General features: G+C 31.8%; 60 protein-coding genes and 1 other RNA gene (1 of these 61 running past the window's edge). 50 read left to right on the forward strand and 11 right to left on the reverse strand.

Features of this window, described 5'->3' with window-relative positions; genetic code table 11:
- Positions 1-105: 105 nt before the first annotated feature.
- Positions 106-549 (reverse strand): hypothetical protein, encoded by a 444-nt coding sequence (locus H8707_RS10885; protein ID WP_262430162.1) that lies wholly within the window; start codon positions 547-549, stop codon positions 106-108.
- A gap of 37 nt (positions 550-586) precedes the next feature.
- Between H8707_RS10885 and H8707_RS10890 the strand changes: the two genes are divergently transcribed.
- The 4 genes from H8707_RS10890 to H8707_RS10905 all read left to right on the forward strand — a co-directional run bounded on the left by H8707_RS10890 (position 587) and on the right by H8707_RS10905 (position 4318).
- Entirely contained in the window at positions 587-709 is a 123-nt protein-coding gene (locus H8707_RS10890) for a DUF1667 domain-containing protein (protein ID WP_262430163.1), read from the forward strand.
- 173 nt (positions 710-882) lie between these two features.
- Positions 883-1959, forward strand: a complete 1077-nt coding sequence (gene uxuA, locus H8707_RS10895) for a mannonate dehydratase (RefSeq protein ID WP_262430220.1) — start codon at positions 883-885, stop codon at positions 1957-1959.
- A 1-nt stretch (position 1960) separates the two neighbouring features.
- The gene (locus tag H8707_RS10900; protein ID WP_262430164.1) at positions 1961-2803 is read left to right on the forward strand and encodes an SDR family oxidoreductase; all 843 of its coding nucleotides are present in this window, start codon (positions 1961-1963) and stop codon (positions 2801-2803) included.
- Between the two features lie 162 nt (positions 2804-2965).
- The gene (locus H8707_RS10905) at positions 2966-4318 is read left to right on the forward strand and encodes an MATE family efflux transporter (protein WP_262430165.1); all 1353 of its coding nucleotides are present in this window, start codon (positions 2966-2968) and stop codon (positions 4316-4318) included.
- Positions 4319-4351: 33 nt separating this feature from the next.
- Here H8707_RS10905 and H8707_RS10910 read toward each other — a convergent pair whose 3' ends face one another.
- Complete coding sequence (locus H8707_RS10910) at positions 4352-4843, reverse strand: hypothetical protein (RefSeq protein ID WP_262430166.1); 492 nt, start codon at positions 4841-4843, stop codon at positions 4352-4354.
- A 245-nt stretch (positions 4844-5088) separates the two neighbouring features.
- On the opposite strand from H8707_RS10910, the gene H8707_RS10915 reads away from it, so the two are divergent.
- The 16 genes from H8707_RS10915 to H8707_RS10990 all read left to right on the forward strand — a co-directional run bounded on the left by H8707_RS10915 (position 5089) and on the right by H8707_RS10990 (position 19367).
- Entirely contained in the window at positions 5089-5544 is a 456-nt protein-coding gene (locus H8707_RS10915) for a methylglyoxal synthase (protein ID WP_262430167.1), read from the forward strand.
- A gap of 203 nt (positions 5545-5747) precedes the next feature.
- Positions 5748-5945 (forward strand): cold-shock protein, encoded by a 198-nt coding sequence (locus H8707_RS10920; RefSeq protein WP_169301001.1) that lies wholly within the window; start codon positions 5748-5750, stop codon positions 5943-5945.
- Between the two features lie 115 nt (positions 5946-6060).
- Positions 6061-6813 (forward strand): peptidylprolyl isomerase, encoded by a 753-nt coding sequence (locus H8707_RS10925; RefSeq protein ID WP_262430168.1) that lies wholly within the window; start codon positions 6061-6063, stop codon positions 6811-6813.
- Between the two features lie 198 nt (positions 6814-7011).
- Positions 7012-8355: a GTP pyrophosphokinase gene (locus H8707_RS10930; RefSeq protein ID WP_262430169.1), complete on the forward strand. Its 1344-nt coding sequence runs from the start codon at positions 7012-7014 to the stop codon at positions 8353-8355.
- The gene (locus H8707_RS10935; RefSeq protein ID WP_262430170.1) at positions 8349-8798 is read left to right on the forward strand and encodes a hypothetical protein; all 450 of its coding nucleotides are present in this window, start codon (positions 8349-8351) and stop codon (positions 8796-8798) included. The genes H8707_RS10930 and H8707_RS10935 overlap by 7 nt, the downstream gene beginning before the upstream one ends.
- 5 nt (positions 8799-8803) lie before the next feature.
- On the forward strand, positions 8804-10120 hold the full coding sequence (locus tag H8707_RS10940; protein ID WP_394354666.1) for a DUF4153 domain-containing protein: 1317 nt from the start codon (positions 8804-8806) through the stop codon (positions 10118-10120).
- A gap of 59 nt (positions 10121-10179) precedes the next feature.
- Positions 10180-11436: a M20 family metallo-hydrolase gene (locus H8707_RS10945; RefSeq protein ID WP_262430172.1), complete on the forward strand. Its 1257-nt coding sequence runs from the start codon at positions 10180-10182 to the stop codon at positions 11434-11436.
- Between the two features lie 16 nt (positions 11437-11452).
- A complete protein-coding gene (locus H8707_RS10950; RefSeq protein ID WP_262430173.1) occupies positions 11453-11839 on the forward strand; it encodes a RidA family protein in 387 nt (128 codons plus the stop codon).
- A 146-nt stretch (positions 11840-11985) separates the two neighbouring features.
- Positions 11986-12462, forward strand: a complete 477-nt coding sequence (gene msrA, locus H8707_RS10955) for a peptide-methionine (S)-S-oxide reductase MsrA (RefSeq protein WP_262430174.1) — start codon at positions 11986-11988, stop codon at positions 12460-12462.
- A 237-nt stretch (positions 12463-12699) separates the two neighbouring features.
- Positions 12700-15027 (forward strand): anaerobic ribonucleoside triphosphate reductase, encoded by a 2328-nt coding sequence (locus H8707_RS10960; RefSeq protein ID WP_262430175.1) that lies wholly within the window; start codon positions 12700-12702, stop codon positions 15025-15027.
- Positions 14990-15583, forward strand: coding sequence for an anaerobic ribonucleoside-triphosphate reductase activating protein (nrdG, locus tag H8707_RS10965; RefSeq protein ID WP_262430176.1), 594 nt, complete (start codon positions 14990-14992; stop codon positions 15581-15583). Before H8707_RS10960 ends, nrdG begins: the two co-directional genes overlap by 38 nt.
- Complete coding sequence (locus tag H8707_RS10970; RefSeq protein ID WP_262430177.1) at positions 15567-16073, forward strand: GAF domain-containing protein; 507 nt, start codon at positions 15567-15569, stop codon at positions 16071-16073. Before nrdG ends, H8707_RS10970 begins: the two co-directional genes overlap by 17 nt.
- A 1-nt stretch (position 16074) precedes the next feature.
- Positions 16075-17406, forward strand: a complete 1332-nt coding sequence (locus H8707_RS10975) for a DNA methyltransferase (RefSeq protein WP_262430178.1) — start codon at positions 16075-16077, stop codon at positions 17404-17406.
- 85 nt (positions 17407-17491) lie between these two features.
- Complete coding sequence (locus H8707_RS10980) at positions 17492-17845, forward strand: DUF1292 domain-containing protein (RefSeq protein ID WP_262430179.1); 354 nt, start codon at positions 17492-17494, stop codon at positions 17843-17845.
- Between the two features lie 76 nt (positions 17846-17921).
- Positions 17922-18881, forward strand: a complete 960-nt coding sequence (locus H8707_RS10985; RefSeq protein ID WP_262430180.1) for a TIGR01212 family radical SAM protein — start codon at positions 17922-17924, stop codon at positions 18879-18881.
- A gap of 69 nt (positions 18882-18950) precedes the next feature.
- Positions 18951-19367 carry a hypothetical protein gene (locus tag H8707_RS10990; protein ID WP_262430181.1) on the forward strand — a complete coding sequence of 139 codons (417 nt, stop codon included), beginning with the start codon at positions 18951-18953 and terminating at the stop codon, positions 19365-19367.
- A 30-nt stretch (positions 19368-19397) separates the two neighbouring features.
- Here the strand turns inward: H8707_RS10990 and H8707_RS10995 are convergent, their stop codons facing one another.
- Complete coding sequence (locus H8707_RS10995) at positions 19398-19559, reverse strand: DUF1540 domain-containing protein (RefSeq protein WP_262430182.1); 162 nt, start codon at positions 19557-19559, stop codon at positions 19398-19400.
- Between the two features lie 292 nt (positions 19560-19851).
- Between H8707_RS10995 and H8707_RS11000 the strand changes: the two genes are divergently transcribed.
- A complete protein-coding gene (locus H8707_RS11000) occupies positions 19852-20403 on the forward strand; it encodes a DUF6648 family protein (RefSeq protein ID WP_262430183.1) in 552 nt (183 codons plus the stop codon).
- A gap of 27 nt (positions 20404-20430) precedes the next feature.
- Here the strand turns inward: H8707_RS11000 and H8707_RS11005 are convergent, their stop codons facing one another.
- Positions 20431-20991 (reverse strand): hypothetical protein, encoded by a 561-nt coding sequence (locus tag H8707_RS11005; protein WP_262430184.1) that lies wholly within the window; start codon positions 20989-20991, stop codon positions 20431-20433.
- Between the two features lie 93 nt (positions 20992-21084).
- Here H8707_RS11005 and H8707_RS11010 point away from each other — a divergent pair, with 93 nt between their 5' ends.
- The 15 genes from H8707_RS11010 (at position 21085) to H8707_RS11080 (ending at position 38947) form a co-directional block, all read left to right on the forward strand.
- Entirely contained in the window at positions 21085-22065 is a 981-nt protein-coding gene (locus H8707_RS11010) for an RluA family pseudouridine synthase (RefSeq protein ID WP_262430185.1), read from the forward strand.
- Between the two features lie 83 nt (positions 22066-22148).
- Positions 22149-23807 (forward strand): nucleoside kinase, encoded by a 1659-nt coding sequence (locus tag H8707_RS11015; RefSeq protein WP_262430186.1) that lies wholly within the window; start codon positions 22149-22151, stop codon positions 23805-23807.
- A 122-nt stretch (positions 23808-23929) separates the two neighbouring features.
- Positions 23930-25813 (forward strand): peptide ABC transporter substrate-binding protein, encoded by a 1884-nt coding sequence (locus tag H8707_RS11020; protein WP_262430187.1) that lies wholly within the window; start codon positions 23930-23932, stop codon positions 25811-25813.
- A 97-nt stretch (positions 25814-25910) separates the two neighbouring features.
- Positions 25911-26888, forward strand: coding sequence for an ABC transporter permease (locus H8707_RS11025; RefSeq protein WP_262430188.1), 978 nt, complete (start codon positions 25911-25913; stop codon positions 26886-26888).
- Complete coding sequence (locus tag H8707_RS11030) at positions 26888-27853, forward strand: ABC transporter permease (RefSeq protein ID WP_262430189.1); 966 nt, start codon at positions 26888-26890, stop codon at positions 27851-27853. The genes H8707_RS11025 and H8707_RS11030 overlap by 1 nt, the downstream gene beginning before the upstream one ends.
- Positions 27854-27870: 17 nt before the next feature.
- A complete protein-coding gene (locus tag H8707_RS11035; RefSeq protein ID WP_316699660.1) occupies positions 27871-28902 on the forward strand; it encodes an ABC transporter ATP-binding protein in 1032 nt (343 codons plus the stop codon).
- Positions 28902-29831, forward strand: coding sequence for an ABC transporter ATP-binding protein (locus tag H8707_RS11040; RefSeq protein ID WP_262430190.1), 930 nt, complete (start codon positions 28902-28904; stop codon positions 29829-29831). The genes H8707_RS11035 and H8707_RS11040 overlap by 1 nt, the downstream gene beginning before the upstream one ends.
- Positions 29832-29925: 94 nt before the next feature.
- Positions 29926-31170: a beta-N-acetylhexosaminidase gene (nagZ, locus tag H8707_RS11045; RefSeq protein WP_262430191.1), complete on the forward strand. Its 1245-nt coding sequence runs from the start codon at positions 29926-29928 to the stop codon at positions 31168-31170.
- A gap of 12 nt (positions 31171-31182) precedes the next feature.
- Positions 31183-32082 carry an ROK family protein gene (locus H8707_RS11050; protein WP_262430192.1) on the forward strand — a complete coding sequence of 300 codons (900 nt, stop codon included), beginning with the start codon at positions 31183-31185 and terminating at the stop codon, positions 32080-32082.
- Positions 32083-32116: 34 nt separating this feature from the next.
- Positions 32117-33841 (forward strand): ABC transporter ATP-binding protein, encoded by a 1725-nt coding sequence (locus tag H8707_RS11055; protein WP_262430193.1) that lies wholly within the window; start codon positions 32117-32119, stop codon positions 33839-33841.
- A gap of 68 nt (positions 33842-33909) precedes the next feature.
- The gene (locus tag H8707_RS11060; protein WP_262430194.1) at positions 33910-34251 is read left to right on the forward strand and encodes a hypothetical protein; all 342 of its coding nucleotides are present in this window, start codon (positions 33910-33912) and stop codon (positions 34249-34251) included.
- Positions 34252-34384: 133 nt separating this feature from the next.
- Entirely contained in the window at positions 34385-35317 is a 933-nt protein-coding gene (locus tag H8707_RS11065; protein WP_262430195.1) for a polysaccharide deacetylase family protein, read from the forward strand.
- A gap of 10 nt (positions 35318-35327) precedes the next feature.
- On the forward strand, positions 35328-36014 hold the full coding sequence (locus tag H8707_RS11070) for a response regulator transcription factor (protein WP_262430222.1): 687 nt from the start codon (positions 35328-35330) through the stop codon (positions 36012-36014).
- A 15-nt stretch (positions 36015-36029) separates the two neighbouring features.
- Complete coding sequence (locus H8707_RS11075) at positions 36030-37430, forward strand: sensor histidine kinase (protein ID WP_262430196.1); 1401 nt, start codon at positions 36030-36032, stop codon at positions 37428-37430.
- A complete protein-coding gene (locus tag H8707_RS11080) occupies positions 37427-38947 on the forward strand; it encodes a hypothetical protein (protein WP_262430197.1) in 1521 nt (506 codons plus the stop codon). Before H8707_RS11075 ends, H8707_RS11080 begins: the two co-directional genes overlap by 4 nt.
- A gap of 25 nt (positions 38948-38972) precedes the next feature.
- Here the strand turns inward: H8707_RS11080 and H8707_RS11085 are convergent, their stop codons facing one another.
- Genes H8707_RS11085 through H8707_RS11100 form a run of 4 tightly spaced genes read right to left on the reverse strand, consistent with a single transcriptional unit; the run spans position 38973 to position 40821 of the window.
- The gene (locus H8707_RS11085; RefSeq protein WP_262430198.1) at positions 38973-39542 is read right to left on the reverse strand and encodes a glycerol-3-phosphate responsive antiterminator; all 570 of its coding nucleotides are present in this window, start codon (positions 39540-39542) and stop codon (positions 38973-38975) included.
- A 4-nt stretch (positions 39543-39546) separates the two neighbouring features.
- The gene (locus H8707_RS11090) at positions 39547-39789 is read right to left on the reverse strand and encodes a GIY-YIG nuclease family protein (protein ID WP_262430199.1); all 243 of its coding nucleotides are present in this window, start codon (positions 39787-39789) and stop codon (positions 39547-39549) included.
- Between the two features lie 4 nt (positions 39790-39793).
- Positions 39794-40414 (reverse strand): regulatory protein RecX, encoded by a 621-nt coding sequence (locus tag H8707_RS11095; RefSeq protein WP_262430200.1) that lies wholly within the window; start codon positions 40412-40414, stop codon positions 39794-39796.
- 14 nt (positions 40415-40428) lie between these two features.
- Entirely contained in the window at positions 40429-40821 is a 393-nt protein-coding gene (locus tag H8707_RS11100) for a PspC domain-containing protein (RefSeq protein WP_262430201.1), read from the reverse strand.
- 129 nt (positions 40822-40950) lie between these two features.
- Between H8707_RS11100 and H8707_RS11105 the strand changes: the two genes are divergently transcribed.
- The 4 genes from H8707_RS11105 to pepF are packed head-to-tail and all read left to right on the forward strand — an operon-like array spanning position 40951 to position 45842.
- Positions 40951-41379 carry an FHA domain-containing protein gene (locus tag H8707_RS11105; RefSeq protein ID WP_262430202.1) on the forward strand — a complete coding sequence of 143 codons (429 nt, stop codon included), beginning with the start codon at positions 40951-40953 and terminating at the stop codon, positions 41377-41379.
- A 13-nt stretch (positions 41380-41392) separates the two neighbouring features.
- On the forward strand, positions 41393-42640 hold the full coding sequence (locus H8707_RS11110) for an FtsW/RodA/SpoVE family cell cycle protein (protein WP_262430203.1): 1248 nt from the start codon (positions 41393-41395) through the stop codon (positions 42638-42640).
- Positions 42624-44030 (forward strand): peptidoglycan D,D-transpeptidase FtsI family protein, encoded by a 1407-nt coding sequence (locus tag H8707_RS11115; RefSeq protein WP_262430204.1) that lies wholly within the window; start codon positions 42624-42626, stop codon positions 44028-44030. Before H8707_RS11110 ends, H8707_RS11115 begins: the two co-directional genes overlap by 17 nt.
- Positions 44031-44042: 12 nt before the next feature.
- Positions 44043-45842, forward strand: coding sequence for an oligoendopeptidase F (gene pepF, locus H8707_RS11120; protein WP_262430205.1), 1800 nt, complete (start codon positions 44043-44045; stop codon positions 45840-45842).
- A gap of 35 nt (positions 45843-45877) precedes the next feature.
- On the opposite strand, the gene H8707_RS11125 is transcribed toward pepF, so the two are convergent.
- Positions 45878-46678, reverse strand: coding sequence for an NAD(+)/NADH kinase (locus H8707_RS11125; protein ID WP_316699662.1), 801 nt, complete (start codon positions 46676-46678; stop codon positions 45878-45880).
- Positions 46679-46771: 93 nt separating this feature from the next.
- Between H8707_RS11125 and H8707_RS11130 the strand changes: the two genes are divergently transcribed.
- Positions 46772-47668: an RluA family pseudouridine synthase gene (locus H8707_RS11130; RefSeq protein WP_262430206.1), complete on the forward strand. Its 897-nt coding sequence runs from the start codon at positions 46772-46774 to the stop codon at positions 47666-47668.
- Here the strand turns inward: H8707_RS11130 and H8707_RS11135 are convergent, their stop codons facing one another.
- Positions 47669-48283, reverse strand: coding sequence for a hypothetical protein (locus H8707_RS11135; RefSeq protein WP_262430207.1), 615 nt, complete (start codon positions 48281-48283; stop codon positions 47669-47671).
- Positions 48284-48445: 162 nt separating this feature from the next.
- On the opposite strand from H8707_RS11135, the gene H8707_RS11140 reads away from it, so the two are divergent.
- From H8707_RS11140 to ssrS, 3 genes are all read left to right on the forward strand, one after another.
- Positions 48446-48736: a hypothetical protein gene (locus tag H8707_RS11140; protein WP_262430208.1), complete on the forward strand. Its 291-nt coding sequence runs from the start codon at positions 48446-48448 to the stop codon at positions 48734-48736.
- Between the two features lie 442 nt (positions 48737-49178).
- Positions 49179-50885 (forward strand): ATP-dependent metallopeptidase FtsH/Yme1/Tma family protein, encoded by a 1707-nt coding sequence (locus H8707_RS11145; RefSeq protein WP_262430209.1) that lies wholly within the window; start codon positions 49179-49181, stop codon positions 50883-50885.
- Positions 50886-50945: 60 nt separating this feature from the next.
- Positions 50946-51123: non-coding RNA, 6S RNA (gene ssrS / locus H8707_RS11150), on the forward strand.
- 4 nt (positions 51124-51127) lie between these two features.
- Here the strand turns inward: ssrS and H8707_RS11155 are convergent.
- On the reverse strand, positions 51128-51925 hold the full coding sequence (locus tag H8707_RS11155; RefSeq protein WP_262430210.1) for a histidinol-phosphatase HisJ family protein: 798 nt from the start codon (positions 51923-51925) through the stop codon (positions 51128-51130).
- Positions 51926-52096: 171 nt separating this feature from the next.
- Here H8707_RS11155 and H8707_RS11160 point away from each other — a divergent pair, with 171 nt between their 5' ends.
- The 6 genes from H8707_RS11160 to H8707_RS11185 form a co-directional block, all read left to right on the forward strand.
- On the forward strand, positions 52097-52291 hold the full coding sequence (locus tag H8707_RS11160) for a hypothetical protein (RefSeq protein ID WP_262430211.1): 195 nt from the start codon (positions 52097-52099) through the stop codon (positions 52289-52291).
- An 88-nt stretch (positions 52292-52379) separates the two neighbouring features.
- Complete coding sequence (locus H8707_RS11165; RefSeq protein WP_262430212.1) at positions 52380-52796, forward strand: YtxH domain-containing protein; 417 nt, start codon at positions 52380-52382, stop codon at positions 52794-52796.
- Positions 52797-52823: 27 nt separating this feature from the next.
- Positions 52824-53297 (forward strand): methyl-accepting chemotaxis domain-containing protein, encoded by a 474-nt coding sequence (locus tag H8707_RS11170; protein ID WP_262430213.1) that lies wholly within the window; start codon positions 52824-52826, stop codon positions 53295-53297.
- 120 nt (positions 53298-53417) lie between these two features.
- Positions 53418-54305, forward strand: a complete 888-nt coding sequence (locus H8707_RS11175; RefSeq protein ID WP_262430214.1) for a diacylglycerol/lipid kinase family protein — start codon at positions 53418-53420, stop codon at positions 54303-54305.
- Positions 54306-54314: 9 nt separating this feature from the next.
- On the forward strand, positions 54315-54740 hold the full coding sequence (locus H8707_RS11180) for a MarR family winged helix-turn-helix transcriptional regulator (protein ID WP_262430215.1): 426 nt from the start codon (positions 54315-54317) through the stop codon (positions 54738-54740).
- Positions 54741-54765: 25 nt separating this feature from the next.
- On the forward strand, positions 54766-57671 hold the 5' portion of the coding sequence (locus H8707_RS11185; protein WP_262430216.1) for a diguanylate cyclase. The gene runs 2422 nt beyond the window's last position; only the first 2906 of its 5328 coding nucleotides appear in the window; the start codon lies at positions 54766-54768; its stop codon lies off the right edge, out of view.

The raw sequence follows: 57671 nt of genomic DNA on the forward strand, positions 1-57671 counted from the left end.
GGTACAATATACTTAATCAAACGACCTTTGAAAGAGTCGGTTTTAATATTATATTACTTTGTATTCTTTTACCAATTATTAATTAAAGAATGAGAATACACAAAATTATTTACACTGCCTTAGCTTCATTAATGAATCTTTAAATAATTCAACAGCAGTACTTCTATCTTCTGCTGTGCCTCCTTTAATGTATCCAAATACAATTCCTGCATTAAAATTTGATGCAAATTCTATGAGCTTTTTACACTTTTCAATTGTCATATTTCTAATATCTTTGTTTGTATCTGATAGAGACAAATTATACTTACTAGCAATACTGCCGGTTGCAATCTTGGTTAAATTTACATCAAATTCATTTAGATAATTTTTAAATTCTATGGGGTTAATTTGTTCAAATTCAGTAAGGTTTAATTCCATTCCAGTTATATTATTTTCTTTAAGAATATTTAGCTTATTCTTTAATTCTTCGCTGTAAACATCATCTATTTTTCCCAGATGTATTGCTATTTTTGGTTGAAATTGATAATTATTCTCTAAGTATTTTTCCATAATATAATATCCTTTCTAAATTGGTGTTTAAATAAGTATGGAGGAGATTAAAAAGACTCGATTAAAAGCACCTGTATATGTGGGGCAGGTAGCAATTCAAAACATACTCAATCTTGACAGTGATGTTATTGTAACAAAAAATATAGCTTCAAAAAAATAATATATCGTATAGCCAGTTCATTAAGAAACAGGGATATCAATATTGTCAATACGTTGTATACAACATATTGACAATTGGATACAACAACGATATTATTGTTATATACTATATTAATCTGATTTTTTATAATAAATACAAAATAAATACAATACAACGAGGTGATATATTTGAAAATGACATTTAGATGGTTTGGTACTGATGGTGATACAGTAACATTAGATCAAATCAGACAAATTCCTGGCATGTCAGGAATAGTCGGAGCATTATTTGATGTTCCGGTAGGAGAAGTATGGCCCATTGAAAAGATAAAAAAATTGAAAGAAGAAGTGGAATCAAAAGGCTTGGAACTTGAAATTATAGAAAGCGTAAATATCCATGAGGACATTAAATTAGGATTACCTAGTAGAGATAAATACATTGAAAATTATAAACAAACATTGATAAATTTATCTAAATTTGGAATCAAGGTAGTTTGCTACAATTTTATGCCTGTATTTGACTGGACGCGCTCTGACTTGGCAAAAGTTTTGCCTGACGGTTCAAACGCATTATCCTATAATGAGGAGATTGTACAAAAAATCAAGCCGGATAAATTAGCAGAGGAAATGGAAGAGAATTCTAAAGGATTGTCTTTGCCTGGCTGGGAACCTGAGAGACTGAAACATCTTAAAGAGTTATTTGATTTGTATAAGGGTGTGGATGAAGAAAGACTATTTGAAAACTTAGGATATTTTCTAGAACGCATTATCCCAACTGCAGAGAGTTGTGATATAAAAATGGCAATACATCCGGATGATCCACCCTGGTCTATATTTGGGCTTCCTAGAATTGTCACAAACAAAGAAAACCTAGAAAGAATTATCAATCTAGTTGACAGCCCTTACAATGGGTTAACTCTTTGCAGCGGATGTTTGGGTGCAAACCCCAGCAACAATATACCTGAAATTATAAGATATTTTGGATCAAAAGGCAGAATTCATTTTGCACATGTTAGAAATATTAAAATCCATGAAGTAAGAAACTTTGATGAATCATCCCATTTATCTTCAGAAGGATCCTTAGACTTATTTGAGATTATGAAAGCTTATCATGATATAGATTTTAAAGGATATATAAGGCCTGACCACGGCAGGATGATATGGGGTGAAGAAGCTCGACCAGGCTATGGATTATACGATAGAGCTCTGGGAGTGGCATATATAAATGGACTTTGGGAAGCAATAGATAAGATGGAAAGGATGTGTAAATAACATGAAACCATTAGAAGGAAAGGTAGCGGTAGTAACCGGTGGCGGTGGTGTTTTAGGGACTGGGTTTTGTGAAGAGTTGGCACGACAAGGAGCAAAAGTTGCCGTATTAAGTCTTCATGCCGAAAATGCAGAAAAAGTAGCTTCCAAAATCAGAGAAAATGGTGGAGAAGCCATAGGTTTAGCATGTGATGTATTGGATATCAATAGCGTTAAGAAATCTGATGAAATTATCTTCGAAAAATTCGGGGCATATGATATTTTATTAAACGCAGCAGGTGGAAATCATCCAAAAGCGATAACAACTAAAGAAACTTTAGAATTAAGTGATTTAGAAAACAAGGACGAGAGTATAATAACCTTTTTTAATTTAGACGTTAATGGGTTCAATCATGTATTCAATCTAAACTTCATCGGTACATTGATACCAACCCAAATATTTTCTAAGAGAATGATTGGAAGAGAAGGGACAACGATAATCAATATTTCATCAATGAGCGCTCCATGTCCTATGACTAAGGTACCGGCATATAGTGCTGCGAAAGCTGCAATTGAAAACTTTACTCAATGGTTAGCTGTTCATCTGGCTGATGTCGGCATAAGAGTAAATGCTATAGCACCGGGATTTTTCTCAACAAAACAAAACCAAGAATTATTATATAACAAAGACGGATCTTTAACTGAAAGGTCTAATAAAATAATAGCTCATACTCCAATGAGAAGGTTCGGAGTCCCGGAGGATTTATTAGGGACACTTGTATATCTTTGTGATGACAATCTATCAGGATTTGTTACAGGGGTTGTAATACCTGTAGATGGTGGATTTATGGCATATTCCGGAGTTTAAAAATATTTGACAATTATGGCTTGTAATAGGGGAGGCTTCCATACCTCCCCTTATTTGACTTATTTAGGCATCGTTATTATAATAATAAGATATGAGATTAAAAAATAAAAAAATAAATTTTCTAAGAAGGGGTTGAAATGACTTTTTAGTTAAAGAAGGGACTTGAGCAGTTTGAATGGATTAAAAAAAGCCGGCTTGTTTTCTAATAGGGATCTTATAAATCTGATAATACCCCTAATTATTGAACAGTTATTAGCAGTAACAGTAGGGATGGCAGATACTATAATGGTAGCAAGCGTTGGGGAGAGTGCGGTTTCTGCTGTTTCTCTGGTTGATTCAATAAGTATTTTACTTATAAATATATTTGCAGCTTTAGCAACAGGAGGAGCAGTAGTTGCGGGCCATTATATAGGGGAAAGGAAAGAAGAAAAAGCAAAAGAAGCAGGGGAACAGTTGATTGCATTTGTAACAGTTATTTCTATTATTATAATGATTATTATGTATATAGGACGTGAATTCATATTGCACAAGGTATTTGGAGCCATAGATCCGGATGTAGCATCATATGCCAATACCTATATGTCAATAGTCTTTGCCAGCATCCCCTTTATAGCAATCTACAACAGTGGTGCTGCATTGTTTAGGACTATGGGAGATTCAAAAACGACAATGGTAACATCTTTAATCATGAATGCAATAAACGTAATAGGTAACGCTACATTAGTATTTGGATTTAAAATGGGTGTCGCAGGAGTAGCTATTCCTACTTTAGTTTCAAGAGGTGTTGCAGCCTTAATTATAATGATATTATTAAGAGATGATCATCTTTCAATTAATATTAATGATTATTCTAAATATAAGTATAATGGGAAGATGGTAAAAAATATTCTTGATATAGGTATACCGAATGGAATAGAAAATAGCATGTTTCAATTGGGTAAAATTATGTTGTTAAGTGTTGTTTCAGAATTTGGAACGGCTTCGATTGCTGCAAATGCAGTAGCAAATACAGTTACAGCTTTTCAGAACTTACCTTCTAAAGCAATTGGATTAGGCTTGATAACGGTAGTCAGTCAATGTGTAGGGGCAGTAGACTATGAACAAGCCAGGTATTATACAAAAAAACTTCTTAAATATGCTTATATTTCATTATTACTTATTAATTCAGTTGTAATATTAGCATTGCCATTTATATTAAAGATATATAATCTGTCAACTATAACGGCTAAAATGGCTAGAAATGTTATTATCTTTTATGGAATAAATGCATGTATATCATGGTCTTCGTCATTTACATTGCCTAATACCTTACGTGCATCTAATGATGTACGTTATGCTATGATAGTAAGCGTTGCTTCCATGTGGATTACAAGAATAGGTTTAGGAGTTATTTTGGCTAAAAACTTTAATTTAGGTATGTATGGTGTTTGGATTGCCATGATTGCTGATTGGTATGTCAGAAGCTTATTTTTCATAATCAGGTATAAAGGAAATAAATGGGAAGAGGCAAGATAAAATTTCAGGGAGGCATTTTATACCTCCCCAATTTTACATATCTTTTCTATTTATTTTTCCACTTTCGTCAAGTACCATTTCTGTTATTTTCGTAACTTTTGGAATGCTATTTACTTTATCACATTCAATTGTATGGATTTTCTTACCAATTCCCGTTTCACTTTTAAAATTGGTTTTAAGTATTTTCATCAAAGAAACAGGATGTTCAGGCTCCTTTAGAGAAATAAATGCCGTATTAGGCTTTGATATTGCTTCTTCTATAAGTTTTTCAAAATCTAAATTATCTAATCCTGGTATTAAAAAGAATTCTACATCTTTTTCTAAATCTTCGAAGCCTTTGACTTGAACATTCGAAAAGCTATTTTTAGCCACAGCCATAAGTGATGCCATCAAAGGACGAATTCCGGCTGATCTGTGTCCTGAAACGACTATAGACTCCTTTCTCATTATGGCAGTTTCAATATATTGACCCTGTTCTTCTGTCATCATTTCTTGGTCTACAAACTTTTTTATCATTGTATCCATACCATAATTACCCCCCGAAAATTATATTTTTAGTTATAAAAAGGATTTCTAACTAATTGCGTATTGTGAACTGCCAATTATCAATTGTGAACTGTGAATTGTAAATTGTAACTGTCTTATATTATTGTACCATTGATTTTAATAAAATGTATACTTTTTCTCCAGTTGATGGTAATATATTAGATAATTGACATATGTTATAATAAATTTAATTAGGTGATGATATGGAATATAACTATTTAAAAATGGAAGTAAAAAAATCTATTGCATTAATAGCACACGATAATATGAAAAAGGAACTCATAGACTGGGTTTATGAACATAGAGAAATCTTAGGCAAACACTATCTTCGCGGAACAGGAACTACTGCAAAATTGGTAGCAGAGAAAACCGGATTGCCTGTGAAATTATATAAATCAGGTCCTTTGGGAGGAGATCAGCAGATAGGTGCAAGGATTGCTGAGGAAAAGATTAACTTAATGATTTTCTTTTGGGATCCTTTAGAAGCTCAACCACATGATCCGGATGTCAAGGCTTTATTAAGGATTGCTGTATTATATAATATACCTGTTGCTAATAATAGGGCAACTGCTGACTTTATACTTTCCTCCCCGTTAATGAGTATGGAATATAATAGAAAACTTATAAACTATTCAAAGTTAATGATTACTAGAACAGCAAAATTTCTAAACGAAAATTAAGTTTATCATAGAATAACCACATAATTTCTGAAATAAACTTGCAAAATATGTACTTTAGTGTTAGAATTAATTGTAGCTTTAATTCAGTAGTAATATTTTGAAACAATAATTTCTGTTTTTTTACCGTGTCACGGCATATCTGAAGAAATTTTATTGTTGGTGATTACAATGAATTAAAGAAATAAAATTTCGGAGGTATTGCAATGAAGGGTACAGTAAAATGGTTTAACGCAGAAAAAGGTTTTGGTTTCATTACTACAGAAGAAGGAAATGATGTATTTGCTCATTTCTCACAAATTCAAAAAGATGGATTCAAGACTCTAGAAGAAGGTCAAGAAGTTGAATTCAACGTTGTTGAAGGACAAAAAGGCTTACAAGCTGAAAATATAACTATTATATAGTTAATGAAAATGCTTACCCCTTAGAGTTATCTCTAAGGGGTTTTGTATTTTATTGACATATATATACATATATGATACGGTTAATAAAATTTAATTTAAAAAGCGAGGTAAATTGATGAGTGAAGAAAAACTAGTTGCGATTGTAAACGGTAAGGAAATAAGTAGAGATGATGTGTTGAAGTTTTTAAATGATATGGACCCTCAAATGGCAATGCAATTTAAATCACCGGAAGGTATTCGAAGGGTTATAGACGAGATGGTAAATCAAGAATTACTTTATTTTGATGCTAAAGATTCAAATTTTGAAGAGGAAGCTGAATTTATTAGCGGCTTGGAATTAGCAAAAACAGTGCTTCTAAAAAGCTATGCTTTTAATAAGATTATGCAAGGTATCGAAGTTAATGAAGAAGAAGTAATAGGCTATTACAATTCACATAAAGCTGATTTTCACAATGATGAATCAGCAAAAGCCAGTCATATATTAGTTGATACAGAAGCGAAAGCCAATGATATTCTTGATGAAATCAACGATGGACTATCTTTTGAAGATGCAGCAAGAAGATATTCATCATGTCCGTCCAAGGAAGTAGGTGGAGATTTGGGTAAATTTTCTCGAGGACAAATGGTTCCGGAATTTGAAAATGAGGCATTTTCAATGGAAGTTGGGATGATATCCAAACCTGTAAAAACTAAATTTGGATATCACTTGATAAAATTGGTTGAGAAATATCCTGAATTGGAAAGCACATTTGAAGAAGCTAAGGATGATATTTATCATGAAGTTTTAAGATTAAAACAACAGAGAGAATATTTGAATAAGATAGATGAACTTAAAGAGAAGTATGAAGTTCAAATTATTAATGACTAAAGGAGCGAATTTTCGCTTCTTATTTTTTATGTGATTTTCAAATTATTATGTATATGACACCATTTCAACTGAAGAAGGTGCTACTCGTCCGTTTTCAGGGCACCTCCAACTTGTGCGTGAAAGTGAAGTTTTTTATTTGTACTATAATTTCTTAATTGTGATATAATTATTGTGAACTAAATAAAGGGGGTTCACTTTATGAAATTAGAACTTTTTGAATTCGTAGATAAGACTTTAGAATTAATTGAGGATAATTCTGATGTGTTAAATAGGGTAGCATCAGAATTGGAAAAATTTTTCAATGATAGCTTTTTTATCAAAGACCATTTTCTCAACGTAAACTATAGAATAAAATCACCTGAAAGTTTAAAGGAAAAAATACTAAGGCACAACTTTTATTTAAAATATAAAACACCGGAACATTTAATTGAAAACCTATCAGATTTAATAGGTTTTAGAATAGAATGTAGATTTATTGAAGATGAAAAAAAGATATATAAAGATATTGTGAACTTATTTAATATAAAAGAAGATGGAGGGTATTTTTCCAATCCATTGAATTCAAGCATATTACTTAAGTTGGATGAAAAACAACCGCAGAAACAAAAAAATGGATTTGAAATTTATAAAATTGATGGAAAATATAATAAGGATGGCTTAACTGTGAATTTCGAATTACAGATTAAATCATTAGTCAATGTTTTTTGGGGAGATATTGATCATAGGGTACTATACAAAAATTTCAACTATATGTTAACTGAAGATTTTTTTAGAGACATAATGTCATCCATTAAAGATAATCTAACAATGATAGATAGACAATTAATGGTTGTTTATAATCACTTGAATAGCATGGACAGCAGTAACTCTAAAGCTAAAAAGGCCCAATTACAGGCACTATTATCTAAGATTATTCACGATACATACCTTGTAAAGGTCAAACAAGAAATAGGTTTTGTAGTCAATTTTAAAAAATCTACAGATGTTATAGTGAATTACCTATTTATGCAGGGAGGAAAAGAAGAATCAGAAAACTATAGTATCAACTTTATTAGAATTTTAAATAGGTTAAATGAAATAGGTAAAAATGAAATCAATTTTAATGAATATATAGAATTTGAAAGGGACATATTTTTTAACGATGAATTTACAAGGAAAATAGGTAATAAAATATTAGAAGTAATAAATAAGGATTTTAGATGGAATTTGTTTTTTAAGATAATATTTGAAATTGAAGAAGGAAACAAAGCGGAAATATTTGAAGATTTTATTATCTTTTTAAGATATAGATTTTTTGAGGAATCTAAGTCATGCCTTGAAGATAAAGATTTTGAAGAGGATATTAAATATGAAATAATCAATACTGTAATAGATAATGTTATATGCAAATTTGCAAAGGATATAAATATTGATTTTATCAATGATTGCAATATAAATAATTTATTTTATGATATTAGGAAATTCTTTAAGGGTATAAATAACTATGATGATTGGCTAGAATCCAAAGATATTTTGGAGCAAATCATTATGGAACATTGCTAGAAAAGGAAGTGGCTGAGATTAAGGTTTTAAAACGCATAAAAACAACTATATATAATAGCCGTGAAAGCGTCAAGAGATTTCCTGCAACAATATTAATGTCAGTTGTGCTTGTAATTCTGCTTATCTATTCTAATGAGAATAGAATTAATATGGACTTAATATCGATTGAAAGATTAACTAAGTTAAATATGACGGTTGGACTGGGGATCATGTTATCCCTTTGTATTTCTTTATTAATAGAAAAACTGGTAAAGAAAAATAATTTATTTAATATATTTATATATGGTTTAGGAATGATATTTCTGGTTGTATTTTATTTTTTATTTTTAGATAAACTAAAAGTGGTTCAGAGATCCAGATATTTAGGGACTCTATTATTTTTAATATTAGCTTTTTTTATATTCCTAAAATCAAAAGGGGAGAAAACTACGAGAAATATGTAATTAAAATATTTTCAGGCGGATTTTTAACTGCCATATATTCAGGTGTATTGTTCCTAGGGATAACAGCAATTCTTCTTACAATAGATGGACTATTTGATGTAAATATAAATGGAAAATATTATTATTATTTATTTCTTATGATAGTCTTTATCTTTGGAATAAATCTATTTTTATCCAAGATTCCTAAACATGATGAAAGCTTGGAAGATAAGGAGTATTCAAAAACATTAAAAGTACTGTTAGTTTATATTGTTATTCCTTTATTAACAGCTTATAATATTATATTGTACGCTTATTTTTTAAAGATATTGATTACTCTGCAATGGCCAAGGGGATTGGTTTCACATTTAGTATTATGGTCTTCTGCATTAAGTATTGCAGTCATATTTTTAATTACACCTGTTTTAAAAGAAAACAGTTTAGGAAGAAAATTTAAAATTTATTTTCCTAAATTTATATTACCTTTATTAGCGATGATGTTTATTTCAATATGGCAGAGAGTAAATCAGTATGGGATTACTGAAAATAGATTTTACATCATAGTATTTGGTCTATGGATATTAGGGATGATGCTATACTTTTCATTTAAAAAACCTTTAAGGAATATTTTTATCCCAATATCTTTATCAATAGTTGTTTTGATATCGATATATGGACCTTTTAGCAGTTTTAGCCTTTCAATTAGAAGTCAAAACAATAGATTGAATGGCATATTAGAAACTAATGGAATGTTGGAGGATGGAAAGGTAATAGCCAATACAAATTTATCCAGTGATGATAAATGCGAAATAAATAATATCATCTATTATTTTAATAATACCCATTCACTAGAGGATATAAAAGCATTGCCAAAAGGTTTTGAGACTTCAGGAATGAGAGATTTATTTGGTTTTGATTATAGTCCATATAGTGAGTATGAAAATGAAGAAAACTATTTTTATTATAATGCTAACTTAAATAATAAATTATTGGATATAAGTGGATTTGATTATTATTCCAACATGTCATCGTGGAATGGCCAGACAATTTCAATGGGTGATATAACTTTAAGTTACAATCCCGATATACATTTGGTGACTATACAAAGAGACAATATATTATTATTAGAACAAGATGTAATGCCATATGTGCAAAATATACACAATAAGAAAAAAGATGTCAGTGATAAAGCCGTCAACGATATCGAAGATGTGACTTATATAAGTGAAAATGAAAATATTAAGGCGAAATTTATATTTACAAATATAAATGGAAGGACTGATATTGAAAATAATATAACAATTGACGGATTGGAACTTGTTGTTTTAATAGATATACTTTAGTTACAGGAAAAGAGTTGGACGTATGATTTGTCCATTCTATATAGGAGGATGAAGATATAATGAATATTAATGCAGAAAGATTATGGAATAGAGAGCAAGAAGTTGGAGAGTATGGACGTGATCCAAGAGGAGGAATTAGCCGTTTTGCTTGGACTCCTGAATATAGAGAAGCTGCTACTCTTTTGATGAAGTGGATGGAAGAGGCTGGGTTAAAGGTCAGAGTTGATACTGTAGGGAATATATATGGCAGATATGAAGGAATGGAGGATTTACCTCCTGTGCTTACCGGTTCACATTTCGATACAGTGCCTATGGGTGGAAAATTTGATGGTCTTGCAGGTGTCATGACCGCACTTGAAGTATTAACTTCAATGCATGAGCAAGGATATAAGCCAAAACGTCCTATTGAAATGATTGCTTTTATAAATGAAGAAGCAAGTCAATTCTTAGGAGGCCATTTTGGGAGCAAGGCTATATGTGGAATGCTGCCAAATGATTATGCAACAACTTCAATCGACAGAAACACAGGAAAGTCAATGAAACAGGCAATGCTCGAATATGATATGGGATTAGAGCCTGATAACTTTGAAGGATCATTTATTAAAGAGGGAGATTATTTTGCATTTATTGAAGTCCATATTGAGCAAGGAAAATATCTTTTAAATAAAGGGCTTCCGCTAGCAGTAATAGATGGTATAGCTGGTATAAAACAATTTTATATTACCTATTATGGTGAATCAGCACATGCTGGTGGTATGGCAATGGAGGATAGACATGATTCCTTTGCAGCAGCTGCAGAGACTGCTTGTGAGGTGGAAAAACTAGCACTAAACTCCGGTTCTCCAACTAGAGGTACTGTAGGATACGTAAATGTAGAACCAAATGAACATAATATAGTCGCCAATAAGGCAACCATATCAGTTGACTTTAGAGAAATCGAAGATGATATTTGGCAAAGGTTATATGATGATTTAATTTTATTTGTAGAAAAGCAATGTGCTAAAAGAGGACTGTCATATGATATTAAGTCCACAATAAACACAGAACCTTGTCTTTGCAATTCAAGACTAAAGAAAATAATAGCAGAAAGTACTGAAGAAAATACAGTACTATATATGCACATGATAAGTTATCCTGCACATGATGCAATGCAAATGGGGCGATTATTCCCTATGGGAATGATATTTTTACGTAGTTCTAATGGTGGAGTAAGCCATTGTCCAGATGAATTTACTACAAAAGATGACTTAGCAGCTGGTGCTAATGTACTTTATACAACGATAAGGAAGATTTGCGAAATGGATGACATAATTTAGGAGGTTATAAATAATAATGAAAGCAGAAAAAATTACAACAAACAAAGCACCCCTACCAGGTGGATGGTATTCACAAGCCTTTAGGGTAGGAGACTTAGTATACACAGCTGGAATTACGGCAAATGATCCAGAAACTCAAGAATTAGTAGCACCTGGTGATATTGTTGGACAAACTAGACAGGTTTTAAAAAACCTTGAGAATATACTTTTAGAAGCAGGATCAGATTTAGATCATGTTATAAAAACCTTGGTATTTGTATCAGATATTGATAATTTTTCTGAATTTGATAAGACGTATAAAGAATTTTTCCCTCAAAATCCACCTGCTAGAAGTACTATGCAGATAGGAAAGTTTAACAATGGTATGGTAATAGAAATCGAAGCCGTGGCAACAATCATTTAATGTATAATAAATGAAAATAGTAGAATACTGTTAATTAAACAATTTAAAATATATTTGGCTATAATATTAACTTTTTTAGTATTATAGCCTCTTTTTTCTTAAAATATAGTATAATATGTTAAAAGTTATAATAGGAGGTAATTTGTGTGAAAGAAATATATCTTGCAGGTGGATGTTTTTGGGGTGTTGAAGAGTATTTTTCAAGAATCAATGGTGTAGTTGATACACAAGTCGGATATGCCAACGGTACAGTTCCAAATCCTTCTTATGAAGAGGTATGTACGGGAACAACAGGTCATGCTGAAACTACGTATATAAAATATGACGAAAATACAATAACTCTTCAAAGATTATTAGAAAGATTTTGGAGAGTAATAGATCCTACTTCTTTTAATAAACAAGGTAACGATATAGGCAGCCAGTATAGAACGGGGATATATTATACAAATGGAGAAGATTTATTGATTATAGGAAAGTCTTTAGAGGGAGTAGAATCAAAATATAACAAGCCTATAGTGACAGAAATTTTACCGTTAAAATCATTTTACGATGCGGAGGAGTATCATCAAGATTATCTAAAGAAAAACCCGGGTGGGTATTGCCATATAGATATGAGTATTTAATTCAGGTAAAAAGTAAAAAGAAGTTAACAGTTAATAGTGAATTACAAATAGCACAATTGACATTTTAAGATGACCTTAGTTTTTAAATTCTTCAGTATTTTTAATTGTGAATTGTGAACTGTGCATTGTGAATTGTAAACAATTGTGAATTACCATTAAGGTTTGTTTTCCTCTTGACACTATATATTGAGGTCTGTTACAATAAAAGGGCAATATATAGTAGAAAGGGGCATGTAAATGATAACTAAAATTAAAAAAAGAGATGGAAGGGAAGTTCCATTTAATATAGAAAAGATCTCAACTGCTATTTTTAAGGCAGCGCAGGCAGCAGGTGGTCAGGACTATAATATTTCTTTGGATTTAGCGGAAAAAGTTGTCCAATTAGTTGACGAGAAATTTGTGGGGACAATCCCTGGGGTAGAAGATATTCAAGACGCTGTTGAAAAAGTATTAATTGAATCAGGACATGCTAAAACCGCAAAGATGTACATATTATATAGGGCAGATAGAAGTAGAGTAAGAGAGATGAATACAAGGCTAATGAAAGTATATAGTGATTTAACTTTCAAAGATGCTAAAGACATCGATTTAAAAAGAGAAAATGCCAATATAGATGGAAATACAGCAATGGGTACTATGTTAAAATATGGCTCAGAAGGTGCAAAACAATTCTATGATTTATTTGTATTGAATCCTGATCACTCCAATGCTCATAAAACCGGAGTGTTTCATATACATGATTTAGATTTTCTGACGCTAACAACAACTTGCTGTCAAATAGATATAGTAAAATTATTTAAGGACGGCTTTAGCACTGGACATGGGTTTTTAAGAGAACCACAGGATATAGCTTCATATGCTGCACTTGCTTGCATAGCCATTCAGTCCAATCAAAATGATCAGCATGGAGGACAAAGTATTCCTAACTTCGATTATGGAATGGCATCAGGCGTTAAAAAAACTTATATAAAGAGTTATCGGCAGCATATAAAAAGAAGTGTTGAATTATTAGTTGAAGGTATTGATCTTGATGAAAATATAGATAATATTTTTTCAATCCTTGAAGATGAATATAATTTATACCCTACATTGGAAAATCAAAATGGATACATAGAAAAGGAAGGGGAATATTTATTAGAAATTTTAAATGATGAATTATTGGCAGAAAAAGCACAGTCCTTTGCTAAGAAAAATGCCTATATAGATACAGATAAAAAGACATATCAGGCTATGGAAGCTTTAATTCACAATCTAAATACAATGCATTCCAGAGCCGGAGCCCAAGTTCCGTTTAGCTCCCTCAATTATGGGACTGATACTTCAGAAGAGGGAAGAATGGTAATTAGAAATCTCCTATTATCAACAGAGAGAGGTTTAGGCAATGGTGAAACTCCTATTTTCCCAATTCATATATTTAAGGTTAAGGAAGGGGTCAACTATAATTCTGGTGATAAAAATTATGATTTATTCAAATTGGCTTGTAGAGTAAGTGCAAAGAGACTGTTTCCAAATTTTTCATTTATCGATGCTCCTTTTAATCTCAAATATTATAAAGAAGGTCACCCGGAAACTGAAGTTGCATATATGGGCTGCAGAACCAGAGTTATAGGCAATGTATATGATAAAACTCAAGAAATAGTAAATGGAAGAGGAAACTTGAGTTTTACCACAGTAAACTTACCCCGTATAGGACTTATAAATAAAGGTGATATAAAAGGCTTCTATAAACAATTGGACGAAACAATAGATTTAGTTATATCACAACTTTTAGAAAGATTTGAAATCCAAGCACATAAGAGAGTATTTAATTTTCCATTTTTGATGGGGCAAGGTGTATGGTTGGACTCAGATAAATTAAAAAATGATGATAAAATAAGAGAAGTTTTAAAACATGGTACGCTTTCCATGGGGTTCATTGGACTTGCAGAATGTTTAAAAGCCTTGATAGGAGAACACCATGGTGAATCAGAAACTGCACAAAAACTAGGGTTAGAAATTATCGGACATATGAGAAAAAGGATGGACGAGGTATCTGAACAATACAAGATGAATTTTACCCTATTAGCTACGCCTGCAGAAGGTACGGCAGGAAGATTTGTCAAAATGGATAGAAAAATATTTGGGAATATCCCAGGTGTAACCGATAGAGAATATTATACTAATAGTTTTCACATACCTGTATATTTTCATATAAAGGCTATTGATAAGATTAGGCTGGAAGCGCCATATCATGAATTGACTAATGCAGGTCATATAACTTATGTTGAACTTGACGGAGATCCTACGATGAATCTGGATGCCTTTGAAAAGATAATTCGAACTATGAAAGAGTATGGGGTAGGCTATGGTTCCATAAATCATCCCGTTGACAGGGATCCTGTATGTGGTTATACAGGAATAATAGGCAATACCTGCCCTAAGTGCGGCAGAGAAGAAGGAGATATTAAGTTTGAAAGGATTAGAAGAATAACCGGATATCTTGTCGGAACTTTAGATAGATTTAATGATGCGAAGAGAGCTGAAGAACATGATAGAGTTAAACACTTCTCATGCCAATCCAAATAACTCAAGTGATAATATCGAAATAGGTCGAAGTATTTCGGGTATTCAAATTAGAATTGCAGGAATCGAAGAAGAATCAATAGTAGACGGACCCGGTATTAGACTTGTAGTATTTACCCAAGGATGCAGTCATAAATGTAGAGGGTGCCACAATCCACAAACACATAATTATCATGGCGGATATGAGATTGAAATTGATGATATAATTAAAATGATTGAGTCCAATCCCTTATTAGATGGAATTACAATAAGCGGCGGAGAGCCATTTGAGCAAGCTTATGGAGCAAGTAAACTTGCAAAATCGGTAAAAAAATTAGGATTAAATGTAATAACATATACCGGCTATACATTTGAGGAAGTAATTTCTAATGCAAGTCATGATGAAGGGTTTAGGGATTTGCTATTGGAAACTGATATCCTAATAGATGGAAGATTTGAAATCTCTGAGAGAGATTTGACTCTTCCTTTTAGAGGATCAAGGAATCAAAGAATAATAGATGTAAAGGATTCTTTAATTAATAAAAAGATAATATTATACAGGGGTGAAAATATTGTTTAAATTGGAAGCAATAAAGGATATGAATGAAGAACAAAGGCTTAAATATATGCTGATATTATCCAAAGGACAGTTAAGTTCGGAAAAAGATGACTTAGCCAATATTTCCAATATAACAGGTATAATAAATGCTTGTATAGACAATTTGAATTGGACGGGGTTTTATTTGTTAAGAGATGGGGAATTGGTTTTAGGACCGTTTCAAGGGTTGCCTGCCTGCAATAGGATTGCTTTAGGAGAAGGGGTATGCGGCAGTGCTGTTTCAACCGGAGAAATTCAATTAATTCCTGATGTGCATTTATTTCCCGGGCATATTGCATGTGATAGCGCATCCAATTCAGAATTGGTAATACCTATTATCAAGAAGAATAAAGTATTGGGGGTTTTAGATTTGGATAGTCCTTTAAAAGAGAGATTTTCTTCTTTACATATTGAGTATTTTTCACAACTGGTGGATACTTTAAACGAATATATTGATTGGGATAGAATTTAAAATGGATTTATTCGTCTTATCTAATATTTTAAATGAAAGTATTTTTAAAGCAAAAGAACTATTGAATGCTGCAAATGCCGTAGATCTTAAAGAAGAAATAGTAATTAAGGACAATAAATCAAAAGACACTAAGGACCTTTTATATCATTGCGACAATATAGAAGCAATAATTGATTTACTGAACAAAGGATATAAGGAGAAGATTGATTTAATATACATTGACCCGCCTTTCTTTACCAAGTCAAATTATAATCGAAAAGTTCAAGTATTACATAATGGACAAAAGGAGACAATCGAATATTTGGCTTACAATGATACATGGGTAAATGGCTTTGGTGAATATTTAGAAATGTTATCTATAAGGCTTTATTTAATGAAAGAGTTGTTGTCTGAAAAAGGAAGTATGTATGTCCATTTGGATTATAGGAGTGTTCATTATATAAAAATAATATTGGACCAGATATTTGGAGAAGAAAATTTCTTAAATGAGATAATTTGGGCATATAAATCCGGAGGTACTTCAAACAAACGCTTTTCAAGAAAACATGAAAGTATTTTGGTATATACCAAAACGAAGAATTATATTTTTAATCTTCAAAAAGAGAAATCATATAATAGAAAATTTAAACCTTATAGATTTAAAGGTGTAAAAGAATATGAAGATGACCTAGGCTGGTATACTTTAGTTAATTTAAAAGATGTTTGGCAGATAGATATGGTGGGGAGGACTTCCGGGGAAAGAGTAGGATATGAAACGCAAAAACCCGAGGCTCTACTCCAAAGGATATTACTATCTTCGTCAAATGAAGATTCCATAGTTGCAGATTTTTTTGCAGGGAGCGGCACTACTTTGAAGGTAGCTGAAAACTTAAATAGAAGATTTATAGGATCCGATATAGGAAATTCATCTATAGTAACTATAAAAAAACGTCTTGACAAGTCCTATAAGATTTTAGCACCTACGGAAAATATAGATAATGAATTATTGGGGTATAAGATCAATATAAAGAATTTAGATTCAGATTTTCAAATAGTAGAGCTAATACTAGAAAAATACAAATTAGATCTAGGCAATTTTAAATTAAATAAAAAATATACGGATATAATAAATCATATATCCAATGAAGACTCTTTGGCTCTTATTGATTATTTAGGGATTGGAGTATTAGAAGATTATCAATTTATATTTTTTGAAGAATATAGAAGTTTAAATAGGCTAAGAATAGATACTGTACTTTCCTTTAAATTATCATCTGAATTTATAGATAAACAATTATATATAAAAATTGTTGATATATTTGGTAATACAGCATATAGTTTATTGGAAAGATAATATCAAAAATTTAAATTTATATGTACATCTTTGGTAAAATAGGTTATTATATGCATATAAAAATACTTATTAAAGGAGAATTGCTATGAATGACAAAGAACATGGCTGCAATTGTGGACACAACCACGATCATGACCACGATCATGAAGAGATGGATATTATTTATTTAACTCTAGAAGATGATACCGAATTAGAATGTGAAGTGTTAGGAATATTTGAGGTAGAAAATAAAGAATATATAGCATTATTACCTCTGGAAGAAGATGCTGATGTATTGTTATATCGATATGAGGAAATAAACGAAGAGGAATTCAATTTAGCACAAATAGAGGATGAAGAAGAATTCGATTTAATTTCCGAAGCTTTCAATGCATTGTTTTTAGAAGATGCTGAGTTCGAATTTGAAGATGATGAATTTGAAGATGATGATGAAGAGTAATTAATAAACATTAACTTAATACTTCGCATAATTGGGGTGGTAGAAAACCACCCCATATGTTTAATGAGGTGTAAATTTGGCTGATATTAAGGTGTATAATACATATTCAAAATACTTACAGTATAAATATGGTGAAAGGGTATATAAATTACCAATTAGTTTACCATTGACATGCCCGAATAGAGATGGATGTATTAGTACAGGTGGGTGCATATTTTGTGGGGAAGAGGGAGGTTCTTTTGAGAATCTACCAAATTCGTTTGGAGTAAAGGAGCAACTAAATAAGAATAAGGAATATATAACAAACAAATATAAAGTTAATAAATTCATAGCATATTTTCAAAACTTCTCAAATACTTATTTACCATTGGATGAATTTAAAACATATATTGAAGAATCTATTATACAAGATGTAGTTGGAATTTCAATATCAACAAGACCTGATTGCATAAGTGATAAATATTTGGAATATCTTAAAAAAATTGAGATTGAAAAAGGTATTGATATTATATTTGAACTTGGGCTTCAAACCGTAAACTATCATAGTTTAGTTAAAATAAATAGGGGACATACTCTTGCAGAATTTATTGATGCTGTTATGAGGATTAAAAAGTATAATTTTAGGGTATGTACTCATATAATACTTAATTTACCTTGGGATAATAAGCTGGATGTAATCGAGAACGCTAAGATAGTATCGGCTCTGCGTGTTGATGAAATAAAGCTTCACAGCCTTTATATAGTTGAAGGTACTTGTATGGCTGAGCAGTATAAAAAAGATGAGATAAATTTGATTTCCAAGGATGAATATATTGATAGAGTAATTACCTTTTTAGAATATTTAGACCCAGATATAGTAATACAGAGGATAATAGGAAGAGCACCTGAGGAAAACACTCTATTTGTTAATTGGGGCGAATCTTGGTGGAAGATAAGAGATGAGATTATATCCAATATGGAAACAAAAGGGACATTCCAAGGGAAAAAATTTAATTATTTAAATGGAAAAGCACTAAAAAAATTTGTTTCAATCTGATATAATAGTATAAACTAAAAAATTTGTCGAATTATATAATTTAATATATTGAAAGGTTAGGTGGGGGACATGGTTAAGTTTATTTTAGGCTCAAAAGGTTCAGGCAAAACCAAATGGTTAATTGACAATGCCAACAAGGATATGAAGGAGGGCAATGGAAATATTGCTTTTATTGATGTGGATGACGATCATATATTCACATTAGATTATAATGTACGACTTATAAATGCCATGGAATTCAATATAGTAAATATTGAAACTTTCTATGGCTTTTTGTGTGGTATTATGGGCATGGATTATGATTTGGAGAAAATTTATGTGGATGGAATTTATAAAATTATGAATTTGGAAATAAAGGATTTAGAATGTCTTTTAAATAATTTAAATGAACTATCAGACAAATTTGATACTGAACTGTATATTAACGTAGATTATCAACTTAAAGATATACCGGAGAATCTAAAAGAATGTTGCATTGAGCTATAATTAAGGGCGGTTTGATCCGCCCTTTGTTTTTTACATCGTAGGCTCAAATGTTGCGCAATCTGTCTCTTCAGAAGTTTCTGCATTTCTTGGTCGTATTTCAATTCTATTAGCAGTACAATGGTCGCCATCTTTATAATACTGGCAGGTATTAACAACACATTTTACTCCATCTAATGTTAACTTGTTTTCCATAATATTCTCCTTTCAAAGATTATTTAATAAAAATCAACTGTAAATTTCCATATGAAGACTATAATTAAAAACTAAAGTCTACTTATATGTTCTCTTAAATTGAATAAAATATTTATTCCGATAGTGGTAATATAATGAAGGATAGACAAGAATTGCAGCCAAAATGCAGGAATTATGTGAAGGGGAGAATAAATTTATTAAAAATATGGCTATTATGTGATATAATAAAAAGAAAGTAGGAAATGGCAAACTAAAACTACTCTTAAATATAGTATTAGAATGGGTGTATAAATTGAATAGCTTTAAGAAAAAGGGGCTGTTTGAAACCTTTTTTGAAAATAGATCTTCTTTGATTATTCAATATCAAAATGGAGACTTAACAAAGAGGGAGTTTTTAGAGTACAATTATGACATTGTAAGAAAGTCTAATTTAAAGCCTTTTTTAAAAGTGGACAGTTATGAAAAGGGCATGTACAATTATCAATATTACAATGTTTTAGCTAAATATTATACGATGTTGGCTAAAGAGATTAAAAACACAAAAAAACATCAAAAATATTACGTTTATTATCTCAATAAGGGGAACAATTATTATCATGAAAAGGATAAGGCAGCTTTAGATCTATTGAGATTTTTAGAATTTAAAGGGATTGAAGCTTATTACGTAAAAGTTAAATCCAGAGTACTTAAGGATAAACTCTACGAGATAGTTTTACTTGATTACAAAGAGGCAATATTTCATTCCAAAGCACAATGGCTATTGGATATTTTAAAGGATGAAGGGGTATTTATAGATGGTAAAAAAACATCTTTAATAGATGGGTACATAAATGCTAAATATTAGAAAGGATGGCTGTTAAGCCATCCTTTATTATCTATTAGCTATAATTTTAACTACTTGTTCCAAATTACTGCCTTTAGGAATATCAAAGCTTCCAGATCTTAGTTTCGTTTCCAATTTCAATTCCACAGCTTTAGAAACAAAATCCTTACTGCTATTTATAATCCCGTTTTCTACTAAGATGTTTCCTATTTTGTCCGGTAGTGAACCATCAGGTATTTTTATATTTGTGACTTCATTACTTACATTTTCCGGAGGGACAGGAGGTGCCGGTTCTTCTCCCTTTTCAATATTATCATCTGAAGTGCCTTTATCGTCATTATCAAGGTTATCCACTTTTTCAGGATTATCTTCACTATCAGGGTTGTCATCATCTGGTTTATGTATGTTGTCATTAGGTTCAGGTCTTGTACTATTGTCTACAATGACTGTATCTTCATTATCAGTATTCGGTTCATAAGCATCATTCGCAAACAAAACATCTAATCTCCAACCTATAACAAAAACTACTACCAAAATTATGACAAACATTATAACATAATCTATAGAATCATACAATATATCTTTAGCTTTTTCTAGAAAATTCTTCATTTGTTCACCTCATTGTTTAAAAACCTTTGTTTTATTACAATCTAATCATATAATATAATTATAACATAAATACAAGAAAAGGTGAGATAAAGTTTGAAAGAAATAGTTATAGATAAAAATGAGAGCGACCAAAGATTGGATAGATTTCTAAAAAAATATCTGGGGAATGCATCGCAAGCTTTTATATACAAGATGTTGAGAAAGAAAAATATCAAATTAAACGGGAAAAGAGCAAATCCTGATGATCGTATTGTGGAGGGAGATATAATCCATATCTATCTATCAGATGAAACGATTGAAAAGTTTGTAGCCACTGAAAGAGTTATCAAATCAAAACTTATTCCCAATATAGTATATGAGGACGAAAATATAATATTGATGAACAAAAAGGCGGGTATACTATCACACGGGACAGGTGGAGAATTTGAAGAAAATATAGTGGATAGTATGATTAATTATTTGATAGAAAAAAAAGAGTACATCCCGAGGATTGAAAGGACTTTTACTCCATCAATCTGTAATCGGTTGGATAGGAACACATCAGGCATTATAATTGGTGCAAAGAATTACCAGAGTCTAAAGGCTATGAATGAAGCATTAAGAAATTCTGAGGTCAGAAGATTTTACAAGACCATTGTGAAGGGGAGAATTGATAATGATTTCAAATCAGAAGGATATTTGAGTAAAGACGAAGATAGAAACAGGGTCGAAATAAGTAGGGATTATGTGGATGGTTCCAAGAAAATTGAGACTCACATTAAGGTCTTAAAAAGGACTAGAGATTTTTCATTGTTGGAAGTTGAGCTTATAACAGGAAGAACTCATCAAATAAGAGGACATTTATCATCATTAGGTCATCCAATTATAGGAGATAGAAAATATGGTGATAAGAATGTAAACAAAAAGTTTCTAAATGAATATGATTTAGAGAATCAATATTTGCATGGATATAAAATTGAATTTAATGGGCTTAAAGATTTTTTGGAATATTTAAATGGGAAGTCATTTGAATCACCGATGGAAGAGAAATTTCAGAAAATCGAAAGGGACTTATTTGGTAAAATTCACGATTAACAACTCACAATTGTTGCCATGTGGCGTAGTTGAAGATTACTGTGCGCCTTTAATATGTATTGTTTTTGTAGAAGGAGGAAATAATGAGAAATTTAAAAGCAAATGTAATTGGACATGGAGAAGTAACTTTAAATGAAGGAGATACCCTTTTGGATTTATCCAAAAAGGTAAATAAAGATAATTATAAAAGGTATTTAGGAGCCCGAATAAATAATGAAATCTACAATCTTTCCAAAAATGCTGAGGATGGCATGGAAATATTGTTTTTAGATATTAAAGACGTTGACGGATATAGAATTTATACCAAAACCATATCTGCAGTTTTTATTATGGCTAGTAAACAAATATGTCCGGATTCAGATGTAGTAATCGAACACTTTTTAGGGCCGGGACTGTATGCAGAACTTACCAACGATTGCTCTATTGGATATAGCATGCTGGAGCAGATTGAAAGGAAAATGTGGGAGATTATAAACGAAGATTATGAAATTATTAGAGAAGAACACGATAAATTAGATGCAATAGAGATTTTTAGAGGGTGCGGCTATGAAGATAAAGTTCGTCTATTCAATTCAATAGATAAGGACAAGATAAGTATTTATAAAATAGGGGATCATATAGACTCTTTTCATGGATATCTAGCTCCTTCTACCGGGTTTATAAATATGTTTAAATTGAGGTATTATTATCCGGGAGTCATCATCTTATTTCCTAATATTAAGAATAATTTCGATATGGAAAATTTTAAAGAAGAGAAAAAACTTGCGAGAGTATTTAAGGAATCCAACAGTTGGCTTAGCATTTTAGATTTAGAATATATAGGTTCTTTAAATGAAAAAACAAATAGAAATGAAATAGGAGAAGTTATTAGAGTATCTGAAGCCCTTCATGAAAAAAAGATCAGTCAAATAGCGGATAAAATATGTGAGGATAGAGATATAAATATAATTTTAATTGCGGGACCTTCATCTTCGGGGAAAACTACATTTGCCCAAAGACTGGCAGTACAGCTTAAGGTAAATGGGAAAAGACCTATATCCATTTCAATAGATGATTACTTTGTAAATAGAAATGAAACTCCTTTAGATGAAGCCGGAATGCCGGATTTTGAGGCATTAGAGGCCATTGATATAAAATTGTTGAATGACGACTTAATCAAATTGTTAGAGGGCCGGGAGGTCGAGCTTCCCAAATTTAACTTTATGACCGGACAGAGAGAAAGGTCTGGGAAAAATATTAGGTTAGATAAGGATCATCCAATCATTATTGAAGGTATTCATGGACTTAACCCAAGGCTTACCGGTTCTATTCCTGAAAAGAATAAATATAAAATATATATTTCAGCTTTGACTCAATTGAATATTGATTCTCATAATAGAATAGCAACTACTGACACAAGATTGATAAGACGTATGGTACGAGATGTTAAATTTAGGGGCAACGGTCCCTTAAGAACCTTTGAGATGTGGGAAGGCGTTAGAAAAGGAGAAGAAAAAAATATTTTTCCATATCAAGAAGAGGCAGACATTATGTTTGATTCCGCATTGGTATATGAACTTGCAGTATTAAAAAAATATATCGTTCCACTTTTGAAGGAAATAGACAGCTCAAGTATTTATTATAGCGAAGCTAAAAAGCTTATAAAATTTTTAGATTATTTCAGAGATATAGAAGTTGAAGAAATAATTCCTCAAAACTCAATTCTTAGGGAATTCATAGGCGGAACCTATTTTAAAATATGAAAAAAAAGCATCTTAAGGTGCTTTTTTTGTTTTGTAACAATTATTATTAATAAACATAAAATGAATTTAATATATATAGATAGAGATGCTTATATAGAAGTAAATAAAAGGGGGAGTGCGTGTTGAAAAGGATATTGGCATTAATGTTGGCATTAATCCTAATATTATCCGGCTGTAGCGCTAAGACTAAACCGCCGGTGACTCCAGAAGACCAGAAGGATCCTTTGAGAGCAGATGAAGCACCCGAAGAGGAAATTTCACAAGAATATAGAAGATTATATTCAGGAGAACTGACTACTATAAATTATCTGGTAACAGTAAGTACCAATGAATTTGGCGAGGCAGCAAATTTAGTAGATACACTTGTAGATTACGACCAATATGGTGTTGTAAAGCCCGGATTAGCAACTGAATGGTCTGTTTCCGATGACAAATTAGTATGGACATTTAAAATACGAGAAGGAGTGAAATGGGTAAGACATGATGGCAGTGAATATGCAGAAGTAGTAGCACAGGATTTTGTAGATGCAATGGAGTATATTCTAGACAGTACAAATGAATCTGCATCAGCAAATATAGCATATAGTGTAATCAAAAATGCGGAAAAATATTACAATAAAGAAATCACGGACTTTTCTGAAGTAGGAGTTAAAGCCAAGGATAAATATACACTTGAATACACGTTGGAGAGACCGACACACTATTTCCTATCAATGGTAACATATGTATGTTTCTTTCCCGTAAATGGTCAATTTTTAGAGGAAGTCGGAGAATCCTTTGGCACAGATAATGAAAATCTTCTATACAATGGGGCTTATATAATGGAAACCTTTGAACCGCAAAATAAAAGGGTTTTAGTAGCTAATGAAAACTATTGGGATAAAGAAAACGTCTATATCAAAAAAATAATATCGACCTATAATAAAGAAGCAAGCACATTAGCACCGGAAATGTTTGCCAGAGGTGATATAGATAATGCAGATATTCCATCGGCTATACTTGATGAATGGATGAACGATCCTGTAAAAAAAGATTTGATACGTCCAAATAGAACAGGGTATTACACATATTTTTATGCATTTAATTTTGATCCCAAATTTCCAGAAGAATTTGAGCCGGATAATTGGGAAAAGGCTGTAAATAATGTAAATTTTAGGAAAGCATTGTTCCATGCATTTGATAGAAGAGCTGCTATGTTAACAGCAGAGCCCTATGATCCGGATAAGAGAATTCTAAATACCATTACGCCAAAGAACTTCGTAGATGTAGAGGGTGTGGATTATACTCAATTAGAACCTTTAGCAAAATTTACTAATACTGATTCATTTAATAAGGATTTAGCCTTGGAATTCAAAGAAAAGGCGATGGAAGAGTTAAAGGGCAAGGCAAATTTCCCCGTAAAAGTACTTATGCCTTACAATACAGGCGTAGTTGAGTGGGCAAATCGAGCACAGGTAATAGAGCAGCAAATGGAAAATCTACTTGGCATTGATTTTATTGATATAATGATTGATCCAAAACCTCCTACAGGGTTTTTGTCTGAAGTCCGTCGTGCGGGGAATTATGCGTTATTAGAATGCAATTGGGGACCGGACTATGCAGACCCGGAAACATATACGGATCCGTTTACACCTGACGGAACTTACAATTGGCCGCATTTAGCTGAAGGATATAAAGAGAAGAATAACAAAAACAAATATGAAAATATGATAAACGAAGCTAAAGCTGAATTGGTAGATACTAAAAAGCGAGTGAATTTATTTGCTGAGGCAGAAGCGTTTTTTATAGAAGAAGCATTTGTAATTCCTTATGCAGTTAGCGGAGGAACTACGGGATACGTTGCCTCAAGATTAAATCCGTTTGAATCTCAATTTTCCCCGTTTGGAGTAGCTTCTGAAAGATTTAAAGGACAGAGGATAATGGAAAAACCTATGAATAGCGAAGAATTTACAATACAATTAGCTGAATGGGAAAATAAGAGGGCTGAGGCTTTGACCGGTCAATAACAAAAGATGTGTAGGGGATGGTTTTAAAGACCATCCCCATTAATATATAGAATGGATTACACGTTGGTTTCACTGCATTTCTAAAGGAGTGGAAGATATGTTTCGTTATATAATAAAAAGACTTATACAATCCTTATTTACTTTATTTATCGTAGTAACAATTGTTTTTTTATTGATGCGCATGATGCCTGAGGAAGGATATTTTGGGAATAATTATGAAAAACTTGATGAAAGTCAACGTGAAGCTATATTGACAGCCATGGGGCTTAGGGATCCATTGCATAAGCAACTTATAAATTTTTATAGCCAAATTTTAAAAGGGGATTTGGGCAAATCCATCATATATAGACCAAAGGTTGAAATAAGTAAAATCTTGAAAGCAAAAATTCCTTACTCTGTAAAATTTGGCTTAACTTCTATGGGAATATCTATTATTTTGGGAATACCTCTGGGAATCATGATGGCTTTAAATAGAAATAGACTCTGGGATAAATTGGGTACATCCTATGTGGTGTTTATAAATGCTGTTCCGGCAGCAGTTTATTATTTGTTTATACAATTGTATATAACAGCATTCTCAAAATATCTTGTTGATAGATATGATTATTTTTTTCAACTTCCCATATTATTTTCAGAAAACAATCCTTTATCATGGATATTACCCATCATATCTATGTCACTAGGCGGTATCGCTTATTATGCAATGTGGATGAGGAGATATATGTTGGATGAAATAAATAAGGATTATGTGAAACTGGCGAGAGCTAAGGGGCTAAAAAACTCGTCTATCATGTTAAAACATGTCTTGAGAAATGCATTTGTCCCTATGGCTCAGTATTTGCCTAGTGCAATGCTCTTTACAATATCGGGTTCTATATATATTGAATCATTATATTCTATCCCGGGAATGGGAGGTTTGTTGGTAGATGCGATTCAAAGACAGGATAATACTCTAGTTCAAGCCCTAGTTTTGATTTATTCTTCAATAGGGATATTGGGGCTCTTTTTAGGGGATGTCTTAATGGCAGTATTTGATCCGAGGATAAAATTGGAGAAAAAAGGAGGTGCCAGATAATGAGTGTGAAGATTGAAAAATTATCTGATGGAATTAATGAAAATCTATTTGCATTTGTAAAATATAATGAGATTGAAGCTCAAAGGGGCGGGTATTCGAACTATTCGTATTGGAAGTCGACATTCAAAGTGTTTTCGCAGAACAAGGCAGCAATTCTGTTTTTAATTATAATGGTTGTATTATTAATTTTTACTGTCATACAGCCCTATCTGCCCAATCAGAAATCACCTACAGAAATCTCAATTGATCCTCAAACCAATATGCAGCTTAGAAATCATCCACCTGATAAAGAATTTATCTTTGGCACCAACTCCATAGGCCAAGATCTTTGGGCAAGAATTTGGAGCGGAACACGTACCTCCCTTTTCATAGGTCTTTTAGTTGGTTTATGGGAGGCGATTTTAGGAATTATAATTGGTGCTCTATGGGGTTATGTAAGACAATTAGATAGAATTATCACTGAAATTTACAATGTTTTAGACAATATTCCAACAACAATTATATTGATTTTATTAACATATATTATGAGACCCAGTATTGGAACGATGATATTTGCTATGTGCATGACGGGATGGCTGAGCATGGCTAGATTTGTACGCAATCAGATAGTTATTATCAGGGATAGAGAGTATAATTTAGCTTCAAGATGCTTGGGCACACCTACTGGTAGGATAATAACGAGAAATCTTTTGCCTTATTTAGTTTCGGTCATTATGTTAAGACTGGCCTTGGCAATTCCGGCTGCCATAGGGTCTGAGGTTTTCTTAACATATATAGGGTTAGGGCTACCAGTTAGCATCCCTTCACTTGGTAATCTTATAAATGAAGGAAGAGCGGTAATGATGGTAAAACAATTGCGATATCAATTGATATTTCCTGCAATTGTGTTGTCTTTAATTACTATATCCTTCTATATTATAGGGAATGTATTTGCTGATGCTGCTGATCCGAGAAATCATGTTTAGAAATGGTGGGAATAATTATGAATAAAATCTTATCGGTTGACGATTTAGTAATTAAATTTAAATTAAGAGGGAGGATTCTAACAGCATTAAGAGGTGTCTCTTTGGAGATTTTTGAAGGTGAGACGCTGGCGATTGTTGGCGAATCAGGATCCGGCAAATCCGTGTTGGCAAAATCCTTTATGGGTTTACTCGATAATAATGGGTGGATTGATTCGGGAAGTATATTATATGACAGAAAAGACATAGCAAAATACAAAAATGAAAAGGAATGGCTGACCATAAGAGGTAAAGAAATAGCCATGGTATTTCAAGAACCTATGACTTCCTTAAATCCACTAAAGACAATAGGAAAACAAGTGGAAGAAGCAGTCGAATTGCATCAAGGGTTAAGAGGAAATGATGCTAAAAATGAAGTAATAACAATTTTGGAGAATGTAGGGATTTCAAATCCACAGAGTCGTTATAGTCAATATCCGCATGAATTTTCCGGCGGGATGAGACAAAGAGTTGTTATAGCAATCGCTATTGCATGTAAGCCTAAGATATTAATTTGCGATGAACCGACCACAGCATTGGATGTTACAATACAAGCGCAGTTCATAAAACTTTTAAAGGAATTAAAAAATAAATACAATTTGACCATAATATATATAACCCATGACTTAGGAGTAGTAGCAAATATTGCAGATAAAATAGCTGTAATGTATGCAGGGGATATAGTTGAAATAGGCAAATGTGAGGAAGTATTCTATAATGGGCAGCATCCATATACTTGGGCGCTTTTATCATCCCTGCCTCAATTGGGAATTAAGGGGCAACCTCTATACTCAATCAAGGGAACTCCACCAAATCTTTTTTATGACATAAAAGGGGATGCATTTGCGCCAAGAAATGAACATGCTCTAAAGATAGATTTTGTGGAAAGACCGCCTTATTTTGATGTAAGCCCAACTCACAAAGCTAGGACATGGTTATTGGATCAAAGGGCTCCAAAACTGGAACCACCTCAATCAATTAGGCTGTTACGTAAAGAGTGGGAGGCTAAATAATGGACAGAGAAATTTTATTGGAAGTTAAAAATTTAAAAGTTGAATTTGGAGCTAAAAAAAATAAATTCACAGCAGTAGACGGTGTAAGTTTTCATATATATAAAGGTGAAACCTTTGGATTGGTAGGGGAGTCAGGGTCCGGAAAGACAACCATAGGAAGAGCCATAGTCCGCATAAATGAAATATCGGATGGAGAGATTATATTTAAAGGGAAAAAAATATCCGGGAAAATAGATCCTCAGTTAGATAAAGAGATTACAAGGCAAATTCAGATGATATTTCAAGACCCTATAGCTTCCTTAAACGAAAGATCCAAGGTGGACTATATTGTATCGGAAGGCCTATACAATATTAAAAATTATAAATCAGAGGAAGAGAGGAAACAAAAGGTGGCCAAATCCTTGATGGATGTAGGATTACTTCCGGAATTTGCATCCAGATTTCCCCATGAATTCTCCGGAGGTCAGAGACAAAGAATAGGTGTGGCTAGAGCTCTCATTATGGAGCCGGAATTAATCATAGCAGATGAACCCATATCGGCGTTGGATGTGTCTATCAGAGCACAAGTACTAAATCTGCTTTCAGAATTGCAGCGTGAAAAAGGGCTTACTTATCTTTTTATTGCTCATGATTTGTCTGTTGTAAGGTTTATAACCGACAGGGTTGCAGTAATCCATAAGGGTAAAATTGTGGAATTAGCTGATACGCAAGAAATTTTTAAAAATCCTTTACATCCTTATACGAAAGCATTGCTGTCCAGTATACCTTTGCCGGATCCGAAAAGAGAAAGAAAGAAGAAGCTTATAGAGTATAATTCAAATATCCATGACTATTCAATAGACAAACCCAAATGGGTGGAAATAAGGCATGGGCATTACATTTTTGGAAATGAAATAGAAATTGAAAAGTGGAAGAAAGGATTGAAATAAAGTTCATTATGGGGTAATCTTAATATAGAACGTATTTATAATTTACAATTCACAATTCATAATTGCAATAACACAAGAGAGGAATTAAAAACTAATGAATAAAAATAAATATCAAATATTACTGTTAATTTTAATTTTAATAATGACAGGGTGTAAAAAGGAAAATGGGAAAATAGAGGGCAATGAAAATAATAACGGTGATATCGTACAGGAAAATCCTATAGATGATGAAATAGCAGAAGTTGACAAAATAGAAGAAATGATAAAAAATATGATTTTAGAAGAGAAAATCGGGCAGCTGATTATAGTGGGAAAAGAAGGACTTGAAATCAATGAAGATGATATACACCAGATTGAAAATAATAAGGTCGGTGGATTCATCTTTTTTTCCAGAAATGTAGACAATGAAAATCAAGTTTTAAATTTGCTAAATGAACTTAAAAATTCTAATTCTTCTAATAAAATACCTTTATTTCTATCAATTGATGAAGAAGGAGGAGCAGTCAGCAGATTGTCCCAAATTTACGGGAAGCTGCCAACTGCCAAGAAATTAGGAGAAAAAAGCAATCAAGAACTTTCGTTTGAGTATGGTAAAATCTTGGGATTGAGTTTAAAAAAGCTGGGATTCAATCTTGATTTTGCTCCGGTTTTGGATATAAATTCTAATCCTAAAAACCCTATCATAGGAGACAGAGCTTATGGCAATACAGTTGAAAAGGTAGTGGAAAACGGCATAAGCGTAATGGATGGGATACATTCCGAAGGGATTATTTCAAGTGTTAAACATTTTCCCGGGCATGGAGATACAAGTGTTGATTCTCACTTGGATTTGCCCAGGATAGATAAATCTTTAGATGAACTGGAAAATTTAGAATTATATCCATTCAAGGAAGCAATTAATAAAGACGCTGATATGATAATGGTAGCGCATATTTTATTCCCGCAATTAGATGATAAATATCCGGCTTCTATGTCCGGCCAAATAATCAATAAGCTCTTGAGAGAAAAGCTAAACTTCAATGGTGTAATTGTATCAGACGACATAACAATGGGTGCTATCACCGAAAATTACTCTATTGGTAAGGGAGCAATTGAATTTTTAAAATCCGGAGGAGATATAATACTGGTGTGCCATGAGGCGGATAATCCATCAATTGTATTAGATGCTATTAAAATGGGTATTGAAGAAGGAGAGGTATCTATAGATGAAATTGATAAAAAAGTATACCGAATACTAAGCTTAAAGGATAAATACAATCTAAAAGATGATAAAATTGAAAATATAGATATTAATGATGTCATTGACAGAATAAATAAATTGAATGAAAAAATATCATAAGGGGGATGAGCAATGGAAAATACAATAGGTATTGATCTTGGTGGGACAAGTATCAAAGGTGGGGTAGTTAATGCTCATGGCGAGATTATAAGAAAGGCAGAAAGGGATACCGGTAAGAAGGTAGGTAAAAAAGAAGTTTTAAATAGGATAAAATTGGTTATAAAAGACTTATTAGGTGATGACATAATAGGTATAGGGTTAGGCTCTCCCGGGTTTATAGACTCAAATGAGGGTAAAGTTTTAGACATTGGTGGTAACATAGAAGACTGGGCTCATACGGATATAAAAGGCGAATTATCCAAGGAATTTCCCAATTTACCAATCTTTGTAGAAAATGATGCCAATGTGGCCGGTATTTGTGAGGGCTGGATTGGAGCAGGAAAGGGATTCAGAAGTTTTGCGATGCTTACCCTGGGAACGGGAGTTGGAGGATGCATATATACAGAAAAGGAAGGCATATGGAACGGGAACAATTTTCAGGGCGCAGAATTAGGTCATACGATACTATATCCTAATGGTAGAGAGTGTAACTGTGGGCAGAAAGGCTGCGTTGAGAGATATATTTCAGGCGCTGCAGTGGAAAGAATATATGAAGAAATGACGGGCAAGTTCAAAAAGGGAAAGTACATTTTCAAAGATTCATTAACAAATGATGTCGATAGAGAACTAGTTGATAAATTCACCCAAGATTTGGCTATATATATAGTATCATTAAAAAATATATTTGATCCGGAGGGGATTATTATTGGTGGCGGAGTAATCAACTCAAGAGAGTATTGGTGGGAAAAAATGATTAAATATTATAAAGAATATATAAATGATGATAAAGGACTAAAAATAGTACCTGCTATTTATCAAAATGATGCGGGCATTATTGGTGCCGCAAAGATTGTTTTTAATCATATAAAATAACTATAATGTTATAATTCATACAAGGAGAGACGAAATGTTAAAGAGATTTATCGCATATTACAAACCACATAAGAGACTATTTTTTATAGACATGTTTTTTGCTTTATTAATTTCTATTATTGATTTAATTTTTCCGATTTTTACTAGAAAGATGATAAATGAGATAATTCCTGCAGGCAGGATGGACTTATTATTAAGATGGAGCATTGTAATGGCTTTCTTGTTTATTTTACGCTATATAAGCCAGTATATCGTAGCTTATTGGGGGCATTTATTGGGAGTAAAAATTGAGCACGATATGAGAGGTGATATATTTTCACATTTACAAACTCTGTCCTTTAGCTATTTTGACAACACTAAGACGGGAAATATAATGTCGAGGATAGTAAATGATCTAAGGGATATAACCGAATTAGCTCACCATGGTCCGGAGAATATATTTATATCATCAATAATGATTATAGGTTCATTTGTTGTTTTATTATCAATCGAATGGAGATTGACTCTAATACTTTTTGCTTTTATTCCGCTTATGATTTTCTTTGTAATTTCTAAAAAAAATAAAATGGAGGCATCCTTTAAGAAGGTGAAAAATAAAATAGCTAACGTCAATTCTCAATTGGAAAACAGTATTTCAGGAGTAAGAGTCGCAAAATCCTTTACAAATGAGGATTATGAAATTGAGAAGTTCAATGAAGGGAACATAGCCTTTTCAGAGGCAAGAGGAGAATCATACAGGGTAATGGCAGAGTTTATTTCAGGTATTGAGATTATGTCCAATATTTTGAATCTGCTAGTTATATCTATTGGGGGTTATTTTGTATACAATGAGGTTATAGGAGTAGGGGATTTGTTTGCGTACACTTTGTATATGACCTTCTTAATGCAACCTATTAAAAAGCTAGCGGATTTTACCCAACAGTTGCAGGATGGAATGACAGGATTTGAAAGATTTCTAGAAATTATGGATATAGAGCCTGATATTGTAGACAAAACTGATGCAATAGAATTAAAAGAAGTAAAGGGGAAAATAGAATTTCATGATGTTTCGTTTAGCTATCAAAATGGAGATGGAACTGTTCTGGCAAATCTGAATATGGAAATAGAGCCGGGCAAAACAGTGGCTTTGGTTGGGCCATCCGGAGCCGGAAAGACAACACTATGTCATTTGATTCCAAGATTTTATGATATAAATTCCGGTGAAATATTATTAGATGATATTGATATAAGAGATATTAAATTAAAGTCATTAAGAAAAAACATAGGATTGGTACAACAAGATGTGTTCTTATTTACTGGCACCATAAAGGAAAATATTTTATATGGAAAACCTGATTCAACAGATGAAGAAGTTATTGAAGCTGCCAAAAAAGCTAGGATACACGATTTCATCATGAATCTTCCTCATGGTTATGATACCTATGTAGGGGAAAAAGGTGCTATGCTATCAGGCGGTCAAAAACAGAGAATTTCTATCGCCAGAGTATTTTTAAAAAACCCTCCATTGCTTATCCTAGACGAAGCTACCTCTGCCCTTGATAATGAAACCGAAATTATGATACAGAAATCACTAGAGGAACTATCCAAAGATAGAACAACATTGGTAATAGCTCATAGATTATCCACCATTAAAAATGCTGATGAAATTCTTGTATTAACCAGCGAAGGTATTGTGGAAAGAGGGAATCATGAAAAATTATTAAATGAAGGCAATCTCTATGCAAAACTCTATAAGTCACAGTTTAAAAATATGGCATAGCAATATGTAGTGTCAATATAACCTCTCCTTTCATATGATATAGTGAATATAAATGGGGAGGTATAATTATGTATAGAGATTACCCGGAGATTTATTACAGAGTTTATCCTAAGATAATTCAAACAATAAACTCACATTTAGGAGAGGATTATTCAATTGACAATATTTCAGAAGATGAGCTGGATGCTATGATTGATGAAGTTTTTTATAAAACGGCAAAAGAATGTCCTGAGCTCTATCAGGACCCGAGTGAAAGAAAAGGCAAGGGAAGAATAAGATCAGCTCAGAGACCGTTTTATGGGAGGGGAAGAATTACAAGAGACTTAATTGCCATATTCCTAATCAGTGAGTTGTTAAGAAGAAATAATTACGGGCAGTATCCTTTTAATCCATATTATTATCCGCTATAATAGGCTGTTAGCAGCCTATTTGGTTTTTGTAATTTATTTGTCATTTATTATTAATTGATTTGTAACTATTGGGGTAAGAATGTATAATAAGATTGAGTTGAGTAATCTATGACATAAATAAGGGGCGCTTAATATGAAGAAACGAAAATTATTTAAGAAGGGGTTTGTAACTATATCCATTATTTTAGGAGCAGTGTTTATTGGGAATTTGTCATTAAATTTTGGAATATCGAATATTTTTAAAAAAAATGTTGTTGAAGCTGTTGATATTGTTGACACTTTAGGAATAATGTTGGATAATAATCCTATTAATGTCCTTATAAATAGAGAGATTAAATTGATAGAAGAAGAAAAAGCCAAGGAAGCGCTGGAAAAAAAGAGAATTGAAATGGCTAAAAAGTTAGAAATCGAAGAACAAGAAAAATTTGATCAAGGTAATAACAGTGAGGATTCAGAGGATAAAAGAAAAACGGATGGTAAAATTGCATATCTTACATTTGATGACGGACCTTCATTGACAGTTACTCCCAGGATTTTAGATATACTTGATGAATATGATATAAAGGCCACATTTTTTGTCATAGGGAGAATGGCGGAAAAACATCCTGAAATGTTGCAAAGAATATATCAAAAGGGTCATAGCATTGGGAATCACTCATATTCGCATAATTATAGCTATATATATAAGAACACTTCCAATTTTATAGGGGAGATCAATAAAACAAATGATATTTTGAAAGATGTGTTAGGGGAAGATTTTGATTCGAAACTCATTAGATTTCCGGGAGGTTCCTTTGGCAAAGATGGTAAGTTCATAAAAGCTGCTGTTGATGCCGGGTATAAGTATTATGATTGGAATTCATTAAATGGGGATGCTGAAGGCAAAAGATTTTCTAAAGATAGATTAATAAAAAGATTTAAGGATACTTCAAAGAATAAAAAGAAACTTATAGTTTTAATGCATGATACAGATGCAAAAGACACAACTGCTGATGCCTTAAGCGATATTATAGAATATTTAATAAACCAAGGTTATGAATTTGATAAATTAGAAAATTATGAATAGGATGAAGGCAATGGATAAGACTGTATTGATAGTTGAAGATGAAGACTCCATAAGAAAATTTGTTAAGATAAACCTAGATAGAGCCGGATTTATCGTTAAAGAAGCCTCTACGGGAGAAGAAGGAATTGACATTGCTAGGCAGGGAGAGATAGATATAGTCGTATTGGATATAATGATGCCCGGTATAGATGGCTATGAAGTCTGCAAAATCTTAAGAAAAGAGTTCCCTGATATAGGCATTATAATGCTTACGGCAAAGAGTCAAGACATTGACAAAATCATGGGTTTGGAATATGGCACAGATGATTATTTAACAAAGCCATTTAATCCAATGGAATTGGTGCTTAGGGTAAAATCCTTAGCAAGAAGATTGGATGTAGCAGACGATGATGACCATAGTATACTGGTAATCAAACCGTTTAAGATTGATAAATATTCCAGAAAATTTTTCAAAGAGGATCAAGAGATAGAACTTACACCTACGGAATATCAAATAGCTAAATTGTTTATGGAAAATCCCGGGAGAGCATTTAAAAGAGATGAGATATTAAATATTGTATGGGGATATGACTTTGTTGGAGATTCTAAAATTGTAGATGTAAATATTAGAAGGTTAAGGTCAAAAATAGAGCTGGATTCAAGCAATCCCACTTATATTGAGACAGTATGGGGCATAGGTTATAGGTGGAAAAGTTGAAATTGGGAGATATAGATGAAAAAAAGTATTAAGAGTAGACTAGTTAGTAGCTTTATGTTGGTAATTCTTATAACGGTTTTAATATTGGAAGTAGTCCTTATAAATGGGATTAAGAGCTATTATTACAAAAATGTGGAGGACATACTATCAAATCAGATAGAGTTTTCCACAAAATTTTATTATAGGTATTTTTCGTCCACCCCTTTAGAAGATGCAGTTATAGATGATATAGATATATTTTGGCAGCATACCAACGCTCAAGTTCAGGTATTAACCGTAGATGGTGAACTTCTTGCGGATTCCCTTGGCATTAGCAGTGATGATGATTATAAATATCCCGATATAGAGAAAGCCATTGAAACTGGAAAGGGAGTATGGGTGGGAAATGTAGCATATGATAAAGCGCCTATAATGGCGGTTTCAAGACCTTTAGTATCCCAAGGAAAAACGATTGGAATTATAAGATTTATTTCTTCGCTAGAAAAAACAAATGAAACTATAAATCAAATCAATAAATTTCTTATTGCAACAGGGATATTGGTTATCATAACTTCGGGTTTGGTTAGCTTATTTCTTGCAAATTCAATTATTAAGCCTCTAAAAGAAGTAACAGCAGTTGCTGAAAAAATGGCTGACGGGCAGTTTAAGGTAAGAAGCAATTTAAAGCCGAATGATGAAATTGGACAGCTGGCAAAAACATTAAATTATATGGCAGATGAAATACTTAGAAAAGAACAAATAAAAAATGATTTTATCTCATCGGTGTCCCATGAGTTAAGAACTCCGTTGACCTCAATAAAAGGGTGGGCTATAACGCTAAAATCCGGGGATGATATAGATAAAGAACTATTGATGGATGGTTTGGGGATTATAGAGGCCGAAAGCGACAGACTGACACTTATGGTTGAAGAACTCTTAGATTTTTCTAGGTTTACATCAGGTCGAATAAGGTTGGAGAAAGAGCAATTTGATATAAAAGATACATTGGAAATGATAGGAAGACAGTTAACTCCAAGATCAGAAAGTTTAAAAATTGACTTCAAGGTCGATATAGATGATAATATTACCTTTATGATAGGCGATAAAAATAGAATAAAACAGGTACTTATAAATATCTTGGATAATTCATTTAAATTTACCGACGAAGGTGGAAATGTAAGTTTAAAGGCATATAAGGATAGTGAATCAATATTTATTGAAATAGAAGATACTGGTATGGGCATTAATGAGATTGATTTGCCAAATGTCAAGGAAAAATTTTATAAGGGTAAAAACAGCAAATCTCATAGTGGAATTGGATTATCTATTGCTGATGAAATAGTAAACTTGCATGGTGGAACCTTTGATATTGAATCAGAATTAGGAAGAGGAACAAAAGTCACCATTAAGCTTCCACTAGAGGAGGAAAAGTCATGAAAAAAATTATATTAATTATGCTTGTTTTAATGATTCTATTAGTTCTACCTTCCTGCGGTGTTAGAGATGGAGAGGTAGATGATAGAATAGTTGCACCAAATAACAACATGCCGCCGATACAAGGTAAATGGGTAATAGAAGAAGAAATGGAACCTATCAATAGTACAAAAAACAAAGATGCGGACTCTATAATTGGTGAAGAGGCATTGTTTCACAAAGATGGAGCCGTATTGGGCAAATCATATACGCTTAAACCTTCTTTTAAGCTTAAAAAGGTAAAAACCTACGATTATCTGCTGTATAAATATAAAACCAGCCCCAGTAATTTGGGAATTACAGACGAAAAAATTCAAGTCATCACTGTAATGGATGATAATAAATATTTTAATGAATTTATAAAATATAGTGATTCCGTTATGTTTGTAAATATAGAAGACCATTTTTATAAGATGGTAAAAACTGTAGACGAAGTAAGTATTGAAGAAATAAATAGATATATCAATGTGGAAAAGAGTATGCTTAAAACGTTTGGGGCTGTAGAAGAAGAGGATTTGCAAACAGGAGTATTGCTGGGATTAAAGATTCCAATTTTTGATGAAAAAAACCAAGTCCCTAAATGGGATTATAAAACCATATGGATAAACAGTCAAAATAAGGAAATAACGGATATATATGAATTGGATCAATTGCTGGTACCTAGGAAAAATGGATTTTGGGTAATCGACAGTGTTAGAGATTCAAATAATGGTGCAGTAAATGATGAATTGATAGCAACTCCGCAGTTTAAACTAAAAGAAAACCTCGCTACTTTGGATGATAGAGAAGAATATTTTGGAATATTTGGAATAAGAGGAGAATTTTCTCAAAGCAATATCAGCTTGCCTAGTATCTTAAAAAATATTCTCTTTGTAGGAAATGATTATATATCAGTTGAAAATACGGATTTGGATAGAAACTCAAGAAAAACATTACAGGTATATGCTATTGACAATTTGAGTGAGAAAAAACCAATAAAGCTATCCGATTTAATCGGAGATGAGGGGATGGATATTTTTTATGAAGGGGCAAGCAGCGTTGTAAGTTTAGATAATTCCATCATACCAAATGAAGAGAATGTAGGCGTAATAAGAAGAAATGGATTTTGGACGTTGAAAGGTAGAATAAACTATAAGCAAAACGACGAAGAACTATATAAGGATTTCAATATAAAGGCAATTCCTCCAAAGGAAATGGTTAGTTTTGACGAATTGTCTATACCATGGGATGCAATTAGAATTATGATACCGGATGTTGTAGATGTGTTTTCATCTCCAAATGAGGAATTTATAGTAGTTATAACCAGTTCCCATCTTGTAATATATTCAATGCAAGATGAAGGAATAGTAAATAGCCCTATTGCTAGAATTAAGCTTCCTTATGATTCAAAGATTATAATGTCCGAATGGGCTGTTGGGAGGTATTCGAATATATGGCAAGAGGAAGTTATAAAAAAAGATGGAGTAAAATTGGAATATTAATACTTGGGGTCTAATTATAATGACCCTAAGTATAAAGATGCCACATATTAATATTTGAAGATGAAACAGCTATTGCACCTGCACTTAAGCTGTTTTCAATATCTTTCGATCGTGAAATCAGGCCGCTGCTTATTATAGGGATTTTCAATTCGGTGGAAAAAGTTTTTATAACTTCATTAATAATTCCAGGCAATATTTCTATGCAATTGGGACGTAAACTTCTAATGGAATTTAAGCCTTCGTTTAGAGAGTTTGTATCATATATTAAAATCCTTTCAATTGTAAAAACCCCCATATCTTTACACAATTTTATTAGATTTTTTTTTCTTGTGATAATACCATCTAAGTATATATTTTTTATAATATACTCAAGCCCCCATGTATCCTTAGAAAACCCATCAATTGCATCAACATATATGAACAGATCTTTGTCATTATTTTTAACCCTTTGAGAGATTTCTTTTAAATTGAAAATATTGCCTGTCAATAAGAATATATTATCACAAGGTGATTCTATTGCTAATTCTAAATTGTCTAAATTGTTAACTGACGCAATTATTGGATAAGACTCCAGTTTCTCATATGACAGAGTCATATTATCACTCGCTTTCAATTAGTTTGAATTTTTTCTTTCTTGGAAGACTTTTAATAAATGCTTCTCTTCTCAATGCTTCGCCTTTAGTATTATATTTTTCAAGGTAGACAAGTTCGACAGGGGTTCTTCCTCTGGTATATTTTGCTCCGGTTCCGGAATTATGATTTTCAAGTCTTTTTTCTATATCTATGGTATATCCTGTATACAACGTATTGTCACTGCATTTAACTATATATACATAATACATATCTTTACCCTTGGTTTAAAGTATCACGCAATACTTTAGAAACAATATCATAAGGATAACCCTTTCGATGTAAGTAGCCCCCTAATTTTCTATAGATTGCAGCATATTCTTGTCCTTCGTATGATTTCAATTTTTTTTCTGCCAATTTCATTGCATTCTTATATTGGTATTCTTCACCCATATCCAATTCTCTGTCGATAATCTCCTTTGTGATACCCTTATTCAGCAATTCATATTTAATTCTTTCACTGCCGTAATTATTTAAATTTACTTTATCATTTATAAAACTTCTGGTGAATTCAATATCATTTATATAATTATTATTTTTACAGTATTCCATTGTTTTTTCTATATAGAATTCGTCAAAACCTTTTCGCTTTAAACTTCTAACAAGCTCTTCTTCCGTTCTTTGTCTATAGGTTAATAGTTTTAAAGCATAATTTATTGACTTGGTTAATTCTTCCGCTAATAAAATATCTTGAATAAATTCATCATCAACATCATCACCAATTTTTAGATCATATTTGTATTTTAACTCCTCCGAAAGTCCAAATGCAAATTTATCGTCAACATATATATTTACGCGTTTTTTATATTTCTGAGGTTTTATATCTGTTATTTTCATAAAAATCAGCCTTTCTATTTTTCGCTGTTTCGGTTAAAAAGTATATATATGCCCAATAATATAAGCAATACCGGCCAAAATTTGGATAAATCTCTTATCATAAAACTAAATCTTGGGAATATTACTTTAGCTAAGAGGAAAGCTCCAAGCAGAACAAGACCGATGCCTATAAATAAAGAAGTATTATTATTTGCACTATAATTTTCATCATCTTGATATATGACGTCATCATCTTCAGGCATTACGACACCACAGATTATATATGCGATTCCAAATGTACCGAAAGATGCAAAGCTTAGTACTAGCCAAATAATTCTAACTATTGCAGGATCAATGTTAAAATATTCGGCAAAACCGGCGCATACACCCATTAAAACTTTATTTCTGGAACGTTTTAACTTTTTCATTTAAATACCTCCTATGTTATCATAAATATATATTATCAGATTTCTTACTAAAGTTAAATAGAAGCAATAAAATATTTCCAATTGGGTTCACTATGTGGTAGTATAAGTTCAAAGGAAGGAGGCATGTAAGTGTTTAATATATTATCGTTAGTATTCAAATACATTTTTATTATTATAATATATTTGTTTATTTTTAGCATAATCAGGCTAATTTATTTAGATATTGGAAATATGAATTATGATGATACAGACAATTCTGCTTATTTGAAATTGATAAACAAGATGGAGGATTTACCATATAAGATTAGTGAATATTATACTATAGATGAAAAGCTTACTTTCGGTAGAAATCAAAGCAATGATATCTACATTAAAGACCCCTTCGTATCTAAAAGACATTTTCAAATAATTGAAGATGAAGGAGATTATTATCTGGAAGATTTAGATAGTGCTAATGGGACTTATTTAAATCAGGAAAAGATTGAGGATGTTGTCAAATTAAGAAATGGCGATATTATTAAGATTAGCAATATAGAATTTCTATTTGTAAATAAATGATAGGAGAATTTTTATGATTAAAAAAGGAGCTAAAAGCAGACAGCCTAGGAATTTATTATTTCTATTTGAAGCATTATCTTTGTCCTTATTATTTTTATATCAGTGGGATTCTCTCGAAAAGTCTACTTATATTACAGCAATAGGATTGGTACTTATCATATATTTGTCCAACTTCCTTTTATTGAAAATATCAGACGGAGATCAATATATTTTTTTAATAGTTACTATGCTGCTTTCCATTGGACTTATTATGATATATAGAATAGACGAAGGTCTTGGCGTTAAGCAATTGTTATGGATATCAATAGGCATATTGACATTCTATTTAACCTATTTTGTTCTAAGATATATAAAGGGTTGGAGAAATTGGGGTATTTTATATCTGGGGTTGTCATATTTATTATTTTTGTTTACCTTTGTGTTGGGCTCCAGAATAAAAGGCGCAAAAAATTGGATTAAAATAGGGGGGATTAGTTTTCAACCTGCCGAAATTACAAAATTATTATTGATTTTCATTATAGCATCATTTTACTCAAATAAAGAGAAATATAAGGATATCAAATATTCAAATTATTATTTAGTTGGTATAGTATATTCATTTATAGCTTTGCTTTTTTTACAAAAAGACCTAGGAATGGCAGTCTTATTTTATGTAATATTTTTGGCATTACAGTATATTTATGAGGAAGATAGAAAACTTATTTTCTTGAATATAGGGCTTTTTTTGGCGGGGGGTCTATTAGGTTATGTAGTCTTTGACCACGTGAAGGTAAGATTTGTTACTTGGCTGAACCCTTGGCCATATATTGATAATAAAGGATATCAAATCATTCAGTCATTGTTTGCCATAGCCGAAGGAGGTTTTTTTGGCACCGGGCTAGGATTGGGGCACCCATATTTTATACCTCATGCAGATACTGATTTTATTTTTTCAGCAATCTGCGAGGAGATGGGTTTGTTCACCGGAATAGGCATTATAATGCTTTTTCTGATATTGGTTTATAGAGGTTTTAAGATAGCATTAAGACAAAAAAATAAATTTTATAAGATTCTGGCTTTGGGTATAAGTGTATTGTTTGGAATTCAATCGATTGTGATAATAGGAGGAGTACTTAAGGTAATTCCGTTAACTGGAATTACGTTGCCCTTTGTATCCTATGGCGGGAGTTCTATGCTCTCTAATTTTATAGCTTTAGGGGTTCTTCAAGTGGCATCAGAGGATTTGGGATTGGAGGATGAACATTATGAAATTGGAGAATAAAAGGATAATAAGTGTCCTAATAGTATTTTGTTTATCGTTCATTGGATTAGTAGGATATATGAGCTATTTTCAAGTATTTAGGGCTGAAAAGATAAAACAAAATTCTTATAATAAAAGGCTTTGGATAAATGAAGAAAATATAGTAAGAGGTTCGATTCTTGACAGAAACGGAACTGTCCTTGCCTATAGCGAAAAACAAGGAGATGAAATCAAAAGATATTATAAATACGGCAGACTTTACAGTCATATTATTGGGTATAGCTATAGAGAATATGGTAAAGCAGGCTTGGAGTTAACATATAATAGCCAACTTTTAAATATCAATGAGAATTCAGCTATAAATGAAATCATAAATATAGTTGCACCATCCACCGTTGGGAACAATTTAGAACTTACTATAGATCATGGTTTGCAAGAAAAAACCAGAAACTTATTAAAAGGAAAAAAGGGTACGGTAATTTCAATGAATCCAAAGACCGGTGAAATATATTCTATGGTAAGCCTTCCGGACTTTGATTCCTCAAGGCTTAAAGAGGATTGGAATGAGATTGCCGAAGATCCCAACAGCCCATTTTTGAATAGGGCAATTCAGGGATTATATCCGCCTGGATCCACCTTTAAGCTTATAACTACGATAGGAGCTCTAAATACAAGCAATTTGGATTTAGAGTATGATTGCGTCGGGAGCGTAAATGTCCATGGGTATACATTTACAGACTATCAAGGTAAAGGACATGGGCATTTGAATTTAAAAAGTGCATTAGTAAACTCCTGTAACACATATTTCACTAGTAAATCAACAGAAATAGGGAGGGATACTTTAGGTAGAGTGGCTGAAGGTTTTATGTTCAATAATAAGATTCCTTTTGATTTACCCGTTAAGACATCATCGTTTCCGGTCAATGAAAATATTGACAAGACCGGATTGGCTGCTGCGTCAATAGGCCAAGGAAAGGTATTGGCAACTCCGCTCAATATGTTGTTGGTTGCATCGGGGATTGCCAATGATGGAGAAGTTGTTCAACCATATTTAGTTAAAAACATAGTTTCGAAAGATGGGAAAATGTTAAAAACAACTAGAACGGAAACCCTATCAAGGGGCACTAGCAGCATTATGGCAGATAAAGTCAAGGATATGATGATAGATGTAATAAAATATGGTACCGGAAAGAATGGAAGTATAAAAAATGTTCAAGTTGCAGGGAAAACCGGTACAGCAGAAAATGCATCCGGAAATTCACATGCTTGGTTTGTGGGTTTTGCCCCGGCAGATGATCCCAAGATAGCGGTAACAGTTCTCTTAGAGGAAGAAGGTTCTTCAGGTGGCAGATCAGCAGCTCCTATAGCGAGAGATTTGATTATATATGCATTAAATAATATTAAATTTTAAGGAGGAAAAAATATGGTAGCCAAAGAAATCCAAGAAAGAAAGGATATTCCTAATGAATATAAATGGGATTTAGAATCCATGTATGAAAGCGTGGATGCTTGGAATGAGGATTACAAAAAATGTGTGAAATTGTCAAAGGAATTTGAAGAATTTAGAGGAAAAGTTGTAAACTCCAGTGAAAATTTGCTCAACACTTTAAAAAAACGGGATGAATTATATAGGCTGGTTGAGAATTTATATGTTTACACACATATGAAGCTTGATGAAGATACAAGGCTGGGAAGTTCTCAAGAGTTGTCAGGCAAGGGTTTAAGCTTATACGTAGAGGTGGAAGAAAAAACATCTTTTCTAATTCCTGAAATCTTAACCTTAAATGAAGACAAACTAAATACTTATATGGATGAACAAAAGGAATTAAAATTATATAAACATTACTTAGATGATATCTTAAGGATGAGAGAACATATATTATCTGCCAGAGAGGAATCCATATTAGCCCAAATGGGTGAGGTAGCAAACTCGCCACAAAAAATATATTCAATGTTGAATAATGCTGATTTAAAATTTCCGGTAATTAAAGATGAAAATGGTAAGGATGTTGAGATAACACAAGGAAATTTCATACCATTAATGGAATCTAAGAACAGAGAAGTTAGAAAAACTGCTTTTGAAAGTCTATATGAAACATATAAGAACTACAAAAATACTTTTGCTGCAACCTTAAATGGAGAATTAAAGAGTCATATATTTAATGCAAATTTGAGAAATTTCTCATCAAGCAGAGAAGCTTCTTTAAGCGAAAACAATATACCGCTAACTGTATATGATAATTTAATAAATGCTATTCACAACAATCTTGACATCATGTATAAGTATATGGATATCAGGAAGAGAGCTTTAAATTTAGATGAACTTCATATGTATGATTTATATGTTCCAATAGTAAAAGACGTTGATTTCGACATTCCATATGAGCAAGGGGTTGAAATCGTCAAAAAGGCATTGTCGCCTTTGAAGGATGAATATTTAAAAGGTATAAATGAAGGCTTCAATTCCAGATGGATTGACATCTATGAAAATAGAGGTAAACGCTCGGGAGCCTATTCAAGCGGTTCATATGATTCCAATCCATATATATTGTTAAACTATCATGAAACTTTGGATAACGTATTTACAATAGCTCACGAAATGGGACATTCAATGCATAGCTATTTTTCTAAAAAGCATCAGCCATATATATATGGAGACTATAGTATCTTTGTTGCTGAAGTGGCTTCTACTACTAATGAATGCATATTACTTGACTATATGCTAAACAATGTAACGGATAAAAATGAAAGGCTATATCTATTAAATCATTACCTGGAATCCTTTAGAACAACGGTGTTTAGACAGACAATGTTTGCAGAATTTGAACAACTTATACATGAGCATTTAGAAAAAGGTGAGGCAATTACTGCAGACTATCTATGTGAAACATACAAGAAGTTAAACGAACTCTATTACGGCCCCGACGTAGTGATAGATGAAGAAATCGCTATGGAGTGGGCAAGGATTCCTCATTTCTATTACAATTATTATGTATTTCAATATTCAACCGGATTTTCTGCAGCAGTATCGTTCTCGGAAAAGATATTAAATGAGGGTGGTGCAGCAGTGGATAATTATCTAAACTACTTAAAGAGCGGAAGCTCGGATTATCCTATAAACGTACTTAGAAAAGCAGGAGTAGACATGACTACTGAAGAACCGGTTAACAATGCTATGAAGCTATTTAAGAGATTAGTAGATGAATTTGATGCATTGATTTAGTTTAAAAAATGATACCTAGGTATCATTTTTTAAATTTATAGGAACTTACTCTTTAAATTATTCCAATACGTATCTTTACTAAAGTTTAGCTTATAAATTTTATTTTCAGACATCTTTAGTTCTATTCTTTTAATATTATTGTATTTAAATTCCATTCCGTCATTTACGACAAGCAATGAATTTTCGTACCTCAATTCAGGTTTGACTAAGATGACGAGATCTCCCGGGATTATTGCACTGTTTAACAAGGATCTAAAGGCCTTGGAATTGATAGGAGCCAATGGAGTTATTTGCAAAGATTCAATAGATGGATAGACAATACTGCCACCACTGGAGAAATTGTATGCTGTGCTCCCGGATGGTGTAGATATAATAATCCCATCTCCGCTAAATCTTTCCAGATGATTTTCATCTATAAATATTTCCAAATGAACAACTTTAGACTTAATCCCTTTAATTACAATTTCATTTACCCCGGTTAGGAAATAAGATTTTTGATTTGTTACTATTTCGGCTTTAACCAATGTCATTTCTTCCACTTTATAGTCCTTGTTAATATATTTTGTTATAAAGTCATCTATATTCTCAGGAAGTATTTCTTGAAAAAAACCTAAGTGACCTGTATTTATTCCAATAAAAGGTATTGTGGGGAATTTATTCCGATGTACTGCACGCAAAAACCCTCCATCGCCACCTACGCATATATTAAGTTCCGCATTGTGACTATAAGTTTCTGATACGATAAATCCTTTATTCTCAAATTTTTGTTTTAATTTGACTGTTGTGTTTCTTGAATGATAATTTTTATTTGAAATTATATTTATAATCCTTTTCAAAATAGCATCCTCCATAATTACGTTTTTAAATATTAAAATCTGATATAATAAGTATATTATATAATAATTTAGCATATTTTTGGAGAGGTGTTTATGAATTTATTTGTTGAAAATGAAGATGTCATTGTATTTAAGAGCAGTACAGATGATTTAAATCTTGAAGAATTTTTATCGGCAAAAGATATTTCTGGCAGATTGTTTAGGAGGTTATATAAAGATAAAAAATTATATGTAAATGGTAAATTCCAAAGAAAGAATATAATCTTATCAAAGGATGATATAATTAGTTTGTATATGGGTGATGAAGAAGAAGATATTATACCTGAGGCTATGGATTTGGATATAGTGTATGAAGATTTCTCATTGTTTATACTAAACAAGGGACCAAATATAGTAGTTCATCCAACAAAATCTCACCAGTCAAATACGTTATCAAATGGCATTTCTTATTACTTTTTAAAAAACGGGATCAAGAAAAAAATAAGATTTGTTAATAGGCTTGATATGGATACAAGTGGGCTATTGGTAGTGGCAAAAAATTCTTTTGCTCATCAACAGATGGCTTTACAATTTGAAAACAATACAGTCGAGAAGAAATATTTAGCGGTTGTAAAGGGCGTTATGGAAGATGATTATGGAACCATTGATTTGCCCATTGGAAGAGAAGGAGAAAAAAGCATTAGAAAAGCAGTAACAGAAGATGGTCAAAATGCTCTGACTACATACAAGGTAGTTGAACGCTTTAGAGAAGCTACATTGGTAGAAGTTCAGATTTATACAGGGAGGTCACATCAGATTCGAGTTCATTTAAACCATATAGGTCATCCAATTATAGGGGACGTACTTTATGATGAGCCTAGCTCGTATATCAGAAGACAAGCATTGCATTCCTATTATTTGAAGGTATTGCACCCAAGAACTAAGGAAATAATGGAATTTAAGGCAGAATTGCCGGAGGATATGATGAATTTAATAAACCTAATGAAATAACTAACTTTCATTAGGTTTGCTTTTAGAATCTGAAGGAATATCCAACATTGTAAATAATTCTAACATTTTAGCCATTTCCTTTATTTTTTCTTTATCTTTATCCGATTTTCCTTCCATAAATGTGTCTGTAAGCTTTATTAAAGTGTTTGGATCATTGAGAGATTTTTTATCCTTCATCGTTGCAGTAAGAATGTTAAATACCTTTTTGTAATTATCCATATTTACCAACAAATCCAATATCATGCCTAAATTTTCTACCTTAGAATTCTTTGCCTCTTCTTGGACTATATTTACAATATGTTGAAGTTTTTCGATGGGAGGCAAATCCATTGGTTCAACTTCTACTATTTCTAAGGTATTTATATAATCAAGGACTTCAACAATCTTAATCAATTTTTCTGTAACTATTAATGACTTGTCGTAGGTTTTGATATAATCATTAGGAACATAAGGTCTAAGCTTATTTGCAATTTTAATTTTTTCTCTTGTATATTTGTAGTCTATTTCCATATTATTCACATAGTTTTTAATTTTATGTAGAGGAGCATCTACATTTTGTATTTCATTATTCTTTGATAAAAGTATAAATAAAAACAACAATATAGGGGTATCCATATACGGCCTCCTTCGCTATCATTCAATTTATTATATGCAATTAAAATGTTTTGTTTACGAAATTTTAAGTAATAATGTTCATATATATTACATAATTTGTTAAGAGGCTCAAATCTTATAGGGTGATAGCCATTGAGTTAAAAAAATATGAGGGGGATTGGAATGGATGATAAGAGGGATATAATCTTTGATAAAATCAAAGATCAAATTAAAGATAATGACAAAATTGAAAAGCTGGAAGAATTGCAAGACATTTATAAAGATAAAAGCGAAGATGAAATTTTCATAGAGATAATTCGATTAAATGAAGAAATGGAGGAAGCTTTAGGCAAAGATCAATATAATGAGATATTTGATAAGCTTCAAAGTATTAGACCATATCTTACAAAAGAGCAAAATGATAAGTTAGATTATGTAATAAAAACTATTAACAAAAACAAAACGGGAGAGTGATTCTCCTGTTTTTTCAATTGCGTATTATGAAGGTGGGGCAGTATAATCACTGCTTACGTCATCCTAAGATGGACAGAATAATCTTTTCTTTAGAATGATCTCCGTTTTTAAAGCCCTAAAGCTCGGCCTTAATAATTGTTAATTGTATTAACATTTTGCTGTGATATCCTTTTAAGCGCAGTTACCAAAAGTTGCTTAATGAATCTGCCTCCAAATCCATAAATGTTACAAAAACTCTTCACTCTTCGTTCTTAGTTCTTCACTTTTCTTTCAATTGTGAATTGTGAACTGTGCATTGCGAATTGTATATTTGGTCAATGCAGGCAGTAAATCCATATCAAGGAAATAGACTTAACCTCTACCCAATGCTATAATTACAGTATATTATGTAAACCTAAAGGGGGTTATTAATATAAAAGTAAATAGAGTAATTCTAATTATCATGTTAATAACAATTACTGCGTTATCAAGTATTTTAGTATTTCAAAAAAATAAATCTAAAACTGAGGAAATAGCTTATACAACGTTTGTAAAATATTTAGAGAATAAGGATATAGAAGAAGTTTATCTCGGAAATAATGCTAAAATCAAAGTGATCTTAAAGGATGGCAGGGAAATGATAACTGACAATCCTCGGACTGCTGACTTTAAGAAGGATTTATTGCTGCATGATATTAAGGTTGTTGAAAAAACTAATAGCCTTGATACTTTTGGACTGCCTATTATACTTATGCTGTTTTTATTGTCAATATTAATATATTTCAATAAAAATATTTCAAAACAAGCTGAAAAAGAAATGGCCAATATGTCCAATATTGATAGTGAAGATTCAAATGCAAAAGTGACATTCGATGATATAGCCGGAAACGACGAAGCTAAAGAAGCTTTAAAAGAAATGGTAGACTTTATTCAAAGACCTGAGATATATAGAGAATACGGAGCAAGATTACCAAGAGGTGTTCTTTTATATGGACCTCCGGGAACTGGCAAGACTTTATTGGCAAAAGCTTTAGCAAATGAAGCTAAAGTTCCATTTTTTGCTGTAGCAGGTTCTGACTTTGTACAAGTCTATGCGGGATTGGGTGCCAGCAGAATTAGAGATTTATTCAAAAAGGCTAAGGAAGCAGGTAAGTCGGTAATATTTATAGACGAGATTGACTCCATTGGTAAAAAGAGAAAGGGAAGTAGTGTTTCTGGCAGTGAGGAAGGAGACAGAACTTTAAATGCCCTATTAGCTGAAATGTCAGGATTTAAAGAAAATGAAGGGATTATTGTAATAGCTGCAACCAATAGGGTGGATGTTTTAGATGAGGCGCTTTTACGACCTGGGAGATTTGATAGACAAGTTGAAGTTGCACTACCTGATGTAAATGCAAGATTTCAAATTTTAAAATTGCATGGGAAAAATAAACCCATCGCAAGAAATATAGATTTTAAAAGACTTGCCAATGAAACAGTTTATTTTAGTGGAGCAAAGTTAGAAAATCTATTGAATGAAGCGGCAATGATTGCGGTTAAAGAAAAATCAGATACTATTAAGAATGAGCATATTGACAAGGCTTATTATAAGGTGTTAGTAGGTGATGAAAAAATTGATAGAAGCTATATCAATCAAAAAGATAAAGAAATCACTGCATATCATGAAGCAGGACATGCTTTAGTAGCCAAAAAAGTAGATAAGGGAAACAGGGTAACAAAGGTGAGCATTATTCCCAGCACAAAGGGCGTTGGCGGATTTAGCTTGAATTTGCCTTCGGATAAGATATATAGAACCAAAAAGGATATTCTTTCCAATATAATGGTGGCTTTGGGTGGAAGGGCAGCAGAGGAAATTGTATTTGGGAAAAATAATATCACAACCGGTGCATCATCTGACTTGGAAAAAGCTACTGAATATGCGCTATCCATGATTGGTAATTTTGGAATGGATGAAGATTATGGGTTAGTAAATTACAATGTCTTGTTGTCCAATGATATAAAAGAAAATAGCATTTTGATGGAAAGAACTAAGAAAATATTAGAAAATTTGTATCAAGATACTATAAATTTATTGAATAATTCAAAGGAAGAGTTAGAAAATATTACTAAGGCATTATTGTTGAAAGAAACTATTAATGAAGATGAATTAAATAGTATATTGAATCATTAGATAATATCAGGAACTAACTCTTGAAGATTTTGTGTATAACATGTATAATATATTTAGAAAATGTTTCTGCGATGTGCGTTATTCTCATGTAATTCAACCGACATAACAGACACGGGAGTCTTTGGTTCAGTGCTGGATAACAAGCCTCCTTGGAGAGGACGCTAGAAGGTATTGACAGGAACCCACCTTTAGATAGGCGGGTGTGAATTAGTTGAGAGGACGGCATTGCGGAAATTTTTTATCTAAATTTTTATCGGGAATTTTTTTCTTTCCTTAAAGATATAAATATACTTAAAACCTAATTCTTTTAATGCCTTTTCCGCGAACTTATATTCATATCCTATATTATCAGGTGTATGAGCATCTGAACCTATAGTCAGTAATTCACCACCAAGATCTCTATAAAGTTTCAATATCTGCATTTTAGGATGAAAATAACCTAACCCATATCTTAAACCTGCTGTATTTATTTCCAGAGCTTTGCCTTTTTCAATTAATATCTTTAATATTCCTTCGACTATATCGCTATATTTTTGAAATTTAGGTATATCTTTATAATCATCGAAATATCTATCTATGAAATCAATATGCCCTAAGGTATCAAACTCATCATATTTTTGTAGGCACATGTACATTGTCTTATAGTATTCTTGAATTGCAAAAAGCGGTTCCTTATCCTTTAAATATTCATCAATATATAAATCTTTTCCATCAATAGCATGTATAGACATAATGACGAAATCAAAAGGGTTATTATTTATAAAATCTTCATATCTTTTCCCTAAATGACTTTGCATACCAATCTCAACACCTGCTGCCACTTCAATGAAATTCTTATATTTATATTTTACTTTATTTATATTTTTAAAATAATCATCAGGTCTAAATTGGATATCTATTTTATTGGGTGTAGATTCTAAATCTACATGATCTGTAAAGCACAAACTCTTTAAATTTTTATTTATACCTGCTTGAACCATAGTCTCCATTGGAATTTTTGAGTCAATAGAAAATTCACTATGCAAATGATAATCATACATTATTTTACACTCCTTTTTTAGATGCTTAGAATATTATATCATATTACGATATAAGATTATAATGGTTTATTGAGACGATTTATTTATATAGAAATTTAATCTCTAATGAAGTGCATAAATTAAATAAAATTGAGGGAAGATACTATATATTATGTATTGGAGGGGTTTTAATTGAACATATCTACTGAGGACATATTGAAAAAGAAAATACAAGATGCTCAAGAAATGGTAAGGGATTATGAAATTTTTTCAAAAAAGGTAGATGATTCTGAGATAGCAGATTTATTTAAAGACTTTGCAGAGGAGTGTGGTTTTCAAGCTTCTAGTTTACTGGAAACTTATAAAAAGAAATACGGAGATAGGTAAGCTTAGTTTATAAATTATGATTACAGAAAGAGTTTTGGGGTAGAAATGTATAATAATAGCTGTAAGAAAATGGAAAGGGGAAATTAAATTGAAACTTAATAGAATAATTGAGGAAAAAAGAAAGCAAGTTGAAAAGAATAGGAAAAGGGAGGCAGCCAAGAACGTTGTAGTTGGTACTGCAATCGGAACTGCTTTAGGTGCAGCTGCGGGGCTGTTATTTGCGCCAAAATCAGGTAAAGAAACGAGAGGCGATATTACTAACATATCGAAGGATGTCGCAGAGAATATAAAAGTGCATGTAAATGATCAGATAGAAAACACTAAAGAATGGTCAGAAAAGGTAATGACTGAAGTCAAAGAAAATTGGGATGAATTAAAGGAAAAGAAAGATGAAATTGATGAAAGCGCTGAAATAATAAAAGAAGAAATTAACGAAGGGATAGCTAATGTTGGTGAGATTTTAAAGGAGAGTAACGAAGATATACTTGATGAATTAAACGACTAAACAAATCTAAACAAAGGAGGAAATGTTATGAATGCGAGCCTTACTGTTCAGGATTTGTTTAAGTTGATATTATTTTTATTGGGTATTGGCGCATGCACCTATTTGATTTTTGTACTTAATAACGTAAACAAATTATTAAGCAAAGTAAGAGGTATAGTAGATTCCAATGCTAAAGAAATCGACACTACTATTAAACAATTGCCTGAAATAAGTGAAAATGTTAATGCAATAACAAAAGAAGTGAAAGATACAATTGCAGATGTGACACCGGAAGTGGATGGGATAATCACGAATTTAAATGAAATATCAGGTCAAGTCGAAAATGTTACTAAATTAGTAAATAATGCGACTAGTAAAGTAAATGATACGGTTGATGTCGTAACAGATAGTATTGCTGAGACCGCTTTATCCTTTCAATACAATTCAAAAAATATAATGGATTATGTTAGCATGATAAAAGAAGTTGTTGATATAATTAAGAATGCATTAAGCAAGAAGTAGGGACCCTATAGAGGGTTCTTTTCTTTTTAAAATTTTTATTGCTTATAAGCTAATAATTGGTATACTATTAATAAATATATATATTTTATTGTTAAAATATTTGTAAACAGGAGTTGTGAGATGAAAAAGGTAAAATTTATTATAAATCCATCATCTGGAAGACAAATGATGGAAAGAAAAGTTGATGTTGTAGTTAAAATGTTGTTAGATGATGGTTATGTTGTCGGTAAATATTTTACTGAAAAAAAAGATGATGCAATGAAAGAAACTATTAAAACCTGTGAAGAAGATTTCGACATGATTATAGTATGCGGAGGAGATGGAACTGTAAATGAGGTAGTCAAAGGACTTGTTAACAGTAAAAATAAGCTTCCGTTAGCTATAATGGCACAAGGTACTGTGAACGATTTTGCAACATATTTGGATATTCCTAAAAATGCTAACGAATTTTTTGAAATGGTAAAAAATGAACATATTATTGATATCGATATAGGCAAGGTGAATGATGATTATTTTGTAAATGTAGCAGCCTGTGGGATTTTTGCTAATGTCGGATACCAGGTACAGCCTGAAAAAAAGGCTATACTGGGGAGGATGGCATATTATTTTGAAGGACTTAAAGAATTGGCAGTGCAAAATATTGATCCTATTAGAGTGAAGATTGAAAGTGAAGAGTATAGTTGCGAGGATGATATAATGTTATTTGTGGTATCTAATAGCTCTTCTATAGGGGGGTTCAAAAAATTAGCACCTAAAGCGGATGTTTTGGATGGAATGCTGGATGTACTAATTATAGAAAAATCAGGACCGACAGAGTTAGCCAATATATTTTTAAATATACTCAGTGGAGAACATATTAATCATCCCAATGTTAAATATTTTAATACTAAATCCATATCAATAGATACCAAAGAAGATGTTCCTATAGATGTGGATGGAGAATATGGAGGTAAACTACCGGCAAAGTTCGAAGTTGTGTCTAAGGGTATAAGAATATTTGTTAAATAAGAGGGGATTATGGTGGAGCAAGTTACCGATATAGAAAAGTATCTAAGAAAGATTGATCACATAATTAGGAAGGAAGGCAGATTGATATTAAATGATTTCAATATTACGGTACCTCAATTTACTGCCTTGCAAATCCTAATAAATGATGGAAATATGACAATAGGTAAGTTAAGTCAAAAAACTGCATTAGCGTATAGCACCATAACTGATCTAATTGACAGAATGGAAAAGTCTGAGTTGGTTATAAGAAAGAAAGATGATAAGGATAAAAGAGTCGTAAGAATTGAAGTATTGCCTAAGGGATTTGAAATTTTGGAAAAGGTGTTAGAAAGAAGAAGGGAATTTCTCAAGTCAAAGTTAAATGATTTCAGTACTGAAGAAAAAGAAATGTTAAACAAAGTTTTAAGAAGGCTTTATGATGTAATGAATCAATAATCTATCAAATAAGAAGGGGTATATTATGGAGCTTATCAATAATCGGTATCGCATTATGAGCTTGTTAGATAATGAATCATATCTAGTTGAGGATTTATTGAATAATAGCGAGAAGCAAATTCTTAAGATAATTGATTATGAAAAGAATTCTAATATTATCTCTTATTTTATTGAAAATTTTGTTGAATTTGAGCAGATTAGACATAAAAATTTATTGAAGAGTTATGAATTTGATACTATAGAAACTATTAATCTAAAAAATACCAGTACAAGACTTTTCTTCACTACTTCCGAGGTTATAGATGCAAAGACATTGTTTGAGGTAAGTGAAAGTCTTGATTTTAACGAGAAATTGATGATTATACTTGATTTAATGTCAGTAATGGATTTTATTCATTTTAGAGGATTCGTATATAAATATTTGAACCCGGAACATATATATTATTCACATGAAACCGGGGTAAAAATATTAAATATTTCCTCTATCGTGGGAAAAATTATAAGTTTACAATATAACGAAAATACGGAAAACTTCATAGCTCCGGAAGTCATAATGAATTTAAATGTTAATAACAAAAGATCTGATTATTACTCTATTGGTATGATAATGAAATATTTACTATGTACTGATGATTTAGAATATAAAGAACCTGAAGGACTTGGGATTAATGGGGAAGAAAAAAGTGTTTTAGTTAGTATCATAGAAAATTTAATTAATCTAGATGTTAATCAAAGAAGCATTCCATTGAGAGACCATATAGATAAGATAGTCCATGCCTTTAATTTAGATTATAAATATGATTTAAAAGAAGAGAGAGAATCAATATATTTAAAAACCAAAATTATCGGCAGGGATAATGAAATAGAGAAGATATTAAAAATAGATTCAAATATAACCTGCAATATAAATACATTATTAGGGTTAAAAATAAAGGGCTATATAGGAAGCGGAAAGTCAAGATTCCTTGATGAAATTATATATAGACTTAGAATGATGGGCAGAGAAGTACATAAAATTGATTTAATACCTAATGATATAATGGGCGTCAACAATATTGCAAATTTTCTTAAACAAATAACAGAAAATTCCAAAAAAGAATATTTAGATAAGTATAAAGAAGACTTCTCAAAGCTATTGCCGGATCTATATGATAATTCAACATCTAAATATATAGATTTCGGAAAAATTAACGAAAAATACAGATTGTTTAATAGAATCAGCAACTACTTAAATGATATAGCTAAATACGAGGCAGTTTATTTGTTTATAGACGGGTTTGAAAAGAGTAATGATATTTTTGTTTCTTTTATTGACTATTTGCTGAAATATAGTAAATTAAATAAAGTATTCTTTATTATAGCCTATAACGAAGGAATGATCAGCAATGATATTTTGGACAAGTTAAATCATTGGGAAGAAAAAGGGGTTTTAGACAGCTTATCATTAGAGAATTTATCGGAAGAATGTACAGGATTATTGGTTAAATCCATATTAGGAATGTCATATGTACCAAAAAATTTTTCACAAATTTTATATAAAATTAGTAAAGGTAATCCTGGTTATATAGATTTTATAATAAATGATTTGTTTAATAGGGAAGAACTGTATATAACAAATGATGGCTATTGGGATATTAAAAGCAAAGACTATTCACAGATTAATTTTCCTTCAAACTACTTCAATGCAATTAAAGGTCAATTGATTAGGCTGGATGATGATTCTTTAAATGTTTTAAATATAATATCCGTATTTAATACGATACTTTCTAAAAAAGTATTACTGAAAATGACTGAATTGGATCCACCAAGGCTCGATGAAATTATAGGCAATCTTATTAACGATAGAATAATTGAACAGCATAATGTTGAATGGGGTTATAATTATAATTTTTCCAGAGAAGAACTGAAAAGGTATTTATATTGGAATCTAAGCGATACTGAAAAATTAACCTTGCATAAAAAAGCATCAGATGTTATACTCCAAATTTATGGGGATAGGATCAATATTATTATGGACGAACTGGTATATCATCTTGTCAATTCCAACAAAAGCAATTTGGCATTAGATTTGATCATTGATGAGGCGGAAAAGATTGATAATAAATATAATCTAAATGCGATCGTTCTATGGGAAAAAGCATATTTGATTGTAGAAGCTGACGATATAGAGAATAGATTAAAAATTCTGGATATATTGACAGATATATTTTTATTTAAAGGAAACACGGAAAAACTGAATTTATATCTCAATGAATTATTTAATTTGTCTATTAGTGCAAATTCCATTGAATATATAATAAAATCTAGAAATTATAGAATTGAATTGTTTTTTAGAACAAATCAGTTGGATGAATTAGAAAAAGAGATAGAAGCATTAGAAGGACTTTCAAGGGAAAATAATATTCCAAAGGGTATAATCTTTTCTTTAGTAGCTAAATGTCGCATGTGTTTAAACCAAAATAATATAATTGAAATTGAGAGAATGATGGATGAGGCAATAGAATTATCTCAAAAATATGGAATAGTAAGTTATTTAGGTAACATTTATCTAACTTTGGGGAATATGGAATATTTACGTGGAAATACAGAAGGCGCTATAAAATATTTTATTGAAAGCAGAGATTGTTTTGATGAAGACAACAATATGTATGAAATTGTTAAACCTATCAATAATCTAGGGGTAATATACTGCGAGATATATGGGGATATAGACAAAGGATTGAGCTATTATAAACAGGGACTTAAGTTAGCATCCACATACGGATTCAGTCAGTTAGAAACGACTTTTTTAAATAATATAGGGGAGTTATATTTTAATTCTCTTGACTATAATAGGGCTTTAGATTATATCTTAAACTCTAGGAGAATGGCAATTGAGATTAATGATTATAAACTTACTTTTTTAGCATACATAAATTTAGGATATATAGA

The sequence above is a fragment of the Paratissierella segnis genome, assembly GCF_014385195.1.
GTDB lineage: Bacteria > Bacillota > Clostridia > Tissierellales > Tissierellaceae > Paratissierella > Paratissierella segnis.

Excerpts from the sequence above, each read along its gene's own strand:
- H8707_RS10885 (WP_262430162.1), bottom strand. The coding sequence starts at position 549 with ATGGAAAAATACTTAGAGAATAATTATCAATTTCAACCAAAAATAGCA.
- H8707_RS10890 (WP_262430163.1), top strand. The coding sequence starts at position 587 with ATGGAGGAGATTAAAAAGACTCGATTAAAAGCACCTGTATATGTGGGG.
- uxuA (WP_262430220.1), top strand. The coding sequence starts at position 883 with ATGACATTTAGATGGTTTGGTACTGATGGTGATACAGTAACATTAGAT.
- H8707_RS10900 (WP_262430164.1), top strand. The coding sequence starts at position 1,961 with ATGAAACCATTAGAAGGAAAGGTAGCGGTAGTAACCGGTGGCGGTGGT.
- H8707_RS10910 (WP_262430166.1), bottom strand. The coding sequence starts at position 4,843 with ATGGATACAATGATAAAAAAGTTTGTAGACCAAGAAATGATGACAGAA.
- H8707_RS10915 (WP_262430167.1), top strand. The coding sequence starts at position 5,089 with ATGGAAGTAAAAAAATCTATTGCATTAATAGCACACGATAATATGAAA.
- H8707_RS10920 (WP_169301001.1), top strand. The coding sequence starts at position 5,748 with ATGAAGGGTACAGTAAAATGGTTTAACGCAGAAAAAGGTTTTGGTTTC.
- H8707_RS10925 (WP_262430168.1), top strand. The coding sequence starts at position 6,061 with ATGAGTGAAGAAAAACTAGTTGCGATTGTAAACGGTAAGGAAATAAGT.
- H8707_RS10930 (WP_262430169.1), top strand. The coding sequence starts at position 7,012 with ATGAAATTAGAACTTTTTGAATTCGTAGATAAGACTTTAGAATTAATT.
- H8707_RS10945 (WP_262430172.1), top strand. The coding sequence starts at position 10,180 with ATGAATATTAATGCAGAAAGATTATGGAATAGAGAGCAAGAAGTTGGA.
- H8707_RS10950 (WP_262430173.1), top strand. The coding sequence starts at position 11,453 with ATGAAAGCAGAAAAAATTACAACAAACAAAGCACCCCTACCAGGTGGA.
- H8707_RS10960 (WP_262430175.1), top strand. The coding sequence starts at position 12,700 with ATGATAACTAAAATTAAAAAAAGAGATGGAAGGGAAGTTCCATTTAAT.
- nrdG (WP_262430176.1), top strand. The coding sequence starts at position 14,990 with ATGATAGAGTTAAACACTTCTCATGCCAATCCAAATAACTCAAGTGAT.
- H8707_RS10975 (WP_262430178.1), top strand. The coding sequence starts at position 16,075 with ATGGATTTATTCGTCTTATCTAATATTTTAAATGAAAGTATTTTTAAA.
- H8707_RS10980 (WP_262430179.1), top strand. The coding sequence starts at position 17,492 with ATGAATGACAAAGAACATGGCTGCAATTGTGGACACAACCACGATCAT.
- H8707_RS10990 (WP_262430181.1), top strand. The coding sequence starts at position 18,951 with ATGGTTAAGTTTATTTTAGGCTCAAAAGGTTCAGGCAAAACCAAATGG.
- H8707_RS10995 (WP_262430182.1), bottom strand. The coding sequence starts at position 19,559 with ATGGAAAACAAGTTAACATTAGATGGAGTAAAATGTGTTGTTAATACC.
- H8707_RS11005 (WP_262430184.1), bottom strand. The coding sequence starts at position 20,991 with ATGAAGAATTTTCTAGAAAAAGCTAAAGATATATTGTATGATTCTATA.
- H8707_RS11015 (WP_262430186.1), top strand. The coding sequence starts at position 22,149 with ATGAGAAATTTAAAAGCAAATGTAATTGGACATGGAGAAGTAACTTTA.
- H8707_RS11025 (WP_262430188.1), top strand. The coding sequence starts at position 25,911 with ATGTTTCGTTATATAATAAAAAGACTTATACAATCCTTATTTACTTTA.
- H8707_RS11030 (WP_262430189.1), top strand. The coding sequence starts at position 26,888 with ATGAGTGTGAAGATTGAAAAATTATCTGATGGAATTAATGAAAATCTA.
- H8707_RS11035 (WP_316699660.1), top strand. The coding sequence starts at position 27,871 with ATGAATAAAATCTTATCGGTTGACGATTTAGTAATTAAATTTAAATTA.
- H8707_RS11040 (WP_262430190.1), top strand. The coding sequence starts at position 28,902 with ATGGACAGAGAAATTTTATTGGAAGTTAAAAATTTAAAAGTTGAATTT.
- nagZ (WP_262430191.1), top strand. The coding sequence starts at position 29,926 with ATGAATAAAAATAAATATCAAATATTACTGTTAATTTTAATTTTAATA.
- H8707_RS11050 (WP_262430192.1), top strand. The coding sequence starts at position 31,183 with ATGGAAAATACAATAGGTATTGATCTTGGTGGGACAAGTATCAAAGGT.
- H8707_RS11055 (WP_262430193.1), top strand. The coding sequence starts at position 32,117 with ATGTTAAAGAGATTTATCGCATATTACAAACCACATAAGAGACTATTT.
- H8707_RS11060 (WP_262430194.1), top strand. The coding sequence starts at position 33,910 with ATGTATAGAGATTACCCGGAGATTTATTACAGAGTTTATCCTAAGATA.
- H8707_RS11065 (WP_262430195.1), top strand. The coding sequence starts at position 34,385 with ATGAAGAAACGAAAATTATTTAAGAAGGGGTTTGTAACTATATCCATT.
- H8707_RS11070 (WP_262430222.1), top strand. The coding sequence starts at position 35,328 with ATGGATAAGACTGTATTGATAGTTGAAGATGAAGACTCCATAAGAAAA.
- H8707_RS11075 (WP_262430196.1), top strand. The coding sequence starts at position 36,030 with ATGAAAAAAAGTATTAAGAGTAGACTAGTTAGTAGCTTTATGTTGGTA.
- H8707_RS11080 (WP_262430197.1), top strand. The coding sequence starts at position 37,427 with ATGAAAAAAATTATATTAATTATGCTTGTTTTAATGATTCTATTAGTT.
- H8707_RS11085 (WP_262430198.1), bottom strand. The coding sequence starts at position 39,542 with ATGACTCTGTCATATGAGAAACTGGAGTCTTATCCAATAATTGCGTCA.
- H8707_RS11090 (WP_262430199.1), bottom strand. The coding sequence starts at position 39,789 with ATGTATTATGTATATATAGTTAAATGCAGTGACAATACGTTGTATACA.
- H8707_RS11095 (WP_262430200.1), bottom strand. The coding sequence starts at position 40,414 with ATGAAAATAACAGATATAAAACCTCAGAAATATAAAAAACGCGTAAAT.
- H8707_RS11100 (WP_262430201.1), bottom strand. The coding sequence starts at position 40,821 with ATGAAAAAGTTAAAACGTTCCAGAAATAAAGTTTTAATGGGTGTATGC.
- H8707_RS11110 (WP_262430203.1), top strand. The coding sequence starts at position 41,393 with ATGATTAAAAAAGGAGCTAAAAGCAGACAGCCTAGGAATTTATTATTT.
- H8707_RS11115 (WP_262430204.1), top strand. The coding sequence starts at position 42,624 with ATGAAATTGGAGAATAAAAGGATAATAAGTGTCCTAATAGTATTTTGT.
- pepF (WP_262430205.1), top strand. The coding sequence starts at position 44,043 with ATGGTAGCCAAAGAAATCCAAGAAAGAAAGGATATTCCTAATGAATAT.
- H8707_RS11130 (WP_262430206.1), top strand. The coding sequence starts at position 46,772 with ATGAATTTATTTGTTGAAAATGAAGATGTCATTGTATTTAAGAGCAGT.
- H8707_RS11135 (WP_262430207.1), bottom strand. The coding sequence starts at position 48,283 with ATGGATACCCCTATATTGTTGTTTTTATTTATACTTTTATCAAAGAAT.
- H8707_RS11140 (WP_262430208.1), top strand. The coding sequence starts at position 48,446 with ATGGATGATAAGAGGGATATAATCTTTGATAAAATCAAAGATCAAATT.
- H8707_RS11145 (WP_262430209.1), top strand. The coding sequence starts at position 49,179 with ATGTTAATAACAATTACTGCGTTATCAAGTATTTTAGTATTTCAAAAA.
- H8707_RS11155 (WP_262430210.1), bottom strand. The coding sequence starts at position 51,925 with ATGTATGATTATCATTTGCATAGTGAATTTTCTATTGACTCAAAAATT.
- H8707_RS11170 (WP_262430213.1), top strand. The coding sequence starts at position 52,824 with ATGAATGCGAGCCTTACTGTTCAGGATTTGTTTAAGTTGATATTATTT.
- H8707_RS11175 (WP_262430214.1), top strand. The coding sequence starts at position 53,418 with ATGAAAAAGGTAAAATTTATTATAAATCCATCATCTGGAAGACAAATG.
- H8707_RS11180 (WP_262430215.1), top strand. The coding sequence starts at position 54,315 with ATGGTGGAGCAAGTTACCGATATAGAAAAGTATCTAAGAAAGATTGAT.